Below are 55,595 nucleotides of genomic sequence, written 5' to 3'. Positions count from 1 at the left end.
CTCGGTCCGCTGCAGGATCTCGACGAGGTCGCCTACCTGCGATTCGCCTCGGTCTACAAGCAGTTCACCTCGGCAGCCGACTTCGAAACCGAGATCATCGCGCTCCGCGAGCGTCACGCGAAAGCCTGACAGGCATTCCTACCGCTTGGCCCGCTGCGCGAGCGCGGCCGCCACAGCCTTGTCGATCCGCTCCGGGGACACCGGGCGAGCGGTTCCCAGTGACTGGGCGAAGAGCCCCACCCGGTACTCGGCGAGCAACCACCGCAGTTCCCTCGCAGCCCTGGCGCCGCCCGGACGCTTGCGCAAAGTCGCCGTGGCCTCGGCGACCGTGGCCTCGGACCTCGCCAGTGTGGCGGTGAGATCCCGGTACCGGGCCGGCGCCTTCTCCGCCATGTCGAGCCGGAGGTCCACGGCCCGGACGTGCCGTTCGAGCTGCGGGAGCAGCTCCGCGGGATGGCGGGCCAGGAAACCCTTGCCCAGCAGGAAGTCCAGGGCGGGGGCGACGTCCGCCGCGACCTGCTGTTCTGCTTGTTGGAGACGGGCGTAGACCGACTGAGCGGCCACCAGGGCGGGCAGAGCGGCGGAGATCGCTGACGCCACGGCTCCCGGCACCTCGGCCCCGGCGGCCGCGCGCAGTGCCGTGAAGTCCGCGACGGTCAGGACCGGGACGCCTTTGCGGCGCGCGATGATGCGCCCGCAGGCGGCCAGCGACGCGTCGGAGACCAGGCCCTCTGCTCCGCCGTGCGGGTACTGGGTGAGCGCGAGTCGTTGCGTCACCGGTCGGCCACGGATGATCGACGCCGAGGAGACCAGGCCGCCGGAGACCATGGTGAGGACCGCGGCCGCCTGGGTGGCCCGTCGTTCCTCCTCGGTGGCGCAGGCGATGCGGTGGATTCCGTCCGGCCGGACCCGTAGGGCCGGGTAGACTGTCACCTCGACCCCGTCGATCCTGCCGGTGATCGAGGGCAGGAGATCCCCGATCGTGTCCGCGGTCCACTCGCGGTGCGGCCCGTCATCGGGAACCAGGCGGGCGTTGAGGGTGTCGCGGACCCGGTCCACCAGCCGGGTACGCAGGGCGGCCAGGTCGGTTCCCGACGCCACGACCTGCTCGCCGTCGACGACCTCGAACCGCATCCGCAGGTGGTCGGGGAGCAACTCGGGGCGGAAGTCCCGGGCGTCGACGGTCGTGCCGGTCCGCGCGGAGAGCGCAGCGGCCAGCGCAACCGGGAGAGGCGCGGACCGCGGGGTGAGATCCCCCGAGAGCAGAGTGGCGAACTCAGCCGGCGGTGAGCAGAGTCGGCGCAGGTACTTGGGCAGGGTCCGGAGCATCTCGGTGTAGAGGTTCTCGCGGAGCCCCGGGACCAGCCACTCGAAACCGGCCGTGGTGACAGAGGAGAGCTGGGGGAGCGGGATCCGGACGGTGATCCCGTCGGCGTCGACCCCGGGATCGAAGGCGTACCGGAGCTCGAAGCTGCGCTCACCCTGTCGCCAGAACGGCGGGAAGTCGGTGGCCGACGGTGCGGTGTCAGAGGTGCGGATCTCTTCCGGTTTCAGGCGCAGCAGTTCCGGCCGGGTGTGCCCCTCCTTCTTCCACCACGAGTCGAGGTGGCGACCCGAGGTGAGCTCGGCGGGGAGCCGGTCGAGGTAGAAGGCGACCAGGGCCTCGTCGTCGATCACCAGGTCGCGGCGCCTGCTCCGGGTCTCCAGCTCCCGCGCCTGCTCCACGGCCACGGCGTTCTCCACGATCACCGGGATGCGGGTACTCCAGCGTCCCTCGACGATCCCGTGCCGGACCAGCAGCTCGCGCGCGAGTGGCGCGTCGATCCGGGAGAGCAGGATGCGGCGGGACTCGACCACGGTCAACCCGAGGAGCATGACCTTCTCGTAGGCCATCGCGGCGCCCTGCGCGTCGGACCAGTGCGGCTCGGAGTACTGACTGCGCACCAGGTGGTCCCCGAGCTGCTCGATCCAGCCCGGGTCGATGCGCGCCACGTCCCGCGCCCACAGCCTGGAGGTCTCGACGAGCTCGGAGGCCATGACCCAGCGCGGGGGCTTGCGGGCGAGGTCCGAGCCGGGGAAGACCTGGAAGCGGATGCCGCGGGTGCCGCGGAACTCGCGGGTCTCCTCGTCTTTCATCCCGACGTTGGTGAGCAGGCCGGACAGGATGGCCTTGTGGAGGTCGTCCTCGGCGGCGTGGCCGGACGGTGGATGCCAGCCCCGCTCGCGGCACATGCTGGTCAGCTGGGCGGTGAGGTCCTGCCACTCGCGGATGCGCAGCCAGTGCAGGTATTCGGCCTTGCACATCTTGCGGAAGGCGCTGCCGGAGAGTTCGCGCCGCTGTTCGGTGAGATAGCGCCACAGGTTGAGGTAGCCCAGGAAGTCCGACGACTTGTCGGCGTAGCGGCGGTGGAACTGATCGGCCTTGTCGCGTTCCTCGGCCGGCCGCTCGCGGACGTCCTGCACGGTCAGGGCCGCCACCACCACCAGGACGTCCCCCAGCGACCCGTTGCGGTGGCCCTCCACCACCATGCGGGCCAACCGTGGATCGAGCGGCAGCGCCGCCATGTCGCGGCCCACCTTGGTCAGGTGCGGGCGCTCGTCGTCGTCGATCCTCAGTGCACCGAGCTCGGTGAGCAACGTCATGCCGTCGCGGATCGCCTTGTGGTCTGGTGGTTCGACGAACGGGAAGTCGTCCACGGCGCCCAGGTCGAGATCGGCCATGGACAGGATGACCGACGCCAGGTTGGTGCGCAGGATCTCCGGGTCGGTGAACTCGGGTCGGGAGTCGAAGTCCTCCTCCGAGTACAGGCGGATGCAGATGCCGTCGGCCACGCGGCCGCAACGCCCGGCGCGCTGGGCGGCGGAGGCCTGCGAGACGGGTTCGATGGGCAGGCGTTGGACCTTGGTGCGGGTGGAGTAACGGGAGATCCGGGCGAGGCCGGTGTCCACGACGTAGCGGATGCCCGGGACCGTCACCGAGGTCTCGGCGATGTTGGTCGACAGGACCACGCGTCGGGTGGAGTGCTGACGGAACGCCTTCTGCTGTTCGGCGGCGGTGAGTCGGGCGTAGAGCGGGAAGATCTCAGTGCTCTTGAACCTGCGGCCCCGCAGCACCTCCTCGGCGTCCCGGATCTCGCGCTCTCCGGAGAGGAACACCAGGACGTCCCCGTCCTGCTCCGCCAGGAGTTCGGCGACCGCATCGGCGAGTCCGTCGAGGGGGTCCAGGTCGATGGTCCGATCACCCTGCTCGACCTGTAGCGGTCGGTACCGGACCTCCACCGGGTAGGTGCGCCCGGAGACCTCGATGACGGGGGCGGGCCGCCCGCCGGCGTCCGCGAAGTGACGGGCGAACCGGTCGGGGTCGATGGTGGCCGAGGTGATGATGAGTTTGAGGTCCGGCCGCCGGGGCAGGATCTGACGCAGGTAACCCAGCAGGAAATCGATGTTGAGGCTGCGTTCGTGGGCCTCGTCGATGATGATCGTGTCGTAGGCGTGCAGCAGGCGGTCGCGGCGGATCTCGGCGAGCAGGATGCCGTCGGTCATCAACTTGACCGCGGTGTCGGCGCTGGTGCGGTCGTCGAAGCGGACGGCGGAGCCCACCAACCGGCCGGTCTCCACCCCGAGCTCCTCGGCGATGCGCTCGGCCACGGACCGGGCGGCCAGGCGGCGGGGCTGGGTGTGGCCGATCATCCCGCGGACGCCGCGCCCGAGTTCGAGGCAGATCTTGGGGATCTGGGTGGTCTTACCCGACCCGGTCTCGCCGGCGATCACCACGACCTGGTTGTCGCGGATCGCCGCCGCGATCTCGTCCTTCCGGGCGCTGACGGGAAGCTGTTCGGGGTACCGGGGCGTGGGGACGGACGCCGCGCGCCGGTGCAGACGCTCGGCGGCGGCGTCGACACGCTGCCCCAGGTCCTCCAGTTGGTCGGCGCGGGCCTTACGGATTCTGGACCGGAGCCGGTGGGCGTCGAGGTTGCCGACGTCGTCGAGCCGGACGAGGAGCTCGTGCCGGGCCCGGCGGAGTTCCGGGGCGGGCGCGGGGGAGGAAGACATGGTGCCCGCCAGGGTATCGGCAGTCGTGGCGGACGGAAGACCGCGGTCTCAGTCGGTGCCACTCTCCCGGCGGGATTGGATGCGGGCGTAGCGCTCGTGCAGTCGCTCCCGGATCTCGTCGGGCTCATACTCCTGACGCCGACGTTCTGTTCGGGCGGCGAGGATGCCGGTGGCGGCCACGCCGACCAGTCCGGCCGCGCCGACCACCTTGAGCCACTGCCGTCCACGGGGTGCCATGGCGCAAGGTTAGGTCCGGACGGGCGCGACTGCTGGCAGGATCGCGGTATGCGCGTCGACACCGTCCCCCTTGCCGCCGCCACCGATCGCACGCGGACCGGGGACCTGTGTGGTTGTTCCGCGGGCGCACCCCGGCGGACCGGCTCATCCAGACCCTCACCAACGCCCCCGTGAACCACGTGGGGGTCGCCATGCGTAGGTTGTAACGTACTTCCCATGACGACCTCACCGCCCGCCCCGCCCGCCGGGATCTACTGCCGAATCAGCGACGACAAGGCAGGGGAGGGGCTGGGGGTCCAGCGGCAGGAGGCCGACTGTCGAGACCTCGCCGCGCGCCACGGGTACCAGGTCGCCAAGGTGTACGTCGACGACTCGATCTCGGCCTACAGCGGCAAGCACCGCCCCGCGTACAGGGCCATGCTCGACGACCTCGCCGCCGGTCGACTCGCGGTGGTCATCGCCTGGCACCCCGACCGGCTCCACCGCTCACCGCTGGAGCTCGAGGAGTACATCGCCCTCGTCGAGAGGACCGGGACCCGCACCGAGACCGTCAACGCCGGGACCGTCGACCTGTCCAACTCCACGGGTCGGGCGGTGGCCCGCACGATCGGCGCATGGGCGCGGCAGGAGTCCGAGCACAAGGCCGAGCGCGTTCAACGTGCCCGTGAACAAGCGGCGCTCGCCGGGAAGTACACCGGTGGTCCCCGCCGCTACGGCTACACCGCCGACGGGCTGGAGGTGGTCCCCGCCGAGGCCGAGGTGATCCGCGAGGCCACCGAGAAGGTCATCGGCGGCGTGACCTTGCGGGCGGTGGTCTCCGACCTCAACCGTCGCGGTGTGCCCACTCGCGGCGGCAAGGTGGGCGGGTGGCGCTCCCAGACTTTGCGGTCGCTGGTGATGCGTGCCCGCAACGCGGGGCTGTCCGTCCATCGCGGCGAAGTGGTGGGGCCGGGACAGTGGCCCGCCATCGTCAGCGAGGACCAGTGGCGCGCCGTGGTGGCGATCCTGTCCGACCCCGACCGCCGGACCTCACCCGCCGGCCGCGACGTTCGGTGGCTCGGATCGGGCCTGTACACCTGCGAGGTGTGCGGCGGGTCGAACATGCGGGTGGTTGGCGGCGGCAAGGGCCCCGCGGCGTACCGGTGCCTCAACCGTGCGCCCACCGACACCGCCAAGCACGTCAGCCGCAACGCGGTGCTTGTCGACCAGTTGGTCGAGGCCGTTATCGTCGCGCGGTTGGCCGATCCGGCTGTGCTGCGCGGCCTCACCACACCCACCGACGTGCCGGACGCCGAGGCGCTGGTGCGTGAGCGGGACGCGCTGCGGGTTCGGCTGGACGACCTGGCGGCGGCGTTTGCCGATGGGGAGATCACCCGCGCCCAGCTCGCGGCCGGTACCGAGCGGATGCGCGGCCGGGTCGAGCAAATCACCGCCCGCCTGACCGCCGCCTCGAGCGCACCCGCCGCGTCCGTCCTCGAGGGTGCCCGCGGTGAGGACGAGATCCGCGCACGGTGGGCACGGCTCGACCTCGGCACCCGGCGGGCGATCCTGTCCTCACTGGTGACGGTGGTCATCCTGCCCGTCAAGAAGGGCCGCGCGCCGGACGGCACGTACTTCGACCCCCGCGCGATCCGCTTCGACTGGAAGGGCGGTGCCTGACGTGGCTACCCCTGTTCTCAGGCTGCGCTGTGAGTGCGCCGACCGCCCCGACGGGCGACACCTCGCCGACCTCGTCGCCCCGCCCGGCTGGAACCGGTGGCCGTACTTCACCGGCCGTCTGGTGACCAAGCCCGCATGTGCCGAGCACCGCCTACTAGTCGCCCCGCGCGACGGGTCCATGCGCCGCGTGGACGGCCCCGAGTGGGTCGAGGTGGACGGCACACCGGACGACGGCGAACTCATGCCGCCCTACGTGGACCTGTACGAGCTCCGGTGCAAGTGCGGCCGTCATCACCAGGTGTCGGGCTCGTGGATCCGCACGCGGTTCTACGCCGCCATCGCCGCGGGTCTGCCCAAAGATCCGGTAGTTACACCCTTGCCATAACCGAACGCACCCCGTAGTGTTTGTGGTGAACATAGTGAGCGAAGGCGACGACGCTTCCCGGGGACCCTGCACCGGCATAATCAGGGATTCTGTCAGGCCGCGCCCTCACCGGGGCTGTGGCCCGGAGTCCTCATGCCCAGCAACAGGCCGAAGGCATCGCCTGCCACCCTGTCCCTCGCCGGCCGTCGCGCCGCTGCGGTTCGACACCACCCTGATCGCGTCGACGAGATCGACCGCGACCTCGCCGCGTCCCAGCTGGCCGACTACGCCCGCCACGTCGCCGAGACCGCGCCCCCGCTCGCCGACGAGCAGGTCGACCGGATCGTCGCACTCCTGCGCGGGGGTGCCTCGCGGTGAGCCACAACGGAAACGCCGTCGGGGCGGGCACCCCGACGGCGTCGAACGTCTCTCGCAGACTGCAGCCCACAGTACCCCCCGCCGCCACCGTGGACCAGGGTCCACGTGATCTGTCCCTCACCAGCTCGACCCTGCACGCGGACACCGATGAGGCGACTGTCCTCGTCGGTCGCGCCTACACGGTGGAGCAGCTCGACCAGATCGCGGAGCACACCGGGTGCTTGGTGTTGTCCACCGCCGCGACGGCAGAGCAGATCGCGGCCGGTGCGGTGCCCGACCTCGGGACCACCCTGGCCGACTACGACCTCAACGTGGTCCTGGCGGGCGAGTTCCACCAGGCCGAGACGGTTGTCGACCGCATCACAGCCGAGGTCGCCGACGTAACCGGGCGACCGGGGCCGGAGATCCGCGGGGACGTCCAGGTGACCCGGATCCACCCCGGTGTCGACGTCCACGCTCGGCTGGCCATGGGCGGGGCCGTGCTGGACACCAACGGGCAGCACGTACTCGGCCCTGAGCGGTCCACCAGCTCGACACCCTCGACGCCCGGTGACCACCGCAGCCACCGCGAGCGTGCGTTCGCCGAAGCCAAGGCCGAGAAGGTCGCCGACCTCCGCGTGCGCCGCGCATCCCGGGAGCACCCGCCTGTGCGACACCCCCCTCTGGTCGAGGACCTTCTCGACCGCTACACCGGCGGCTATGTTGCCGGTCTGCCGGGACACGGCAAGACCTACGTCGATGTGGCCTTGATGTGCGCGGTGGCCACGGGTACCCCTTTCGCCGGTCGCGACACCTACCAGGGCGTCGTTGTGTTCCTGGCGGGTGAGGGTGAGCAGGTCACCTTGGACCGGGTCCGGGCATGGGAGCTCGCCAACCTCGGCGAGGGGGAGCGCATCCCGTTCAGTCAGCTCATGGTGCTCCCGGGTGCCGAGGATCTACGTGACCCCAGTTCCGTCGCGGCCCGCGCAATGATCGAGGTCATCGCCGAGGTCGAACCGGTGTTGGTGATCTTCGACACGTTGAACCGATACACCGCTGGCGCGGATGAGAACGCCGCGTCTGACATGAGCGCCTTCGTCAAGGTCGCCGACGAGATCAGGCGCGGACCGTCCCGGCCGCACGTGAGCATCACCCACCACACCTCCAAAGCCGGTGCGGATCTACGTGGATCGTCCGTCCTGCGCGGTGCGGCCGATGTGATCCTGATGTGCCGCAAGGTATCGGACGGGTACGAGGTCTGGACCGACAAGCAGCGCGGGAGTGGGGAGGGGCCTGTCGGCAAGTTCACCCTGGAGCCGGTCGAGTGGACCGAGGTCGTCGACGGCGAGACCCGCACGGTGTCCTCGGCTCGGGTGGTCTGGGATGCGTTCGGCCCCGGTGCGGTGGGCACGAGTCCTCGGGAGATCGTCGACAAGGTGCTGACCGGGTACACCGGCCTCGACGAGTCCGGTCTCGACCCGGCCCGCCAGATGTACGTGGTCATCCGCGTGATCGCGGGCGAGGACGGCATGACCCCGGGCGAGGCACGGAAGTACTTCCGCCAGCTCAAGAACATGTACAACTCCGACGCCGAGGCCGCTACCGCGCTCAAGGATGCAACCCCGGCACTCGACCGGGCCCGCGACGAGAAGGGGCAGGCGACCCGCCGCTGGGAGGCCGACCCCGACCACCCGTGGGCCAAGGACAAGGTCATCACCGCTGCGGTGAACAAGCTCGCCCACTACCTCCAGACCACCACCGACGACGCCGCCGGAGGTGCCTCGTGAGGGGGTCCAAAACATGTCACAGACCTATGTCACAAAAGGCGTTTCGAGACAGTGTCACGAGACATGTCACGGCCAATGTCACGGGGCCCCTCCGCTCAGCGTGTATGTGCGCTGGTGGGACGTGGTTTCCGCAGCCCTCCGAGACTGTCACGGGACATGTCACGAGACATGTCACTGGCCCCCTTGTGACAGGGGGGTGGGGGGCACGTAGTGCCCCACCCTGTCTCAGGCCGTCACGGGAGAGAAGTAAACCGACCCTCTACCTCCCGGCAGAGCGGACCTCCAACGGCTGCGAGATAGACCCCCTGCGACGGCAGCGGGACCCACCACCGGCCGCGGATGCCTCGACCCCCCCACCATCCTCAGGACGGAGACCAGCACGATGAACGACTCGCAGTACCGACTCAACAACGCACTCAGCCGGATAGCCGGGTACGAGATCCCCGGCGCGTGCCCCGACTGCACCGCCACTCAGACGGTGGCCGACCTCGGCGGCGGCGTGTACGGGATCGAGATCGCCCACGACGACAGCTGTCCGGCGTTCCAGGCGAGGGGCGGCGGTGGTGACCAGTGAGCCCGGTCCGCGACGACCGCGTACCTGCGGAGAAGTGGCCCACCAGGTTCCGCCCGCCGAGCAAGGCGGGTCGTGCGAGCACGGCTGGGGACCACCTCCCACGACCGCCCGAGTGGACCTCCCAGGCCGCGTGCGCCGGGCGGGCACCGCTGCACGACTGCCAGTTCGCCGACGAGCCCACCGCGGCGTGGCGGGCCCGCTACCGGGAGGCCCGGGCGGTGTGCCGCGGGTGTCCCGTGACGCGGCAGTGCGCCGAGTTCGCCGAGGAGCACAAGCTTCTCGGCATCTGGGGCGGGCGGGTCCGCGGCGCTGGCCGCGGTGCCATCGAGGCCGATTACCCGGATCACCACATCACCAGCCATCCATATCTGATCGATCACCCCGAGAGCGAGATCAACGCATGAACCCCTACCGCCCCCACCCCCGAGCCCGGCAGGCCGTCCGCGAGGCGTTGAGCCACTACAGACACGGCTTGACCTCGACCGAGCTGCGCCGCCGGTGCGGTCGACTCGTCCACGCCATCGACGAGGACGGCACCAACCGGACCGAGGAGCTCGCCGTCGTCCTCGAATACTTGCTCGACGAGCAGCTTGTCGAACAGCGCGTGATCGGCCGGACCGTGAGGTTCGTCGACGCCGTCACCTACCCCGACACCACCACCGGAAGCGAGACCCCCGCATGACCGAGAACACCAACCCCAGCCCGAACGACGTCCTGCTGACCGCCGACGCTGCGGTCGACGCCGCCGCCCTGCTCGGCGCGGTCCACGCCGCCGACTACGCCCGGGCCGACGACCTGCTCCGCGCCGCCGAGAATCCGGTGGCGGTGTGCCGCACGTTGGCGCTGTGGGCACTGGCCGGGGTGTCCGGTGCCTGCGGCCGGGATCCCGAGATGATGACCGGCTACATCGAGGCCATGGTCGAGGACGCGATCGGCAGGCGGGACGCCGCCCACGCCGCCGTGCTGGCCGAGTACGGCACCGACGACGAGGGAGGGGACGGCGCATGACCGTTGACCCCACGCCGCCGTTCACCGAGGCCGAGATCCCCGTCGTGGACCCGGGCAGCCTGCCCGCGTTCTACCCGCTCGACGACCCCCGCGGATGGATCACCCCACGGGAACCCCTGCCGGGTGACCTCGACCGGGCCGAGCAGGAGACCGAGGTGGACGACGTGACCGAGCGGCGCACCGTCCGCACCGCCACGCCCGTGGAGATCGCGTTACTACGGGCCCGGTTCGGGTTCAGCGCCATCGAGACGCCGCCCGGCCTGCTCACCGTGGTGAGCCGCCGCCCCGGCATCCGGTGCCGACGGTGGCCGACCCTGCCCGTGGACGAGACCGGTGCACCTGCACCGGCACCGACCCCGCCCCCACCGACCCCGGCACCCGAGCCGGACCCCGTCGAGCCCGAGCCGACGGACCCCGAGACCGACACCGACCCCAACGAAGGGAACTAGCACCATGTTCGTCACAGCACGCAAGCGCCACATGCTGGCCGCACTCCGATTCATCGAGGGCACCGACGCCACCGGCGGCGGCACCCCGCCCGGCGACAACGGCACCCCGCCCGCCGGGGACAACAACGGCACGGGTGGCGGCGACAACGGCGACCGGGGATCGGGCGACGCCGCCGACCCAGACGACGCCGACAAGGGCGACCGGCAGACCCGCCGGGACGAGACCACCCGAGCCCGACTCAAGGAGGCCGAGGCGGCACGCGACGGCCTCGCCGCCAAGGTGGAGGCCTACCAACGCCGCGAGGTCGAGCGGATCGCGGGCGGGGTGCTCGCCCAGGCCGCGGACCTGTTCGAGGTCGGTGGGCACGAGCTCGCCGCGTTCCTCGATCCCGAGACCGGCGAGGTGGACGAGGGGGCCGTCGCGGCTGCGCTGGACATCCTCGCCACCACCCGGCCGGGCTTGCTCCAGGGCGCACGCCCGCCGGCCCGCGGGAGTCATCCTGATTGGGGTCATTCCAGGGCCGGTGTCAGCGGCATCGGCGGCGAGGGGCCGTCCTGGCGTGATGCCCTCGTGCGAACCGAGGGGTCCGGCAGGCGGTAGACGAACCGTCACTGTGACGATGTAACCTGAGAGGCGACACCCAACCAGCGGGATGCGGGAGGGTGTCGCCTTTCATCGTCGGCGGGATGCCGACACCAGCCCACGGCCGCGGGATGCGCCGGGCTCAACCCCCGTACACACCCACGCCCAGGAGGCGCATCATGGCCGATAAGGTCTCGTACAAGGCAATCCTCACCCCCGACGAGGTTTACGAGCTGGTGATCAAGCCGCTCGAAAAGATCGCCATCGCCGCGCAGGCCGCGAAGGTCGATCACATCACCGCTGGCCGTCTGAGGTTCCCGATCATCACCAGCGATCCGTCGGCCGCGTGGGTTCCCGAGGGCGGCAAGATCCCGGTGTCCGACGGTGCCGCCGCTGAGGTCGTCGCCGACCCGGCCAAGCTCGCCGTTCTGACCAACATCTCGAATGAACTTCGTGATGACTCCAGCCCGGCCGCGACGGATGCGATCGGCAACTCGCTGCTGCGCGACGCCGCCAAGAAGTTGGATCAGGCGTGGCTGAGCGCCCCCGTGATCAATGGCCCCCAGACCACCCTGGCCAACGTCACCGGGGTCAACGTCATCCCGGTGACGGGATCGCTCACCTCGCTGGACCCGTTCGTCGATGCCGCCTCGGCCATCGAGGATGCGGGCGTCGTGACCGACTGGGTGATGAACAAGGCCGACCGCAACAAGCTAGCCAAGATCCGCAAGAGCACCGGCTCGAACGAGGGTCTGCTCGCCGCCGACGTGACCCAGGGTGCCCGGTACGTCGTCGAGGGCGGCAGGGTCCACGTCAGCCCCTACTGCCCCGAGGGCACGGTGTACGGTCTCGACGCCTCCCAGTCACACACGGTGATCAGGCGAGATGCCAGCGTCGAGTCCAGCGATCAGTGGCTGTGGGACACCGACCAGACCTCGCTGCGCATGATCATGCGGGCGGCGTTCGCGTTCCCCAACCCCGCGGCCATCAGCAAGATCACGGTGGCGGCGTGACCACCACAGCCAAGGCCGACACTGCCGACATCACCATCGGCCAGCACGCGGACACCCTCATCATGGACGGGCGCACCATCGCGCCGGGGACCATCCTGGCCGCGCTCCCCACCAAGACCGCCGAGATGCTGGAGCGCCTCGGTCACGGCGTCGTCTATCGAGGCTGATCCAAGCCCCCGGCCGTGCACCTCGCGCGGTATGCTGGCCGGGACAACTGCGGCGGGAGGCATCCCGACCGTGGGGCGGGGAACCTTCCCCCGCCACACCATCGCCCCCTGTCTCCTCGTGAGGCCGGGGGCGGTGCTGTATCTCCACCACCTCGACCACCACATCGCACCGCTGAGGTCCACGGCACGCCTGCCCCACCCTCGGACCCACGGCACGGCTGCGAGGGCGGGAGCATGGAGCCTGGCCGGTGCCCCGACCCCCTGGGGCGGGAGGTCCTCCCCCGGGGGCCGCTGTACACCGCATCGCTCTGCCCACTTCTCCAGCTCCCGAGCAGCGGGAACCCCCGGGGGTATGCTGAAACCATCCCTGAGGAGGCACTATGGCCCGCAAGATGACCGCCGGTGACAAGCTGGTGAAGCACTGGCACGACGAGCTCGCCAAGGTGGCCACGCGCATGGGCGCCACCGTGGAGTTCGATGGCTACGAGATCGACATCCTGGAGAGGATGCGGGGGGCCGAGGACCGCAAGTCCACCCTGCTGGCCCTGCTCGATGACCCCGAGTGCTCCACCAGTCAGGCGCTCAAGATCAGCAGCGAGGTCAGGCAGTTGGACATGAACATCGTCAGGCTCGGCCGGGAGATCGTCGTCGACCCCGAGGCCGGACGCCGGACCAGTGGGCACGCGAAGTTGGCCGGAGCGACCGGGTGGACCGACTCCCGCCGGGCACGACTGGCCGACAAGAACCGCCGCGTGGGCGGGGGTGCGTGATGGCGACCGTCACCTCACGCGGCGGGCATTCCAGCACCGACCCGAGCACCTGGCCGCTGTGGGTCTGCTGGAGGGGACCACGGCCGGCCGACCCTCGCCTGACAAGCATCGGCGAGGAGGACGAGGGGTCCGACACCGCGGGGCACTACCGCCACCGCGACCGTGTACGGCAGTGGATGCAGGAGAACCTGCCCACCCGTCCCCGACCGGGCACTTCACACCAGGAGTGGGAACGCCGGACCGGCGTCGGCTTCTGGACCCGTGAGGCAGCGGAGATGCGACCGGACGACTACCCGTTCGACGACTGAGTTTCGCCGGTTCCTGCCCGCTGCGGTGGGGCGGGTGGTCACCGCCGCCACCCACCGACATCGGGCCGGGTAGGTCCGCTCAGCCCGGGATCTTCATCGCAGCCGGGTATGTCGACGCAGCCAATGATCTTCAACATGATCTTCGAAGTTCAAGGTGTCGGCCGGGGTTCCCCTTCCCCGCCTTATAGGCGGGGGGAACCAGGGAAACCACCCCAGGCGGGGGACGAGGAACCAAGAAGGAACCGCAGAGGAACCACAGGTCAGAGGCTGGAACCGCAGAGGAACCGGGGGAACCGGTCCCCCCAAATGGAGCCGGAACCGGTAAAGAACCACCCAGCTCTCCGGCTGAGCGATCGACACCCCGGCCGGCTGTGCGGTGGACCGATCCAGAGCAGGGGGTGGGTGTCCCTCGAAGGTGCCGTCGTGAACCGGATCCTCCCCGTTTCAGAGTTAGTCTAGGTGCGTCATAACCGACTTGTTGCGGTGGCGGTGGTGCTCGATGACCTGCCGCCGCTGATCTGGCACGCCGAGATGGGTCGGGCGCTGCCGGATGTGTGGACGGGTCGCCGGCAGCGTGGTGTGCAGCTCCACGACCTGGAGGCGGCGGTCCGGCAGTGGACCGGGCCGTACGGGCAGCAGGCGTGGTTCCGTCAGCTCACCCCGGAGGTCGGGCCAGCGCAGGAGGACGCGTTGTTGGAGACGATCGCCCGGCTGAACGGGGTGTCCTTCCCGTCGGCGGGGCGTCTCACAGCGCGGTGGGCCAGGGGACGATGGGCTTCGCGGGGGCGGAGTGCGGCACGGGGTGGGGGGCCGAGCCGCTCGGCCGACCGTGACGCCGGTGCGGGGCACGCGCCGGGCCGTGACGACGACGAGACCTCCGCGCGCCGGGGCCTCGGTCTCCCGCGGCGCCGACGGGCGGATGACAGCCCGGCGCTGCGCATGGAGGCGGCCTACTGCGCGGAGGTGGTGGGGATGACGCTCGAGGCGATGGGCGTGCTGCCCGCGGTGGGTGACGCGAGCTGGTACGACCCGGGCCGGTTCTGGAGCGGTGACGACCTGCCCCTGGCGCCGGGGTGGGACTACGGCCGCGAGATAGCGGTCACCGTTCCCGGGGTCCCTGTCGACGCACGCTCCGCCCGCCGGCCCTGAAGGTCGCTCACCCGCCCTTGACGGCGTCGCTCAGGCCGGCCTCCGCGTCCTCGGGGGCCACCACCAGGAGTTCGTCGCCCGGTTCAAAGGGCACGTCCGGCTCGGGCACGATCACCCGACCGCCCCTGAGGATCGCCACCAGGGCGGCGTCGCGGGGGAGGCGGACCCGTGAGACGGCCCGGCCGGCCAGCGGGGTCTGGTCCGGGAGCGTCACGCTCACCAGGTTGGCACCGCCGCGACGCAACGTCATCAGCCGGACGACGTCTCCGACGGTGACCGCCTCCTCGACCACCGAGACGATCAACCGGGGGGTGGAGACGGCCACGTCGACGCCCCAGCGCTCGTCGAAGAGCCACTCGTTGCGGGGGTCGTTGACCCGGGCGACCACGCGCGCGACGGCGAACTCGGTCTTGGCCAACAGACTCACGACCAGGTTCACCTTGTCGTCGCCGGTGGCCGCGACCACCACATCGGCGCGCTCCACACAGAGCTGCTCCAGGAAACTCAGTTCGCAGGCGTCCCCGACCCGCTGGTCGGCGCCGTGGACCTCGTCGCGGGTGAACACCGTGGCGCGTTTGTCGATGAGCGTGACGTGGTGGTTGTTGGCCAGGAGTTCCCGGGCGATGGACCGTCCCACGACGCCCGCCCCGGCGACCACCACCCGCATCGTCGCGGTGGCGACCGGCCGGGCCGGGGCGCTGTGCAGCAACCCGGAGCCGTCGGCATAGTCGGGCACGGAACTGCCGGGCACGGAACTGCCGGGAACTGAACTGCCGGGAACCGAACCGCGGGGTTCGGAGCCTCGGGGGTCAGGCCCGTCGGGTGCGTGCGGATCAGTCATCGGCCGGACCTCGTTCCAGGGTGTCGTCGAGTCCCTCGACGGCCCCGGCGGGGACGGCGAGGTGGAGCAGGTCCTCGGCCTGGACGAGTGTGCGCGCGTCGGGGACCCGGCACTCGCCGAAGCGGGTTATCGCGGCGACCCGGCCCCCGGCGACGGCGGCGAGGTCGTCGACGGCCGTCCCGACCCACACCGCGGGCGCGACGAGGGCGACCAGAGCCACCTCACCGGACTTGTCCCGCCAGACCACCGGGCTCGAGCCCTCCGTGATGTAACGGACCAGGTGGCCGGTGGCCCAGGGCACCGTGGCGACGGTCGGGATCCCCAACCGCTCGTAGACGGCGGCGCGCCCGGCGTCGTAGATCCGGGCGATCACCCGCTCGACACCAAAGGTCTCGCGGGCCACCCGCGCGGCGATGATGTTGGAGTTGTCGCCGGAGGACACCGCGGCGAACGCGTCCGCCCCGTCCAGCCCGGCGGCCTCGAGCACCGCACGGTCGAAACCGAGCCCGGTCACCGTGCGGCCGCCGAAGTCCTCGGGCAGCCGGGTGAACGCCGACGATTCCCGGTCGATCACCACCACGTCGTGACCGTCCACGTCGAGTTCGGTCGCGAGCGCGGCCCCGACCCGCCCACAGCCCATGATGACGACCCTCATCGCGAGTCCAACTCCTCACGGCCCGCGACACGCGGACTCGTCGGATCACGCTACTCCCGTCGCGGTCGCGGTTCCCGGGGCGCGCGGGGTCTAACGTTGTGTCGGTGTCCAGCATCTCCAGAGTCTCCGTGGGAGCCAAGCGTCTGCTGTTGGGACGTCCCTTCCGCAGCGACACCATCGGCGACACCCACCTGCGCAAACGAATCGCCCTGCCGGTGTTCGCCTCCGACGCCCTGTCCTCGGTGGCCTACGCCCCGGAGGAGATCTTCCTGGTGCTGTCGATGGCGGGGCTCGCCGCGCTCTCGTTCTCCCCCTGGGTGGGGCTCGCGGTCGCGGTCGTCATGATCGTCGTCATCGCCAGCTACCGGCAGAACGTCCACGCCTACCCGTCGGGCGGTGGCGACTACGAGGTCGCGACCGTCAACCTCGGCCCCAACGCGGGGCTCGCGGTGGGCGCGGCGCTGCTCATCGACTACGTCCTGACGGTGGCGGTCTCGATCTCGGCGGCCGCGGCCAACATCGGCTCGGCGATCCCGTTCGTCAACACCCACAAGGTGCTGTTCGCGGTCATCGCGATCGTCCTCGTCACCGCCGTCAACCTGCGCGGGGTCCGGGAATCCGGGGTGGCTTTCGCGATCCCCGTCTACGCCTTCATGGCCTCGATGGTGGTCCTCATCGTGTGGGGGTTGTTCCAGGTCAACATCCTGGGCCGGGACCTGCAGGCTGAATCGGCCGACTTCGACCTCGTCTCCTCGCACGGCGGAACGGTCACCGGGCTCGCGCTCGCGTTCGTCGTGGCCAAGGCGTTCGCCTCCGGTTCGGCAGCACTCACCGGGGTCGAGGCGATCCACAACGGGGTGCCGGCCTTCCGCAAGCCCAGGTCGCGCAACGCGGCCACGACGCTGCTCATGCTCGGCGTGCTCTCCGTGTCCTTCCTGCTCGGTCTCATCGCACTGGCCGTGCAGCTGGGCGTCCGCATCGCCGAGAACCCGGCCAGCCAGCTCGTGGGTGCGCCCGAGGACTATCACCAGAAGACGTTGATCGCCCAGCTGGCCGAGCCGGTGTTCGCCGGACTCCCCGTGGCCTTCTACGTCGTCATGACGGTCACCGCCGTGATCCTCGTACTCGCGGCCAACACGGCCTTCAACGGGTTCCCCATACTCGGCTCCGTCCTGGCCCGCGACAACTATCTGCCGCGCCAGCTCGCCACCCGCGGGGATCGCCTGGCCTACTCCAACGGGATCGTCCTGCTCGCCGTCGCCGCGATCTTCCTCGTGGTGATCTTCGAGGCCAGGGTCACCGTGCTCATCCAGCTCTACATCGTCGGCGTGTTCGTGGCCTTCACCCTGAGCCAGCTCGGGATGATCCGGCACTGGACCAGGCACCTCGCCGACGAGCAGATCCCGGCCGTCCGCAAACGGATGCAGCGCTCCCGCGTCATCAACGTCGTCGGATTCGTCCTCACCGGATCCGTGCTGGTGATCGTCATCGTCACCAAGTTCTTCGCGGGCGCGTACATAGCGGTGCTCGCGATGGCGGGGGTGTTCGTGGTGATGAAGCTGATCCACCGGCACTACGCCACCGTCGCCCGCGAACTCGACGACTCCTCGTGGGAGGTCGTCCTACCGAGCCGGACCCACTGCGTGGTGCTGGTGTCCAAGCTGCACCTCCCCACGCTCCGCGCCCTCGCCTACGCACGCGCCACGAGGCCGGACACGATCGAGGCGCTGACCGTGAGCATCGACACCGCGGAGACCCGCGCGCTGGTCCGCGAATGGCAGAGCCGACGGATCTCGGTGCCGCTGAAGGTGGTCGAGTCCCCGTACCGGGAGATCAACCGACCGGTGATCGACTACGTCAAGCGACTCCGGGAGAGATCCCCGAGGGACATCGTGATCGTCTACATCCCGGAGTACGTCGTGGGCCGCTGGTGGGAGCAGCTACTCCACAACCAGAGCGCGCTCCGCCTCAAGTCCCGCCTACTCTACGAACGGGGAGTCATGGTCACCAGTGTTCCCTGGCAACTGTCGTCATCTGACGGCCGAGCAGAAAAAGCGGGCGGAGAGCCGATCGTCGGCCGCTGGGGAGGACCGGAGACATGATGACGAAGAACGAGAAGATCGACTGGACCGGACGGGTGCTGCGGCTCCGTGTGGAGGGACCCGCGCAGGGTGGCGAGTTCGTCGCCCGACACGAGGGACGAGTGCTGTTCTGCCGGGGCGGGATCACCGGGGAACTGGTCGACGTGCTGGTCGACGACGACCCGGGCAAGGGCTTCTGCCGCGGCACCGTGAGGAAGGTCATCGAGGCGTCCCCGGACCGGATCGCCCCCTACTGCCCGGCCGCGGCAGCCGGCGCCGGATGCTGCGACTGGAGCCACATCAGGCCGGAGTCCGCCAGGGAGTTCTCGGGCCGGATCCTGGCCGAGCAGGCCCGTCGCATCGGGCGGATCGAACTGCCCGGTGAGACCGTCCCGGTCGAGGTCCCCGCGGGCGACGACGCGACCACCCGGTGGCGGACCGTCGCGCGGTGGGTCACCGGCCCCGACGGTGTTCCCGGCGTCCGCCGGGCCCGGTCCCACGAGCTGGTGACCGAGGCCTGCGTGCAGTCCGATCAGCGGATCCTCGAGGCGGTGCTGGCCGCGCGGGTCGGGCCGGGCCGGGAGGTGCTCGGGGTGCTGGGGGACGACGGCGAGGTTCACGTGGCGCACCGCGCGTCAGTGGACCAGGCGCCCAGGAACCGTCAACGACGCTCGCGTCAGGCCGCCGCCACCAGGGGCCGGGCCCGGCACGCGCGGGCCGGGGCGTGGGAGCTCGTCGCCGGGCGGACCACCGTCGTCCGGCACGTGCGGGACCACACCTGGCAGCTGCCGATCGACGCGTTCTGGCAGGCACACCGGTCGGCCGCCGGACACTATGCAGACCTCGTCGCCACAGCGGTGGCCGGGACTCCCGGCCTGGGCGACGAGCCGGTGGTGTGGGACCTCTACGGCGGCGCGGGGTTGTTCTCGGCCGCCGTTCTGGACGCGGCGCCGGGTGCGCGCGTGACCATCGTCGAGTCCTCGACGACCTCGCTGGGCGCTGTCGGGAGCGCGCTGGGGGAGGCTGCAGGCGTGAACCCGGTGCGCGCACGGGTCGAGGACTTCCTCGGGGGACCGGGCGACAGCGGCGACCTGCCGGGGGATCCTGATGTCGTGATCCTGGACCCGCCGCGCGGGGGCGCGGGCATCGACGTGATGGAGCGGCTCGCGGGCAGGACCGCGTCGCGGATCGTCCACGTCGGGTGCGATCCCGCGAGCCTGGCGCGGGACGTGGGGGTGCTCGTGGCCGCCGGGTGGACCGTGGCGGACCTGCACGGGGTGGCGGCGTTCCCCGCCACCCACCACGTGGAGGGGTTCGCGGTTCTCGACTCGCCCCGCAGGACCTGACCCCCGCGACCTGATCCGGGGCGCGCGGCACGGGGGCCGGGCAGGGTGCGACCCGCGCCCACGGGCGGGGTCGTCCGGCAACTCCCCGTAGACTGAACTCTCGGCCCAGTGGGGCGCCGGTCAGGGAAGGGGCAGTCGACAGCAATGAGCGTGCTCGATGAAGTGAACGGCCCCGCCGACCTCCGTGGCATGGATTCCGACCAGCTGCGACACCTCTGCGGCGAGATCCGCGAGTTCCTCATCCGGAAGGTCTCGGCGACCGGCGGACACCTCGGCCCCAACCTGGGCGTGGTCGAGTTGACGGTGGCGCTGCACCGGGTGTTCGACTCCCCGCGGGACCCCATCGTCTTCGACACCGGCCACCAGAGCTACGTCCACAAGATCCTCACCGGCCGCAAGGACCAGTTCGACGGACTCCGCACCCGCGGCGGGCTGTCCGGCTACCCGTGCCGCGCCGAGAGCGAGCACGACATCATCGAGTCCTCGCACGCCACCGCGTCCCTCTCCTATGCCGACGGACTGGCCAAGGCGTTCGCGCTCCGCGGCGAGACCGACCGGACCGTGGTGACCGTGATCGGCGACGGCGCGATGACCGGCGGCATGAGCTGGGAAGCCCTCAACAACATCGCGGCGGGCCGGGACCGGCCCATGGTGATCGTCGTCAACGACAACGGCCGCTCGTATTCACCGACCATCGGCGGGCTGGCGGACCGACTCGGCGTGCTGCGGTTGCAGCCGGCCTACGAGAAGGCGATGGATCGCACCAAGCGGACCCTCGGGGCCCGCAAGGACGTCGTCGGCAAGGCTGTCTACGCGCTGCTGCACGGGATCAAAGCCGGCGTGAAAGACGTGATGGCCCCGCAGGCACTGTTCGCCGACCTCGGACTCAAGTACATGGGGCCTGTCGACGGGCACAACCTCGCGGCCACCGAGGCGGCGCTGAAGTTGGCCAAGGACTTCGGCGGACCCGTGGTGGTCCACGTGGTCACCCGCAAGGGCATGGGTTACGTACACGCGGAGAACAACGTCGCCGATCTGATGCACGCCACCGGCGTGATCGACCCCGCCACCGGCAAGCCGCTGTCGGCCTCCTCGGCGGTCGACTGGACCTCGGTGTTCTCCGAGGAACTGTGTGAGATCGGCGCCGAACGCAGCGACGTCGTGGCGATCACCGCAGCCATGGCCGGGCCCACCGGCCTCACCGCGTTCGGCGACCGGTTCCCGGACCGCATGTTCGACGTCGGCATCGCCGAGCAGCACGCGGTCGCCTCGGCCGCGGGGCTCGCGCTCGGGGGCATGCACCCGGTGGTGGCGGTGTACTCGACGTTCCTCAACCGCGCGTTCGACCAGTTGCTCATGGACGTGGCCCTGCTCAGGCAGCCCGTCACCCTGGTGCTGGACCGCTCCGGGGTCACCGGCCCGGACGGGGCAAGCCACAACGGCATGTGGGACCTGTCGCTCACCGGGATCGTCCCCGGCGTCCGGGTGGCCGCACCGCGGGACGCGGACACCCTGCGCAGCGAGCTGCGGGAGGCCGTGTCGGTGACCGACGGACCGACCGTCGTCCGTTTCCCCAAGGGACCGGTCGGCGACCCGATCCCGGCGCTCGACACCACTAGCGACGGTGTCGACCGCGTGCACGGCCCCGGCGACGCCGACGTCCTGGTGGTGGCGGTGGGCTCCATGGTCGTCCCGGCGGTGGCCGCGGCGCGCGCCCTCGAGGCCGAGGGGGTGTCCGTCGACGTCGTCGACCCCCGGTGGGTCTACCCGGTTCCGGAGTCGATCGTCTCCGCCGCCCGTGGGCGGTCGCTCGTGGTGACGGTGGAGGACAACGGACTGCACGGCGGTGTCGGTTCTGCGGTCTCGGCTCGTCTCGATCTCGCCGGGGTCCGGGGAGACCGCATCGCTCTCGGCATCCCCCAGCAGTTCCTGGATCATGCGTCGCGCGGGGAGATCCTGGCGGACATGGGCCTGACACCCGACGGGATCGCCGACAGCGTCCGCCGGCGCCTGGGCCGCTAGCCTTCCCGGCCGACCCGTCCGTTCAGGGCTCGGACCGGAATGCGTGCACGGTGTCCAGCAGGGGTGCCGTGGTCAGGTCGATCTGCCACTGACGGGCGCCCTCATCCCGCAGGACGCGCTGCAGGAGAGCCTCGTCGTCCTCCGGTGCGGACGTGGGCTTCGCGGTGGCCGCGCGCCACACCCACAGGCGTAGGGTCGACGGCCTGAGCAGCAGGCTCTGCTCGAGGCCCAGTTCCTCGGCCACAGCGCCGATCGATCCGCGGGCGAGGTCGAGGAGCGCGGCCGCCTCCGGCTCGTTCCGCTTCCACGACGCGTGCGGGGGGTGCGCACCGGGCGGGCCCTGGCGGGGCGGTAGATCTGCCCGGCCGAGTTCGGCCGCCCACTCGAGCGCTGCCAGCCACTCGTCCGCCAGACGCCGACGGTGGGGGCCGTCGAAACCCTCGATAGCGAGCAGTTCGGTCCGGGTGGTGGGAGCGCTGCGCGCGGCCTCGATGATCGCGGCGTCGGTGAGCAGGCGCTTGGGCGCGATGTCGCGTTCCGCCGCCACCCTGTCCCGCGCCATCCAGAGCTCGCGGGCGCGGGCGAGCTGCCGGGCGTCACGCAGGGAGGACAACCGGGACAGACGGCGCCAGGGATCGGCCGCCGGGACGGGCGTATCGGACTCGACCAGGTGGCGGCACTCGGCCTCGAACCATTCCCGGCGGCCGAGATCGTCCAGGCGGGGCAGGACCGCGTCGGCGAGCTCGTGGAGGAACAGCACGTCGTACGCGGCGTAGTCGAGCCACGCGGCGGGCAACGGGCGCCTGGACCAGTCGGCGGCCGAATGGGCCTTGGCCAGAGCGATCCCCAGGTGCTCGGAGATCATGGCGCCGAGGTTGACCCGCTCGATGCCCAGGAACCGCCCCGCGAGCTCGGTGTCGATTATCGACGACGGCCGGATCCCGAGCTCGCGGAGCGAGGGCAGGTCCTGGCTCGCGGCGTGGAGCAGCAGCGGACGAGCGGACAGGATCCCGGCCAGCGGACCGATCGTCTGCCCCGGGGTCTCCGGGTCCACCAGCAGCGCGGGCCCGGAGTCGGGCCGCAACTGGAGCAGGAAGGCGCGCTCGGAGTAGCGGATGCCGGAGGCGCGTTCGACGTCCACGGCCACCGGCCCGGCGGAGGACTCGAGGGCGGACGCGACGGACCCGATTCCGGAGGCGTCGTCGACGAACTCGTATCGGGCCGGCGGAGGCGGTGCCCCGTCAGGCGTCTCTCCCCGGCGGTGGCCGGTCACGCCCGGGGATGGAGGGAGGTCACGCCGACGGGGGGCAGCCCGGCGGCCAGCGCGAGGGTCGAGCAGAACGCGGCGGCATGTCCCGTCAGGTCGGACTCGAGCGCGGTCCAGGAGGCACGCAGTTCGAGCTGATGGGCCTGGGGCGGACCGGAGATGTCGCCGTAACGCACCGACGCGGTGCTGGTCACGGTCCCGCCGAGGGCGGTGTAGGGGCCGGCGTCCCGATCGAGCGCCTCGGTGAGCCAACTCCACGCCACCTGCGGCAGCAGCGGGTCGCCCGCGAGGGAGGCCTCCATGTCGGCCTGGATGTAGGCGACCAGGCGCAGGGTGCCGTTCCACGCGTCGTCGCCGGACGGGTCGTACAGGAGGATCAGACGGCCGAACGCGTCACCGTCGGAGAACTCCGGGACGTCGTCACCCGACCGTGGCAGGATCTCCACCCCGAGCGCATGGCTGTACGGAGCCAGCCGCTGCGGGGGGCGGATCGGGCCGACGGAGATCTCGGGGCGGACCTCGAGTCGGGACAGCGACTCGACCGCCTCGCGGAAGACCTCTGGCTCGCCGTCATTGACCGATGTGCTCACGGGTCATGACGCTAGCGATCACCCGCCGGTGGTCGGAGGAGGCGCGCCGTCACCTTCCCGGGTGGGCTGACCGGCCCCTCCCGCCGGTTCATGGGACTATGAAGGGCGTGTTGAACTCTGATGCGTCCTCGACCTCCCGTTCCGCCGACCCCGCCGAGACGGCCGCCCCCACCGGGCGCCGCGCGGGGACCGGCCCGTACCTCGACGAAGTGACCGGCGTCGGCGGCGCCCACACCCCGGTGTGGTTCATGCGCCAGGCCGGTCGTTCGCTGCCCGAGTACCGGGAACAGCGGGCCGGGACCACGATGCTCGAGGCCTGCTTCGACCCCGAGATGGTCTGCGAGGTCACCCTCCAGCCGGTCCGCCGCCACGGCGTGGACGCCGCGATCCTCTTCTCCGACATCGTCATCCCACTCGCGGCCGCCGGCGTGGACATCGACATCGTCCCCGGGGTCGGCCCGGTGGTGGCCGAGCCGATCCGCGACGCGGCCGCCGTGGCGGCGCTGCCCGAGCTCACCCCGGACCGGGTCGAGAAGATCGCGGAGGCCGTCCGCCTCCTGGTGACCGAGCTCGACCCGCAGACCGCGCTCATCGGCTTCGCTGGCGCCCCCTTCACCATGGCCTCCTATCTCATCGAGGGCGGGCCGAGTCGCAATCACGAGCACACCAAGTCGCTCATGTACTCGCGGCCCGACGTCTGGAACGCGTTGATGGTCAAGCTCGCGGATCTGACCACGGTGTTCCTGCGGGCCCAGATCGACGCCGGTGTGGATGCGATCCAGCTGTTCGACTCCTGGGCCGGCGCGTTGAGTCTGCGCGACTACCGCTCGATGGTGCTCCCGCACTCCACCGGCATCTTCGCCGATGAGGTGATCTCCACCGTCCCCCGCACCCACTTCGGCGTGGGCACCGGTGAGCTGCTCGGCGCGATGGGGGAGGCCGGGCCCGAGGTGGTCGGCGTGGACTGGCGCCTCCCGCTCGACGAAGCCGCCACGCGCGTGCCGGGCAAGGTCCTCCAGGGCAACCTCGACCCGGCCATGCTCTTCGCCGACAGGTCCGCGCTCGACGGCGAGGTCCGCCGGATCCTCGACGAGGGGGCACGCGCGCGTGACCTGGGCGCCCGCGGCCACGTGTTCAACCTCGGGCACGGTGTCCTGCCCACCACCGACCCGGGCGCCGTGACCCACGTCGTGGAGCTGGTCCACGAGCTGACCGGGAAGTAGGCATGGCCCCCCGCGTCGTGGTGGTCGGGGGCGGTCTCAGCGGACTGACCGCCGCCTATCAGCTCTCCCGCGACCTGCCGGGAGCACGGATCACCGTCCTGGAGGCGTCGGAGCGGGTCGGCGGGGCGCTCCACACCGTCGACTTCCCCTCCGGCCCCATGGAACTGGGCGCCGAGGCCTTCATCGGGCGCCGCCCCGAGGCCACCTCGCTCGTCGCGGAGCTGGGCCTGACCGAGAGCCTGCGCCATCCGGGGCCGCTCGGCCCGGCGATCCTCACCGGCGGGCGGCTGGTGCCCATGCCCGCACGCACCATGATGGGCCTGCCCTCCGACGTGACGACCCTGTCCGGTGTCCTGACCGCGGCGGAGTCGGCCGTGGCCGCCCGGGAGCCGGAACTGCCGCTGGACTGGGAGCCCGGCGGGGACGTCTCCCTGGGCCGACTGGTGGGCGAACGGTTCGGCGGCGCCGTGGTGGCCCGGCTCGTCGATCCCATGCTCGGCGGGGTGTACGCCGCCCCCAGCACCGGGCTCGGCCTCCGTCAGGTCGTGCCGGGACTCGCCGAGGCGTTGGACCGGGGGGCGCCCTCGCTCACGGCCGCGGCGCGCGAACTGGTGGCGAACCGGGTGCCGGGCCCGGTGTTCGCCTCGATCGAGGGCGGGTACCGACGCCTGGTGGACGCGCTGGTGGACGCGTTGGAGAACTCCTCCGGCGCGGTGATCCGCACGCGCAGCCTCTGCACGGCGATCCACCGGGACGACACCGGGTACGCGGTGACGGTGTCCGGCGACGGCGGGTCGGGGACCTGGGAGGCCGACCTCGTCGTCGTCGCCGTGCCCGTTCCCCACGCCATCCCGCTCCTCACGGCGACCGGGGCCACCGACGGCGCTGCGCGCGGCCTGTCCGGGATCCGCACTGCCTCCTCGGCCCTGGTGGCGTTGGAGGTGGACCGGTCCCTGGACCTGCCGGAGCTGTCCGGGGTGTTGGTGGCCACCGACGAGCCGGTGCCGTTCAAGGCGATGACCTTCACCAGCCGCAAGTGGCCCCACCTCGACACCCGTCCGGGACACCTGGTGCGGGTGTCGTTCGGGCGGCTCGACGACGACGAGGTGCTCGCCGCCGACGACATCGCGCTGGCCCGGATGGCCGAATCCGCCCTGGCCGGGGTATGCGGATCCGCCCCGACGATCCTGCATTCCCGCGTCCGTCGCTGGGACGACGCGCTCGCGGAGATCGGCCCCGACCACGCCGCCCGCGTCGCGGCCGTGCGGGCCGAACTCGCCGACCGGCTGCCCGGACTGGAGTTGGTCGGCGGCGCGACCGAGGGCGTCGGGGTCCCGGCCTGCATCGGCTCGGCACGGGCCGCGGCCCGGCGGCTGGCCGCCAAGTGGCAGGATCGGGCCCATGGCACGCATTGACTACAAGAAACTCAACTCAACCCTGAGGTACCTCATGTTCTCGGTCTTCACCGTGAAGCCGGGAGAGCTGGGGGAGGACCGGGCCGAGGTGACCGCGGACCTCGAGCAGTTCCTCGCCCGGTTCGACGGCACCGATGTGGTGGTCCGCGGACTGTACGACGTCTCGGGGCTGCGCGCCGAGGCCGACTTCATGATCTGGACCCACGCCGAGCACATCGAGGACCTGCAGAAGTTCTACAACGAGTTCCGGCGCACGACCATCCTGGGCCGGGCCAGCACCGCGTACTGGTCCAACACGGCGCTGCACCGCCCCGCGGAGTTCAACAAGAGCCACATCCCGGCGTTCCTCGCCGAGGAGGAGCCGGGCGCGTACGTCTCCGTCTACCCGTTCGTGCGCTCCTACGAGTGGTACCTGCTGCCCGACGAGGAGCGGCGTCAGATCCTGGCCGAGCACGGGCGCGCGGCGCGCGAGTACCCGGATGTCCGGGCCAACACCGTGCCGTCGTTCACGCTGGGCGACTACGAGTGGATCCTTGCCTTCGAGGCCCCGCAGCTCGACCGGATCGTGGACCTGATGCGGATCATGCGCAGCACCGAGGCCCGCCGGCACGTCCGCGAGGAGGTCCCGTTCTTCACCGGGCCGCGCGTCACCGCCGAGCAGTTGGCCACCACGCTGCCCTGAGCCTGACTTGGGCCTGACCCGCGCCTGACCTGGGCCCCAGGCCGGGGCTGGAACGGAGAGAGGGCCGACCGGACGCTGTCCGGTCGGCCCTCTCTCTGGCTTGGTGCGTTCGCTCCTGTGCGGGCTCGTCCCGCGGGCTCAGTCCTGCTTGGGCTCGAGCGTCAGGCTCAGGGAGTTTATGCAGTAGCGCAGGTCGGTCGGGTTGGGGTAGCCCTCGCCGGAGAAGAGGTGGCCCAGGTGACCGTGGCAGTTGGCGCAGATCACCTCGGTGCGGGTCATCCCGAGGGAGGTGTCGGTGCGCTCGATGATGGCGTCACCCGCCAGCGGGGTGAAGAAGGAGGGCCAGCCGCAGTCGGACTCGAACTTGCCGTCGCTGCGGAACAGCTCCGCACCACACCCGCGGCAGCGGTAGACGCCCTCGGTGGTGGTGAGGTTGTACTCGCCGGTGTGCGGCCGCTCGGTACCGGCCCGGCGCAGGACCTGGTACTCCTCGGGGGTCAGCTTGCGCCGCCACTCGGCGTCGTCCAGGTTGAACTGCGGTTGCGGTGTGCTGGTGGGGGATTCGGTGCTCTTGCTCATGCCCGCAGGCTACGCCGCGGCGGCGGCCGGTGCGATCCGCTCGTTGCGCCGGGGGTCGGTGCGCCGCCACAGCAGGACCGCGAGCACGGTGGACAGTAGGAGCAGCCAGCCGAGGGTCGGGTGGGCGAACTCGAGCAGCCGCCCGTAGTACGGCCAGCGGGCTGACTCCCAGAAGTCCAGGGTGAAGAAGGCGTAGGCGGCGAGCCAGGCCGGCCAGTTGCGGACCAGCGATCTGTCCAGCACCACCGTCAGCATGATCGGGATCAGCATCATCGAGTAGTACATCTGCCCGAGGGTGGAGACCAGGAAGACGCCGGTGAGGACGACCCCCGAGGTGGTCGCCAGCCAGAGGGCCTCGTGGTTGTGCCGGTAGTCCATCAGCAGCCACACCGCGACGAGCGTGGCCACGACCACCAGGATCCGCGCGACCAGGACGAGCGGCTCGGGCACGCCGTAGTAGAGGCCGAGGCCGGCGATGGAACTGTTGTAGTAGTCCCGGACCTCGCTCATGTAGGGCAGCGTGGTGTGGAGGTACTCACCGGCGTCCACGGTGAGCGCCCAGCCGGCCGCCATCGCCGCGGCGGGGATCGCGGCCGTGGCCACGAAGGGCTGCCACTGCCTGCGGATCAGGGGGAGGATCAGCAGCGGCGCCAGCATCGGCTTGATGGCCAGGGAGAGCCCCATGGCCACGCCCGCCCACCAGAGTTGCCGGCGGTGCAGCAGGTACAGGAACGCCGCCTGGCACAGGAAGATCACGCCGTTGACGTTGGTGAAGACCAGGGTGTTGGTGACGGCCTCGGTACAGAAGGCCGCCAGGAGGATCGCCGGGGCCGCAAAAGAGCGGACGTCCAGGTCGAACAACCTCATGAGCAGCCACAACGCGCCGATGATCGCGGCCGTGTTGAGGATGATGAAAAGCCACCGCGCCGCGGTGTAGTGGTCGATCATCCCGAACGGGGCCAGGAGGAAGGTGCCGCTGGGGGCGTAGAGGTAGTGCGGCTGCACGGTCAGCAGGTTCTCGCTGTACACGGGCTCGCCGGCGAGGAAATGCCTGGTCGCCGTGTACACGGTGCCGAAGTCGTTGGTGATGGACCCGTTGACGGCCTTGATGAGGACGCGGTGGATCACGGTCATGATCGCCAGCGGCCACAGGACGTGGGCGAGCAGGCGGGGCACGGAGCTCGTGCTTCGGGAGGGCAGCGGCACGCATCGCAGGGTACCGCCCGCGGTGTGGTCGCCGACGGAGGCTCTCCGGCCCGTTCCGCCGGCTGCGCCCTCGTACCCGCGCTACCTCCCGCCCTTCTGCCCGGTCAGGAGGGGCAGGCGCCGGACCGCTCGGCGGCGGCGGGGTCGTCGAGGAAGGACGCGAGGGCGGTGCGGGCGCAGTCGGAGTGCAGGACGACGCGGGATCCCGGGGCGCCCCAGGTCACGGTCCGGACGTCCCCGGCCCCGGCGGCGGTGAGCATCCCGGCGATCGGTTCCATCGCGGCGGCGCCGGCAACCGGGTCGGCGATCCCGCCCAGGACCAGGACGGGGGCGGGCCCGGGGAGTTCGACGGGGGACGGGCCGGGGACGGGCCAGGTAGAACACGCCGACAGCTGCGCGGCCAGGATCTCCCCGAAGGGCTGGTCGTCCGACCACTCCTCCATCAGCTCGGGTACGCGGTTCACCGGCACCCGCCGGGACAGGTCGCTGCATCCCGCCACGTACGGCAACGACGAGCTGAGGAGCTCCTCGGCGCGGGTGCGGACCGAGGGCGGGACCTCGTCGGCGCCTGCGGCCACCAGGTCGCCGAGGATCACGTCCCCTCGTGACGCCGCTGTGGCCGACGCGCCGGACAGGTCCGCGAGGGCGGACCGGATGACATCGGAGAGCAGCGCGGCCGGTACCGGGGATCCGGGTTCCCGGGCCCCGGAGAGGGCCCGCGTGACGGCGCGGACCTTCTCCTCGGCGTCCCCCGGCCCGCATTCGGTGCGGGTGCACGACGCCGCCCACATGCGGAGCGCGGCATCCGAGCCGTCGAGCGCGGTTCTGGTCGCGGCCTCCTGATCGCCACCCGCGGGGGCGGGGGAGTCCAGGACCAGGAGCGATACCCGGCCCGGATGCGTGCCCGCGAAGCGTAGGGCCGTGCGGGCGCCCTCGCCGATCCCCAGCACCGCGAGCCCGGGCACGTCCCACGTCTGCCGTAGCTCCTCGAGGTCCTCCGCGGCGCCGGGAGCGCCGAAGTCGAGCTCCCGGCCGGAGAGCTGGTCCGTGCAGGACTGGGCGGTGTCGGCCAGGTCGCCCCGGAGTTCCGGGGAGCCGGGGTCCGCGCCGCGGTCGGCGAGCCCGTCGAGGGTCCGACGCGCCGCGAAGGTCAGGCACGAGCCGGCCGGTCCGGTCTGCCCGCGGTGGTCCACGATCACGACGGGACGGGCACCGGTGATCTCCGTTCCGGCCTGGGCGAGTCGGACCGCGAGGTCGTCGGGGGCGGTGTCAGGACCGGCGACGACGACGAGGGGAGCGGCATCGTCCGGGGTACCGGACACGGTGAGCCGGAGTACCGGGGTCTCGCTGAGCAGCGAACACTCGACGAGCGCGCCCTCCGGCAGCCCGCGGGTGCGACCGTCCGCGCAGCGCTCCCAGTCGAGCTCGGCCTGCGGCGCGACCCATTCGGGCGCGTCGACGAGCTCGCTCCCCGTCCCCGATCCGGAGGAGCGACCGGGTCCGTCCCCGGTTGCGAGCCGGGGTCCCGTCGCGGGAAGCGGCGCACACCCGGCGGCCGCCACGCCCACGACCGACAGGACCGCGCCGACAGCCCGCGTGACGCGTCGCCGGTTCACCTCTCACCGCCGCCGCCGACGACCCAGCGCGTGTACAGGCCGCCCCGGGGACAGGTGAACGCCGCGGCGACCCGCATCGGAACGCGGGCGGCGCGGCCGGAGGCGAGCGGCGAGTCGTCGCCCCCGATGATGACCTCGGGGGCCAGCGTCAGGACCAGCTCGTCGACCGCGCCGCCGGCGAGCAGGGTCCCGAGCAGCTGTGGGCCGCCCTCGAAGTCCACCTCGTCGGCGCCGAGGTGGACCGCCAGGCAGCGGATCGAGGCACCGAGCGGACCCGGCTGGAGCACGTGCACGGTGACCCCACGCGCCCGCGCGGCGGCGAGACGATCGGCGCCCACGTCGGGCGCTGCCGCGATCCGGACGCGGTCCCCGGTGCCGGCGCAGAGTTGGATCAGCCGGTCGGGCAGCGACCGGGTGAGCACGACGACCACAGGGGCCGGCCCGGAGCGCCTGTCCGCCCAGACCGGGCTCACCCCGGCCGGGCCGTAGCCCTCGGCCAGCGCGGTCCCGGAGCCCACCAGTACGAGGTCCGCCCGGGCCCGCATCGCGTCGTAGACCAGGCGGTCGGTCGGGGTCCCCAGGCCCCCGCTGCGGCCGTCGACGGTGGTGGTCCCGTCGATCGAGGAGATCATGACGGCCCGTATCCGGGGCGGCGCGAGCCCGGGATCCGGCTCGAGCGCCGCCCAGATCGACTCGAGAGCCGCCGGGTCGTCGCCGAGCTCGGGGGGTCGGGTCGAACGCACCTGGGACTCCTTCCGTTCTGACGGCTGTCGCCCCACGATAGGCTGAGGTCATGGTCTCTCGCCTCGTTGACGTCACCCCGGTGGTCCCCGCCGATCAACTCGTGGCACAGATGGTGCCTCCGTCGATGTTCGACGACGTGAGCTTCGACTCCTATATACCGGACTCATCACAGCCCTCGCAGGCCGCCGCGGTCACGGCGTGCCGCGCGTTCGCGGAGGACGTGGTGGCCCAGCGTGCCCCCAAGAAGGGACTGTTCGGCCGCCGGTCCAAGGCCGTCCACGGGACGGGGATCTATCTCGACGGCGGGTTCGGTGTGGGGAAGACGCACCTGTTGACCTCGATCTATCACCGGTGTCCTGAGCCCAAGGCCTTCGGCACGTTCGTGGAGTTGACGCACGTGGTGGGCGCCCTCGGCTTCAACCGCGCGGTGGAGGAACTGTCCGGACACTCGGTGCTGTGCATCGACGAGTTCGAGCTCGACGACCCGGGGGACACGATGCTCGTCTCCCGGCTGCTCGCCGAGCTCACCACCGCGGGGGTCAGCGTGGCCGCCACCTCCAACACCCTTCCCGAGCAGCTGGGCGAGGGCCGCTTCGCCGCCAAGGACTTCATGCGGGAGATCCGGAAGATGTCGGGGATCTTCGAGTCGATCCGGGTGGACGGTCCCGACTACCGGCACCGCAACCTGCCGCCGGCGCCGGACCCCATGTCGGACGCGGATCTGGAGGCGGAGGCCGCGACCGAGCCCGGAGCCACCCTCGACGACTTCGAAGCGCTGTGCGAGCACCTGTCCACCCTGCACCCGTCCAAGTACAACCGGCTGGTCGACGGTGTGACCCGGGTATGCCTGCGGGATGTGCAACCCCTGCCCGACCAGTCCATCGCGCTGCGCGTCGTGGTGCTGGCGGACCGCCTCTACGACGCGGGGATCCCCGTGCGCAATTCCGGGGCGAAGCTCGACGCCATCTTCACCGAGGAGATGATCTCCGGCGGCTACCGCAAGAAATACCTGCGGGCGACCTCCCGTCTCCTCGCGTTGTCGCGCTTCGAGACGGTGGGCGGCGGGGACTAGGAGCCTAGGAGACTAGGGTTCCGCCCCAGCACCTCGCACCGGGCGGGTGGTCCCGGGCGTTCAGGTGTGCAGGTGCAGGCTCTCGCCGCTGCGGACGCCGGTGATGACGATTCGTTCTGAGTCGTCACCTCCGCCGAGTACGAGGGTGATCTCGAACGTGTCGGTGCCGGTGCGGCGGAGATCCGCCAGGACCCCTGTGTTGTGCCGGAAGTCCACGACCCGGCCGCGCACATCGTCGAGCCGGGCGTGGTCGACCGTGGTGGAATGCGGGAGCTGATGGATGGTGGACATACCTGCAATGATGGGCGTCCCAGGTCTCGCCAGGGGTACGGAGCGGTACCGAACCGGGATCACCTCGTGGTGACGGGGAGTTCGTAGACCACGTCGACGTTGTCGAACCCGCCCACCTCGAAGATCCGGTTGCCTCTGGGCAGGAATCCGTTCTTGAGATAGAAGGTCCGGGCGCGGCCATTCGCCACGTTCGTGGCGAGCCACAGGCTCTCAACGCCTCGTGTCCGTGCTGTCGACATCACCGCGTCGAGGAGTTGGGCTGCGCCGCCGCCCCCGTGGTGAGCCGGATCCAGATAGAACTTGCTGATCCCCATCGTGGGGCGGCTGGTGATCAGTTCAGCGCAGGAGTCGTCCATCGCCGTGCCGTCGACGAGGAGCGCGTACGCGCAGGTCCGGCCGTCGGATTCGCACCCGACGAGGACGGTGTGCGTCCTGTCGCCGAGGTACCGGCGGAAGGCGACCTCGTCCAGGTGTCGACGCACGAACTCCTCGACAGCGGACCGGCTCAGCTCGGGTGGACACGCCAGCGGGAAGGTCCGGGCCGCGAGGTCCACGAGAGCGGGTACGTCTGTCGGCAGCGCTTCACGGATGCGGAGGGTCACCGCGGCCAGGATAGTCGGCCCGTGTAGCGGACGGCCGTGTGCCGTTTCAGTCCGTGGCGCGTCCCTCGGTGTCGAATTCATCACGGAGTGTCGGGTGAGCCCCTCGGGGCCCGGGCGACCGCTGTGCGACTCAGCCGACTCCGTCCGGGTGATTCACACTGCGAGATTCGCTGTTCCCCGCACCGGCGTCCGACAACCACTGAACTGGACGTCCTTTCAGATGCGGGTCTGGGCGCTTTGATCTGCGAATTGCACGATCCTGGCGGTGCCAAATCGCCATTTGATGAGGGATACTTCTCACAGATTCGGGGGGGCGACCGCCAGCGGCGGCTGCAGAGCTCTAGGGGAACCTGTGCAGGAGATCGAGAAACGAGTTCGAGATACCGTGTCGGCGATCCTCGGGGGGACTGTGGACGTCGACGCGATGAAGCCGACCGACGATTTGTTCGGTGCGGGGATGACATCCCACCAGACCGTGCAGGTCATGCTGGGTATCGAGTACGAATTCGATATCGAGTTCACCGACGGGGATCTGATCGAGTCGACGTTCGCCACCATCGCGTCGATGGTCCGTGCTGTGAGTGCCCGGACGTGAGGTCGGGGGTCAGCGGGACGTCGGCTCGGCGGTCGGAGACGGGAGACCGCTTCACCCTCGGGCCGATCCACGCGATCCGCTGTCCAGGGGCTGAGGGCGACAGTCGATGACGGACACGAGTTCCGGCAGCGTGGTCTGGGGCGCTCTCGCCCTGAGGCCGGGTGGTGCCGGGGTGCAGACCTATCAGCGCGAGCTCATCCGGGCCGCTGTCGGCGCCGGGTCGGGTCGCACCTTCGCCGCCGTGGTCCAGCATGACGTCGTCGACGAGCTCCCTCCGGCGGTCGCACCACTGGGCCGTCCCGTGACGACAGGTGCCCGCCGAGCAGTCTCGGGTTTGCGGCCCGTCCGCCTGGACGGGGTCTTCCACTCCCTCGACGTCGACCTCCCGGTGGGTCAACGGGGCCCCTGCGTGAGCACCGTCCACGACATGTCGGCATTCGACACCCCGTGGGCGTTCGGAGCGGTACGGGCGCGGGCCGGGCGTGCGCTCCTGCGCCGATCGATGAGACGGGCTGATGCAGTGATCGCGGTGTCTGCGTTCACCGCTGATCGCATCCGGGAGCTCACCGGTAGGACCGCGACCGTGACTCCGCTCGCGCCCGCCGGCTGGACGCGGGTACCCGGTCACGATGAGGTCGAGGCCGTTCGCCGGAAATATGACCTTCCCGACCGCTTCGTGCTCCAGTTGGGAACCCTGGAACCAGGCAAGAACCCGCACGTCGTGGCGGAGTCGGCCCGTGACCTCGGGGTGCCGATGGTGCTGGGCGGGGCGGGGACCGACGGCCCGAACCGCCCTCCTGGGAGCCTGGGACTGGGGTTCGTCGACCAGTCCGACGTCCCGGCGCTGTATCGCGCGGCGGATGTCGTGACGTACGCCTCCAGGTATGAGGGGTTCGGACTGCCTCCGGTCGAGGCGATGGCGTGCGGCGGAGTGGTTGCCGCAAGCGGGGTGGGGGGAATTCCCGAATCAGTCGGCGACGGTGCCGTGGTCGTCGGGGGCTACACCGTGGGGTCATGGACGCCGGTCCTCCGGGAGCTCCTGGAGGACCGGGGCCGCAGGGCTGAATTGCGCGCCGAGGCCGCCCGCGTCGTCCGGGCCCGGACCTGGGACGCGGTCGCAGCCGAGACCCTCACGGTCTACGACTCGGTGGGTTGACGAGGTCAGGCGCCCCATCATGCGCGGCGACCTGCGCACTGTCGGCCAGCGCCGGCCCGCTCGTCCCGGGGACGCCGGCCACCCGACGTGAACGACAGATGGAACTCGAGGGAGTGCCGGGAAATGACGAACGCCCCGGCCATTGGCCGGGGCGTCATCTGGTGCGCGATACTGGGATCGAACCAGTGACCTCTTCCGTGTCAGGGAAGCGCTCTCCCGCTGAGCTAATCGCGCGGGTTTCTCCGGCCGGATCGCTCCGGCGTGGAGGTGGAGACGGGAATCGAACCCGTGTTGACGGCTTTGCAGGCCGCTGCCTCACCACTCGGCCACTCCACCGAAAAGGTATCGAGCCTGGTGAGGACGTCCTGGCTCCTCGATTCCTCCGAGCGGATGACGGGATTCGAACCCGCGACCCTCACCTTGGCAAGGTGATGCGCTACCACTGCGCCACATCCGCATCGCTCCCCGGCTCGCTTCTCCGCTCACCGCGTTGCGAGAATGAACATTAGCCGAACCCGAACTCCGAACACAAATCCGGGGTCGGAAACAGCGGTTCACCTGCCCGGACAATGCAGATTGACGGTAGCGGGGAGGGTCGAATTGGGGACCGGGGACGACCTTGATACAGTGTTCCGGTGCCCGGGGCTCGGTCCCCGAAAGCGCGAGGTCCTATAGCTCAGCGGAAGAGCGCTCCGTTCACACCGGAGAGGTCACTGGTTCGAACCCAGTTAGGACCACAACAAGAAGCGATCCCCTCCCGGAGACCCGGGAGGGGATCGTCGTATCCGTGGCCGGCGGGTGGGCTGTCAGCCCTGCCGGTCAGCCCTGCGTGGCGCCGTGGGCCTGCGCGAGCGCCTGGTCGAAGACCTCCACGGGCTGCGCCCCGCTCACGGCGAATCTGCCGTCGAAGACGAAGAACGGCACGCCCTTCACCCCGATCCCGCGCGCGGTCTCGACGTCCACGCGGACGCGGTCGGTGAATTCGTCCCCGGCCAGGACCCGGTCCACGTCCTCGGCGGGGATCCCGGCTCCGACACCGATCCGCCGGAGCACCGCCGGGTCGGAGATCTCCAGGCCGTCCGTGAAGTGGGCCCTGCGCACCGCCTCGTCCACCTCGTCGGACTTCCCGTGGTCGGCGGCCAGGGCCGCCAGTCGGTGCGCGTCGAAGGTCGAGCAGACCTTGGCCGAACGCCAGTCGAACTCCAAACCGAGCTCGCTGAACCGCGCGGCCATCTGCTCCTGACCGGCCTCCGCCTCCGCCAGCGGCATGCCGTACTTGCGCGACAGCATCTGGGCGCTGGACTCGGCGGGGGAGTCGTCGTGGTGGCGCGGCGCGGCGGGATCGAGCTCGTAGGCCCGCCAGACCACGTCCACCTCCGTGTCGGGGTGCTCGGCGCGGAATGACCCCAGGGCGTCCTCGAGGTGGCGTTTGCCGATCCAACAGAACGGGCAGATGACGTCGGACCAGATATCTATGCGCATAGTGGGGACAACGCCCCGCGGTGGACCGGGATTCCATGGGTCGCCGGGTAGCATGAACCGGCCCAGGTCCGTCACCGGACCTCAGAGCGTCATCGCGGGTGACCCGAGGTCACCTGTCGTCAACAGCCGAGGAGATCTCCCCCCGTGTCCGAGAACCGCATGCCGGAAGCCGAAGTCGACGCGACGGGTGCGGGCACCGTGACCACCACGATCCCGGCCGGGGAGCCGGCGGGCAAGATCCTCGCCGAGCGGGAGCTGCAGTCGAAGAGCGGCCCGGAGACCATCGTCGTGGTCCGCGATCCCGAGGGCGGCCTGCGCGACCTGTCGTGGGCTCCGGAGGCCGACACCGAGGTCGAGCTGGTCCGCGCCGACTCCGAGGACGGGCGCTCCGTCATCCGCCACTCCTGCGCCCACGTGCTGGCGCAGGCCGTCCAGGACAAGTTCCCGGAGGCCAAGCTGGGGATCGGTCCGCCGATCACCAACGGCTTCTACTATGACTTCGACGTGACCGAGCCGTTCACGCCCGAGGACCTCAAGGACCTCGAGAAGCGGATGAAGAAGATCATCAAGGCAGGCCAGCGCTTCGCCCGCCGCGAATACGCCTCCCTGGACGAGGCGCGCGCCGAGCTGGCGGGGGAGCCCTACAAGCTCGAGCTGGTCGAGGACAAGGGCCGCGCGGACGCCGGCGATGCCGACGGCGCCGAGGCACTCGAGGACGCCGAGATCATGGAGGTGGGCGCCGGTGCGCTGACCGCCTACGACAACCTCAACCCGCGCACGGGCGAGGTCATCTGGTCGGACCTGTGTCGCGGCCCGCACACGGCCACCACCAAGTTCATCCCTGCGTTCACCCTCACCCGCTCGTCCGCGGCCTACTGGCGCGGCGACCAGAAGAACGCCGGGCTGCAGCGCATCTACGGCACCGCCTGGGAGAGCACCGAGGCGATGGACGCCCACCTCGACCGACTGGCCGAGGCGGAGAAGCGGGACCACCGACGGCTGGGCACGGAGCTGGACCTGTTCAGCTTCCCCGACGAGATCGGCTCCGGTTTCCCGGTGTTCCACCCGCGCGGCGGGATCATCCGCAACGAGATGGAGCAGCACTCCCTCAAGCGCCACCTGTCGGCCGGGTACTCCCTGGTCAACACCCCGCACGTGACCAAGGGCGACCTGTTCCGCAAGTCCCAGCACCTCAGCTGGTACTCGGAGGGGATGTTCCCTCCGATGATCCTCGACGCCGAGTACGACGCGGACGGCAACGAGACCAAGCCCGGGCAGGACTACTACGTCAAGCCCATGAACTGCCCGATGCACAACCTCGTCTTTGACTCCCGCGGACGCTCCTACCGCGAGCTCCCGCTGCGGATGTTCGAGTTCGGCACCGTGTACCGGTACGAGAAGTCCGGCGTGATCCACGGGCTCACCCGCGCCCGCGGCTTCACCCAGGACGACGCCCACATCTACTGCACCGAGGATCAGATGGAGGGCGAGATCGCCTCCGTCCTGTCCTTCATCATCTCGCTGCTGCGCGACTACGGCCTGGACGACTTCTACCTCGAGCTGTCCACCAAGGACCCCCAGAAGTACGTGGGCGACGACGACATGTGGGAACGGGCGACCGAGGTCCTGCGGCGGGTGGCCACCAACTCGGGTCTGGACCTGGTGCCGGACCCGGGCGGGGCGGCGTTCTACGGCCCCAAGGTCTCCGTCCAGGCGCGGGACGCGATCGGCCGCACCTGGCAGATGTCCACGGTGCAGCTCGACTTCAACCTGCCCGAGCTGTTCGACCTCACCTACAACGCCGCGGACGGGACCAAGAAGCGGCCGGTGATGATCCACCGCGCACTCTTCGGCTCCATCGAGCGGTTCTTCGCGGTCCTTCTCGAGCACTACGCGGGACTGTTCCCGGCGTGGCTCGCGCCCGTCCAGGTGGTGGGCATCCCGGTGGCCGAGGCGCACGAGAGGCACCTCGAGGACGTGATCGACGAGCTCCGCGGCCGGGGGATCCGCGCTGAACTCGACGTCTCGGACGAGCGGATGCAGAAAAAGATCCGCAATCACACGACCGGCAAGGTCCCGTTCATGCTGCTGGCCGGCGACCGCGACGTCGAGGCGGGCGCGGTGAGCTTCCGGTTCCCCGACGGCACCCAGCTCAACGGGGTGTCCCGGAACGCGGCGATGGACAAGATCGGCCACTGGATCAACTCGAGGCGCAACGACGTACCGACCGCGGAGCGGGTGTGACGCCCGGCGAGTCCACCCCGACGGAGGAGTACCGCCAGTACGGGGTGGGGGAGGACGGCCTGCAGCTGTTGTGGGCGCCCTACCGCATGTCCTACATCGCCGAGACCCGTCCCGAGCCGGCCGAGGGGATGACCGGGGAGCCCTTCCTCGACATCCCCCGGATGAGCGACGAGGACGGCCTGATGGTGGCCCGGGGCGAGCACGTCTACGTGGTGCTCAACCTGTTCCCGTACAACCCGGGACACTCCATGGTGGTGCCGTACCGCAAGGTGGCGGCCCTGGAGGATCTTGACGACGACGAGTCCCGCGAACTCATGTCCTACACGCAGCACCTGATCCGCGTCGTCAAGGCGGTCTCCCGACCGGACTCGTTCAACGTGGGGCTCAACCTGGGTCCCGCGGCGGGCGGATCGTTGTCCGATCATCTGCACCAGCACGTCGTGCCGCGCTGGATCGGGGACGCCAACTTCATCACCGTGACCAGCGGGACCAAGGTGCTGCCGCAGCTGCTCCGTCAGACACGGCAGCTGCTCGCCGACGCGTGGCCCACCGTGGAGAGCGTGTCCACGCGGGCCACGGAGAACTCGGCGTCCACAAATTCCACGGTGTCCACCACATCCACGGTGCCCACGGCGCCCGGGCCCGACCACACCTGACAAGCGGGGGAACCAATGCTCAGCGAGTTCGGAAGGTCGGGGGTCACCAAGGTGGCACACCCCATCGCTACTCTTCTGGTCCGGTTGGGGGTCACGGCCAACGGGATCACCCTCACCGGACTCGTGCTGACCTGCTCGGCGGCGGTCGCGCTCTTCGGCAACGGTCTCCTGGTGGCCGGCGCGATCGTGATCGCGGCGTGCACACTGCTCGACCTGCTCGACGGCGCGGTCGCCCGCGCGGGTGACGGCGGGTCGCCGTACGGGGCGCTCGTGGACGCCGTGTCCGACCGGGTCGCCGACGGCGTGATCCTCGCCTCCCTGATCTGGTGGCTGGTCGCGGCCGAACCCGACAACAGGTTCGCGCTGGGGCTGTTGCTGGCGTGCCTCGTCCTGTCCCAGGTGGTCTCCTACTCCAAGGCCCGCGCGGACGCCGGTGGGCTCCGCACGCCGGGCGGACTCATGGAGCGGGCCGACCGGCTGGTCCTGATCCTCCTCGGCACCGGACTGGAGGGACTCGGGGTCCCGTGGGCTCTCGAGGTGGCGCTGACCGTCGTGGCGGTGGGCAGCGGGATCACGGTCCTGCAGCGGGTGTGGGGCGGCCGCGCCGACTACCTCGCCGGACTCGCGCGGGTCGACGCCCCGTCGGAGGGGCAGCGATGACCGGGATGGGTGAGCGGGTCTCCGAGCTCGGCTACGCCGCCGGGTGGGCCGTGGTCCGCGCGCTCCCGGAGCCGTTGGCACGCGCGGTCTTCCGCACCGGCGCCGACGTCGCGGCCCGCCGACAGGGCCCGGACTCCCAGCTGCGCAAGAACCTCTCCCGCGTCCTCGGGGTCCCACCCGCCGAGGTCCCCGACGAGCTGATCCGCGATTCCTTCCGGTCCTACGCCCGCTACTGGCGGGAGGCGTTCCGCCTGCCCTCGATGGACCGTGAGGCCGTCGCCCGGGAGATGGACCGGACCATCGAGGGTGTCGAGCACCTCGACGCAGCCCTGGCGCAGGGGCGCGGAGTGGTGGTGGCGCTCCCGCACTCGGCCAACTGGGACCTGGGCGGCACGTGGCTGGCGCGGCGCTACGGCGGGTTCGCCACCGTGGCCGAGCGGCTCCAGCCGGAGTCGCTCTACCAGCGGTTCCTGGACTTCCGGGAAGGGCTGGGCTTCACCATCTATCCGCACAGCGGCGGGCCCACCCCGCCGCTCGAGGCGCTCAGGGGGTTCCTGGCCGGGGGCGGGATCGTCTGCCTGCCGGGGGAGCGGGACCTGCGGCGCACCGGGGTGCCGGTGACCTTCTTCGGCGAGACCACCCGCATGCCCGCCGGGGCGGCCAGGCTCGCGGTGGAGACGGGGGCGCCGTTCCTGGTCGCGCAGTTCTGGTACTCCGATGAGGAGACGATGCGGGTGCGGATCACCCCGCCCATCGACGTCTCCGGCGGGGTCGAGTCGGCGGTGCAGGCCATGGCCGACCTCTTCGCCGAGGGGATCGCCCGCCACCCCGCGGACTGGCACATGCTCCAGCCCCTGTGGCTCGACGACCTCTCCGCCGACCGTCGCGCGCGGATCGAGGGCTGATCGGATCGTGCGCATCGGCATGGTCTGCCCGTACTCCTTCGACGCGCCGGGCGGCGTCCAGGCCCACGTGGTGGACCTGACGCAGGAGCTGCGTCGGCGAGGCCACAGCGTCCGGATCCTGGCCCCCGGCCGGCCCGGGAACGCGCCGATCCCCGGGATGACGTTGACCGGCCCGGGCGTGCCGATCGCCTACAACGGTTCCGTGGCCCGGCTGAGCTTCGGGCCCGCGTCCTGGCGGGCCACCCGGCAGTGGCTGCGGGAGGAGCCGCTGGACGTCCTGCACATCCACGAGCCCAACGCGCCCGGGGTCGGGATGTTCGCGCTGGCCATGTCCTCCGGGCCCATCACCGCCACCTTCCACACGTCCACCACCGGCTCGCTGATCCTCGGTGCGGCGGACGGCGTCCTGGCGCCGCTGCTGGAGAAGATCCGGGGGCGCATCGCGGTGTCGACCCTGGCCCGGCGCTGGCAGATCGAAGCGCTCGGGTCCGACGCCGTGGAGATCCCCAACGGGGTGGACGTGACCGCGTTCAGTGAGGTCGATTCCTCGGCGGAGCTGTCGGACTCGCCCACGATCACCTTCCTGGGCCGCTACGACGAGGCGCGCAAGGGCATGGACGTGCTCGTGGCGGCCCTGCCCGCCGTGCTCCGGGCAGTGCCCGACCTGCGGCTGCGGATCATGGGCGACGGCGACGAGGGCGCGCTGAGGGCCCGGTTGCCCGCGGGGTTGGACGTGGAGTTCCTGGGCCGCGTCAGCAACACCCGTAAGGCGGCGGTCCTGGCCGGATCGGACGTCTATTGCGCCCCCAACACCGGCGGGGAGAGCTTCGGCATCGTGCTGGTGGAGGCGATGGCGGCCGGGACCGCGGTGGTGGCCTCCGACCTCGACGCCTTCCGGCGGGTGCTGCGCGACGGCGAGTGCGGCGAACTCGCCGCGGTGGGGGACCCCGCGGCCCTGGCCTCCGCCCTCATCCGTGTCCTCGGCGACGAGGAGCACCGGGCGGGGCTGTGCACCCGCGCGGCCGAGGCGGTCCGCGACTACGACTGGCCCGTCGTGGCCGATCGGGTGATCCGTGTGTACGAGACGATCCGCGGACCGGGGGAGACGCTCAGTGTCCGGTGAAGTGGTCCTCCTCGTCGTCGTCATCTCGCTCCTGGTCGCGGCGACCCTGCTCGCGGCCTACCTCACCGCGCTCCGCCTGGACCGGCTCCACATCCGCACCGACCTCGCCCGCGCGGCACTGGTCGGGGCCCTCGAACGGCGGCACACCGTGGCGGCGGCCGTGGTCCTGGACCTCGGCCGCCGCGACCCGGAGGCCGCGCAGCGCCTGTCCCGCGCCCTGGGAGCCGCCCGGGTCCACCCGCCCGACGCGGTGACGGGGGTCGACCCGGCGCCGGAACCGGACAGACGTAGTTGGCCGGCGGACGGCGGCACCGGACACACCGGGGCGCCGACCGCGGAGCTGGCGGAGAACACCCTGGGCATGTTGCTGTCGGGGCTGGACCGGGCCGCCCTGCCCGGCGACCTCGCCGCCGAGCTCGAGGACGCCTCCGACCGGGTGTCGATGGCGCGTCGCTTCTACAACGACGCCGTCCGCGACACCCGGAGTCTGCGGGAGCAGGCAGGCGTCAGGGCGCTGCGACTGGCCGGACGCGCCCCGATGCCGGACTACGTCGAACTCGTGGACTCCCCGCCGCCGGGAGGCTGACCCCACCCGGTCGGGCTGCGGTTGGGGAACGGGGGTCGGCGCGACCTACACTGGACCCCTACTCAGAGTCGTCAATGCCAGGAGAGGCCTACTTCGTGAGCGAGCCGCAGTCCACCGAGAACACCACCGGAACCGCCCGCGTCAAGCGGGGTATGGCCGAGATGCTCAAGGGTGGCGTCATCATGGACGTCGTCACCGCCGAGCAGGCCAAGATCGCCGAGGACGCCGGCGCCGTCGCGGTGATGGCCCTCGAGCGCGTCCCCGCCGACATCCGGGCCCAGGGCGGCGTCGCCCGCATGAGCGACCCCGATCTCATCGACGGGATCATCGAGGCCGTCTCCGTCCCCGTGATGGCCAAGGCCCGCATCGGACACTTCGTCGAAGCGCGGATCCTCCAGGCCCTGGGCGTGGACTACGTCGACGAGTCCGAGGTCCTGACCCCGGCCGACTACGCCAACCACATCGACAAGTTCGAGTTCACCGTCCCCTTCGTGTGTGGTGCCACCAACCTCGGCGAGGCCCTGCGCCGCATCACCGAGGGCGCGGCCATGATCCGGTCCAAGGGCGAGGCCGGCACCGGCGACGTCTCCAACGCCACCACCCACATGCGCCAGATCCGCCAGCAGATCCGCCGGCTGCAGAGCCTGCCCGAGGACGAGCTCTACGTGGCCGCCAAGGAGCTGCAGGCGCCGTACGACCTGGTCAAGGAGGTCGCACAGAAGGGCAAGCTCCCCGTGGTGCTCTTCACCGCCGGCGGTATCGCCACTCCGGCCGACGCCGCGATGATGATGCAGCTCGGCGCCGAGGGCGTGTTCGTGGGATCGGGCATCTTCAAGTCCGGCAACCCCTCCGAGCGGGCCAAGGCGATCGTCAAGGCCACCACCTTCCACGACGACCCGGAGATGCTCGCCAACATCTCCCGCGGTCTGGGCGAGGCCATGGTCGGCATCAACGTCGACGACATCCCCGAGCCGCACCGGCTCGCCGAGCGCGGCTGGTGACCGGCGGGTGGCCAAGATCGAGGACATCCTCGCGATCGAGCGGATCGACCGGGACCTCTATCGCGGTCACCCGATCGAGACCCACCTGCAACGCACCTTCGGCGGACAGGTGGCCGGCCAGAGCCTGACCGCCGCCGTGTCGACGGTGGACGACGACAAGAACGTGCACTCCCTCCACGGGTACTTCATCCGCCCGGGGATACCGTCGGCGCCCACCGTCTTCCAGGTCGACCGGCTCCGCGACGGTCGCAGCTTCGCCACCCGGCGGGTCACCGCGATCCAGGACGGCCAGCCCATCTTCTCGATGTCGGCCTCCTTCCACCAGCGCGACCAGGAGGGCATCGAGCACCAGGACCCCATGCCCGAGGTGATCGACGCCGAGGAGATCCCCTCACCGCGGTACGAGGACCTGGACGACGTCCACCGCGTCTTCGTGGACGAGTGGGCGCAGTGGGACATCCGGTTCGTCCCCCGGGACAAGCTCCGCGGATCCTCACAGATCACCTCCCAGCAACGGGTGTGGTTCCGGTGCGCGGACACGCTGCCCGACGACCCGAACTTCCACGTGTGCACCCTGGCATACATGTCCGACATGACCCTGCTGAGCTCGGCCAAGGTCGTCCACCCGGACGAGCCCACGCAGGACGCGTCCCTGGACCACGCCATGTGGTTCATGCGGCCGTTCCGTGCGGATGACTGGCTGCTGTACGACCAGACCTCGCCGTCGGCGTCCGGAGGCCGCGCGCTGACCCAGGGCCGGATCTTCGACCGCTCGGGGCGCCTCGTCGCCGCGGTCACGCAGGAGGGGCTGTCCCGCCGCCTGCGGGAGGGCGCGCAGTCCTTCCCGGTGGACACCCCGGACGACGGGGCGGCGGAGAACGGGGCAGCGAAGTGAGCGCGGGAGCCCCCACGATCGGAGTGCTCGCCCTGCAGGGTGACGTCGCCGAACACCTGCGGCACCTCGAGACCGTCGGGGCCCGGGCGGTTCCGGTGCGCCGGCGTTCCGAGCTCGACGCGGTTGACGGCCTGGTCCTGCCGGGCGGGGAGTCCACCGCCATGAGCAAGTTGCTCGGCGTGTACGACATGCACGAGCCGGTCGCCGAGCGGATCGAATCGGGGATGCCGGTCTACGGCTCCTGCGCGGGCATGATCCTGCTGGCCTCGACAGTCCTGGACACCCGGGCCGACGCCACCTGGTTCTCCGCGATCGATATGACGGTGCGTCGCAACGCGTTCGGACGGCAGGTCGACTCGTTCGAGGCCGACCTCGTCGTCGACGCCCTCGGACCCGAGCCGCTACGGACGGTCTTCATCCGGGCACCGTGGGTGGAGACCCTCGGGCCCGACGTCGACGTGCTGGCCAGTGTGCGCGCCTCCGACGGCGCCGACCACGTGGTGGCCGTGCGCCAGGACAACGCCCTGGCCACCTCGTTCCACCCCGAGGTCACCGACGATGTCCGCGTCCACCGGTACTTCCTGGACATGGTCCGGCAGTCGACCTCGTAGAGTGGGCTGTCAGCGACACCTGTAAGTCACCGCGAGGTCATCCAGGCCTCACCCAGACACCCCCGGAGGGCGGAACTCCCCATGTCAGGCCATTCCAAGTGGGCCACCACCAAGCACAAGAAGGCAGTTGTCGACGCCAAGCGCGGCAAGCTCTTCGCCAAGCTCGTCAAGAACATCGAGGTGGCGGCCCGTACGGGTGGAGGTGACCCCGACGGCAACCCGACGCTGTTCGAGGCCATCGCCAAGGCCAAGAAGAACTCGGTCCCGGGCGACAACGTCGAGCGGGCGCGCCGGCGCGGCGCGGGCGAGGAGGCGGGCGGCGCCGACTGGGAGACGATCATGTACGAGGGCTACGGCCCGAACGGCGTGGCGATGCTCATCGAGTGTCTGACGGACAACCGCAACCGTGCGGCCATGGAGGTCCGGACGTCCATGTCCCGCAACGGCGGCAACCTGGCCGACCCGGGGTCGGTCTCCTACCTCTTCGCCAGGAAGGGCGAGATCCTCCTGGACAAGGGCGAGCTGGAGGAGGACGACGTCCTCATGGCCGTGCTCGAAGCAGGGGCCGAGGAGGTCAACGACCTCGGTGAGCAGTTCGAGGTGATCTGCGAACCCACCGATCTCGACAAGGTCCGCACCGCGCTCCAGGAAGCCGGGATCGACTACGAGTCCGCGGAGTCGAGCTTCCGGGCCTCGGTGGAGGTCACGGTCGACGCCGAGGGGGCGGGCAAGGTGTTCAGGCTGGTCGACGCTCTCGAGGAGTCCGACGACGTCCAGAACGTCTACTCCAATGTGCACATCCCCGACGACGTGCTGGCCGCCCTGGACTCCTGACCCCGGAGCCACTGGTAGGGTCTCGAACGTAAGTTCTATCAGTGCTCGGCGGAGGTTGCGATGCGTGTCATGGGTGTGGACCCGGGTCTGACCAGGTGCGGTCTGGCGTTGATCGAGACCGCACCGGGTCGCTCCGTGACGGCCCTGGACGTGGACGTGGTCCGCACGACGGCGGACCAGCCTCTCGAGCGCCGGCTCCGCGCCGTGCACGAGGTGGCCGACGAGTGGATGGCCATCCACCGTCCGGACGTGGTGGCGATCGAACGGGTCTTCGCGCAGAACCAGGTCTCGACGGCGATGGGCACCGCTCAGGCCGCGGGAGTGATCGCCATGGCGGCGGCCTACCGCGACATCCCGGTGGCGTTCCACACCCCGTCGGAGGTCAAGGCGGCGATCACCGGTAGCGGGCGTGCGGACAAGAAGCAGATGACGTTGATGATCACGCGGATCCTCGGATTGCAGAAGCCGCCCAGCCCGGCGGATGCCGCCGATGCACTGGCGCTCGCGGTATGTCACAGCTGGCGGGCGCCCATGCAGGGGCGGATCGCCGGGCTCGACTCGCAGGTGTCACGGTCGCGAGCCGGGTTCGAGGCCAAGGTGGCCGCGGGGCGCGAGGCGGCCGCCGCGACCCACGCCAGAGGCCGGTCGTCGAGCGCTGATCAGGACCGCGCCCGGGCGGCTGCCCGGGACATGGCTCGGACGAAGGGAGTGCGCTGGTGATCGCCTCGATACGAGGGACGGTGGCCGAGATCGGGCTGGACCGGTGCGTGGTGGAGACGGGCGGCGTCGGCGTCCTGGTGCACGCCACGCCCGCGGCGCTGGCCGGGCTGCGCCGCGGGAGCGAGGGGATGCTGCACACCGAGCTGGTGGTCCGCGAGGACTCGCTCACGCTCTACGGCTTCGACTCGGTGGCGGCCAGGACCCTCTTCCTCACCGTCCAGACCGTGTCCGGGGTGGGCCCGCGGCTCGCGCTGGCGATCCTCGCCACGCTGGAACCGGACGAGCTCGTTCGCGCGCTGGGCACCGAGGACGTCAAGGCACTCACGAGGGTTCCCGGAGTGGGCAAGCGCACCGCCGAACGGATGGTGCTCGAACTTAAGGACAAGGTCGGTCAGGTGCCGGGGGCCGGCCCGGCAGACGGTTCCGCGGGAACGTCGGCGGTACCCGCGGCAGCAGAGGTGGCCGGGGCGCTCGAGGGGCTCGGCTTCTCGGCGGCGGAGGCCGAGAAGACCGCCACCGCGGTCCTCGCCGGCGACCCGACGCTCGGCCCGGCCGAGGCCCTCCGGTTGGCGCTGCGCTCTCTCGGGAAGCGCTGATGGCCGGGCCGTTCGACGCGGGCGAGCTCCACGCCCCGGACGGTGGCGAGGGGCCCGACGACGAGCTGACCGCGACACTGACCCCGTTCGATTCCGATGTCGAGGGAGCTCTCCGCCCACGGAACCTGAGCGAGTTCATCGGACAGGAGACGGTCCGGGAGCAACTCGACCTGGTGCTCACCGCGGCCACCCGCCGGGGCGTCGTCCCCGACCACCTGTTGTTCTCCGGACCGCCCGGACTCGGGAAGACCAGCCTGGCCATGATCGTGGCCGCCGAGCTCGGGGGTTCGCTGCGCATCACCTCCGGACCCGCCCTCGAGCGTCCCGGCGACCTCGCGGCGATGCTCTCCAACCTCGTCGAGGGCGACGTCCTGTTCATCGACGAGATCCACCGCATCGCGCGTCCGGCGGAGGAGATGCTGTACCTGGCGATGGAGGACTTCCGGATCGACATCATGGTGGGAAAGGGGCCGGGCGCCACCTCGATCCCGCTCGAGATCGCACCGTTCACGCTGGTAGGAGCCACCACCCGCTCGGGCGCACTGACCGGTCCGCTGCGCGACCGCTTCGGCTTCACCGCCCACATGGACTTCTACTCGGACGCCGACCTGGCGCGCATCGTCTCCCGGGCCTCCGAGATCCTGGCGATCCCGTTGGAACCGGACGCCGCCACCGAGATCGCAGGTCGGTCCCGCGGGACACCGCGGATCGCCAACCGGTTGCTGCGGCGCGTGCGTGACTACGCCGAGGTGCGGGCGGACGGCCGGATCACCGTGCCCGTGGCCCGCGCCGCGCTCCTGGTCTACGAGGTCGACGAGCTGGGTCTGGACCGGCTCGACCGCGCCGTGCTGCGCGCACTTCTCATCCAGCACGAGGGCGGGCCGGTGGGCCTGAGCACCCTGGCCGTGGCCGTGGGGGAGGAGTCGAGCACCCTCGAGGAGGTCTGCGAGCCGTTCCTCGTCCGCGCCGGCCTGCTCTCCCGGACTCCCCGCGGCCGGGTCGCCACCACCGCGGCGTGGGATCACCTCGGGCTTCGTCGCCCCGACAGGGCGCCGGGGCAGGCCGTGCTGCCGGTGGACATCGACCCGGGGCCCGGCCCGCGCGGCTGACCTCGGGGCTGGCATCCTCGAACGCGACCGGTCCGTAGGTGCGGACCAGACAACCGGGAGGAACCGCATGGGACTGGAACTCTTACTACCCCTGATGATCATCGCGCTCATCGCGCTCATGGTCCTGCAGAGCACCAAGCAGCGTAAGGCGCTCAAGGCACTGAAGGAGATGCAGGAGTCGCTGACCGCGGGCGACCACGTCCTGACCACCTCCGGCCTGCACGCCACGATCTCCTCCATCGGCGAGGAGACGGTGGTCCTGGAGATCGCCCCCGGCGTCCGGACCCAGTGGGACCGCCGCGTGATCCGGGAGAAGCTCGACACCAACTCCACCCCCGGAGACCCGTCCGGAACAGACGTCACGGGTTCTCTGTAGGCGCCTACCGGCGAGTAGTGTGATGGGGCCGACCAGCCGGAGGCCCTGACGAATACCGAGAGAGTCCACCTGTGTCATCAGTACGTTCTCGCGGCGTCGACGCCCGCCCCCGACCATGGGCGCTGCTGTCCGCCTTCCTCCTGGTCCTGTTCATCCTCTTCCTGGCGGCGTTCGCCGTCGCGGATCGAGGCCTGACACCCAAGCTCGGTATCGACCTACAGGGCGGCACCAGAGTGACGCTGATCCCCAAGGGTCAGCCCGGCGAGGCGGATCTGCGGCTGGCGCAGGACATCATCCGGGATCGCGTCGACGGCCTGGGCGTGGCCGGCACGAGCGTGGTGGTCGAGGGGAGCAACATCGTCCTGACGGTCCCCGGTGAGGACTCCAGCCAGGCCCGTGACCTCGGCACCACCTCGCAGCTCACCATCCGGCCGGTCCTGCAGGTGCAGCCCGTCGCCGAGGGTGATCTGGAGCCGGTCCCCGCGGACAAGGGTGACCGCGAGGCCGTGGCCCGGGAGGTCGAGGAGGCCCGCGAGGTCCGCCAGGGTGATCCCGCCGAGCTCACCGCGGCCCTCCCGACCTTCCGCTGCCCCGAACGCGACATCCTGGCCGGCTTCGACGACCAGTCCCGGGCGCTCATCGCCTGCGGTGACGGTGCCAAGTACGTCCTCGGCCCGGTCCCGCTGCTCAACGGGGAGCCCGAGGACGGCAAACGCCTGGACGGCCAGCAGATCGTCAAAGACTCCGTGAGTTCCGGCTTCAGCCAGCAGGCGGGGCAGAACGAGGTCTCGTTCCGCTTCACCGCCGGGCCCGGCGAGCAGGGGAGCGCCACCTGGTCGCGACTGACGCAGGAGAACCTCCAGAAACAGATCGCCATCCTCCTCGACGGATCGGTGATCAGCGCCCCGGTGGTCCAGGGTGTGACGCCGGTCGGTTCGGCGACGTCCATCACCGGCAGCTTCACCACCGACGAGGCGGCCTCACTGGCCGCCAACCTGCGCTACGGCGCCCTGCCCATCTCCTTCGAGGACCCGAACGTCGACAACGTCCCGGCCTCCCTCGGTCTCGCCTCCCTCGAGGCGGGCCTGCTCGCGGGAGCGATCGGCTTCCTGCTGGTCCTGGCCTACTCGGCCGTCTACTACCGACTCCTCGGGGTGCTGGCGTTCGTCTCGCTGGCCCTGTCCTTCCTCCTGACCTACGTGGTGTTGGTCTTCCTGGGTTACACCGTCGACTACAGCCTCGACCTGGCGGGCATCGCCGGACTGGTGATCGGCATCGGCATGACGGCCGACTCCTACGTCGTGTTCTTCGAGCGGATCAAGGACGAACTCAGGGACGGGCACAGATTCAGATCCGCCGTCCCGAGAGCCTGGAAGAGCGCCAGCCGCACCATCGTCACCGGCAACATGGTCAGCCTCATCGGCGCGGTCGTGCTCTACCTCCTGGCCAGCGGCGAGGTCCGCGGCTTCGCGTTCACGCTCGGCCTGACCACCGTCACGGACGTGTTCGTCGCCTTCACCGTCACCTGGCCCTTCGTGTACCTCGCCTCCACCAGGGCCAGGTTCGCCAGACCGTCGGCCAACGGCATGGGCCGGATGGAGACGCTGCAGGCGGCTGCCGCCGCACAACGTCGGCTGGACCAGCAGGCGGAGAAGGAGAGCGGGCCGGACCGTGATCGTGGGGTGACCGCCACCATCCGTGGTCCCGGCGGCGCCACCGCGACACTGCCCCGGTCCGATCGTCCCGCCACCGATGAGGAGGAGGGCCGATGAGCACTCCCACTGTCACCACCGCCGCCGAGGGCGGCACGCCGGCCGAAGCCAAGCCGGACAGCCTGTTCACCAGGCTCTACACCGGGACCGGCGCGTTCAGGATCGTGCCCAATCGTCGCAGGTTCTACGTGCTGACCACCGTGATCGTGGCCATCTGTCTGGCCAGCATCCTGTTCCGCGGATTCACCTTCGGGATCGACTTCACCGGCGGCACCAAGCTGACCATGCCGGCCGGGGACATCGACAAGGGCCGCGTGGCCACGGTGGTCGAGGAATCCGTCGGCGAGGAACCGCAGACGGTTCAGATCGTCGGCGCCGGGGCGGCCCGGATCGTCGAGGTCGAGACGCGCTTCCTCACCAGCGACGAGATCAGAGCCGCCAAGAACGCGCTCTTCGAGGAGTTCCAGCCCGTCACGGCGGGCGGGGAGACCTCCGTGGAGGCGATCGGCGACTCCGCGCGCAGCGAGAGCTGGGGTGGGCAGGTCACGGAGAAGGCCCTGATCGCACTCGCCGTGTTCCTGGTGGTGGTCTTCGGCTACATCGCGGTCCGTTTCGAGTGGCGGATGGCAGCGGCCGCCATCGCGGCGCTGGTGTTCGACGTGGTGACCACCGCCGGCGTCTACTCGATCCTCGGTTTCGAGGTCACCCCGGCCACCGTCATCGGTCTCCTCACGATCCTCGGGTTCTCGCTGTACGACACGGTGATCGTCTTTGACAAGGTCGAGGAGAACACCCGGGGGCTGAAACACACCGCCAGACGCACCTATGCCGAGGAAGCCAACCTGGGCGTCAACCAGACCCTCATGCGCTCCATGCACACCACGATCATCGGCATCCTGCCGCTCCTGGCGCTGGTCGTGATCGCGGTGTGGATCCTGGGGGTGGGGACGCTGCTGGACCTCGCGATCGTGCAGATGGTGGGCATCGTCACCGGAACGTTCTCCTCCATCTTCCTCGCCACACCCCTGCTGGTGTCCCTCAAGGAGCGCGACCCGGAAATCAAGCGCCAGACCGCCAAGGTCCTGGCCCGACGCGAGAAGGCCGAGGTCGCCTCATGACCGATTCAGTTGTCACCGGGGTATCACCGGCGATCTCCGCCGTGGTCGAGAGACTGATGCGGCGAGTCGAGGACTTCCCCTCCTCTGGGGTCCAGTTCTGCGACCTCACGCCGGTGTTGGCCGATACCGACGGGTTCGACGCCGTGGTCACCGGGCTCATCGCGGGCCACGAGATCGGCACCATCGACTTCGTCGCCGGGCTCGACGCCCGGGGCTTCCTGCTCGCCGGCGCCGTCGCCGTCCGCCTGCACACGGGAGTCCTGGCCGTCCGGAAGGGCGGCAAGCTCCCGCCACCGGTGCACTCGCGGTCCTACGAGCTCGAGTACGGGGCGGCGACCCTGGAACTCCCCGCGGACGGCCTCGACCTGCGCGGCAAGCGGGTCCTCGTCGTCGACGACGTGCTGGCCACAGGTGGCACCCTCGGTGCGGCCGTGGGGCTGCTGGGGGACTGCGGCGCTGTCGTCGCGGGCCTGTCCGTGGTTCTGGAGATACCCGGACTCGGGGGGCGCGATAGACTCGCCCACACACCGCTGACCTGCCTCACGGTCGCGTGACCCCCGGCCGTCGTTGACGGACCGTATCTGGAGGGAGGAGCCGTAATGACGCAACGGCAGGACCCCGCCGGGGACGCCGGGTCAGGCGCGCAGCCCGCATCGGACTCCCGGACCAAGCTCACCACCCAGCCCAACACCCAGCCGATACCCGTGATCCCGGGCACCCGACCGTCCGCCGGGAAGAGGGTGCGCGCCCGCTGGGCGCGGCGGCTGACCTCCGGACTGACGGTGACCTCCACCCCGGCCGTCCTCGAGCCGCTGGTGCGGGTGCACAAGATCCATCACCCCAAGGCCGACGTGGGTCTGCTGGCACGGGCGTACGCGCTCGCCGAGCGCCAGCACGACGGGGTGTTCCGGAAGTCCGGCGACCCGTACATCACCCACCCCCTCGCGGTGGCCACCATCTGCGCTGAGATGGGGATGGATACCACCACCCTCGTCGCGGCGCTCCTGCACGACACGGTGGAGGACACCGACTACTCGCTGGAGACCCTCGCCACGGACTTCGGGGGAGAGGTCGCCCACCTCGTGGGCGGGGTCACCAAGCTCGACAAGGTCGAGTTCGGGGAGGCCGCCGAGGCCGAGACCATCCGCAAGATGATCATCGCGATGGCGCACGATCCGCGCGTGCTGGTGATCAAGGTGGCCGACCGCCTGCACAACATGCGGACCATGCGGTTCCTCCCGCCGGAGAAGCAGGTCAAGAAAGCCCGCGAGACCCTCGAGGTGATCGCCCCGCTGGCCCACCGCCTCGGCATGGCCACGGTGAAGTGGGAACTCGAGGACCTGGCGTTCGCGATCCTGGAGCCGAAGAAATATCAGGAGATCGTGCGACTGGTCGCCGACCGTGCGCCCAGTCGGGACGTCTACCTCGGCACCGTGATCAACCGGGTCAAGACCGACCTGGAGAAGGCGCACATCCTCGCCCGGGTCGAGGGTCGGCCCAAGCACTACTGGTCGATCTATCAGAAGATGATCGTCCGCGGTCGCGAGTTCGACGAGATCCACGACCTGGTGGGCATCCGCATCCTGTGCGAGGACGTGCGGGACTGTTACGCGGCCATCGGCGTGGTCCACTCCACGTGGAAGCCGATGCCCGGACGGTTCAAGGACTACATCGCCCAGCCCCGGTTCGGTGTGTACCGCTCTCTGCACACCACGGTGATCGGCCCCGACGGCACGCCGCTCGAGATCCAGATCCGGACGCACGAGATGCACCGGAACGCCGAGTACGGCATCGCCGCGCACTGGCGGTACAAGGAGACGAGCGGCAAGCACCACGGTGACCCGGCCGAGGTCGACGAGATGGCGTGGATGCGCCAGCTGCTCAGTTGGCAGCGCGAGGCCGCGGACCCGGGCGAGTTCCTCGATTCGCTGCGCTTCGAGATGACGAGCAAGGAGATCTTCGTCTTCACCCCAAAGGGTGACGTGATCAACCTCCCCGTCGGCGCGACGCCCGTGGACTTCGCCTACGCCGTCCACACGGAAGTCGGTCACCGGTGCATCGGCGCCCGCGTGAACGGCAAGTTGGTCGCTCTGGAGAGGCCACTGGAGAACGGCGAGGTGGTGGAGGTCTTCACCTCCAAGGACCCCAACGCCGGGCCCAGCCTGGACTGGCAGAAGTTCGTCGTGTCCGGCAGGGCCAGGAGCTCGATCCGGCAGTGGTTTGCCAAGGAGCGTCGCGGGGAGGCGTTGGAGCGCGGCAAGGACCTCATCACGCGGGAGGTCCGGCGCGGAGGTGTCCCGGTCCACCGGGTGTTCTCCAACGAGTCGATCGCCGGCGTCGCGCGCGAGCTGGGCTACGGCGACGTCACCATGCTCTACACCGCGATCGGTGAGAACCACGTCTCGGCCAAGCAGATCGTGGCCCGTCTGGTCTCCGCCCACGGCGGCGTGGACGAGGTCACCGAGGAACTGGCGGACCGGTCCAGGGACAAGAACATCACCTCGCACCGCCCCGCGCCGTCGGGCGCCGGGGTATTGGTGGGCGGGGTGCAGGACGTCCACGCCAAGCTGGCCCGGTGCTGTACCCCGGTTCCGGGCGACGAGGTGTTGGGGTTCATCACCCGCGGCGGCACGGTCAGTGTTCACCGCACCGACTGCACCAATGCCTCGGATCTGCACCGGGAGCCGGAGCGGCTGGTCAAGGTCGAGTGGGCGCCCCAACCGGGTGCGATGTTCCTCGTGGCGATCCAGGTCGAGGCACTCGACCGACATCGGCTGCTGTCCGACGTCACCAAGGTCCTCGCGGACGAGAAGGTCAACATCCTGTCCGCTTCGGTCAAGACGGCCGGGGACGACAGGGTCGCGATCTCGCGGTTCACCTTCGAGATGGCGGACCCCAAACACCTCGGACACGTCCTGCAGACGGTCCGACGCGTCGAGGGGGTCTTTGACGTCAACCGGGTGACATCGAACTAGCGACACCGAACTGGCGACACCGAGCTAGCGACATCGAACCAGGCCGGCCGACCGGCTCCGCCGGGAGTTCACTCCTCGGGAAGCCCGTCGACCGGCCTGGCGGAGATCACTCCTCGGGCAGTCCGTCCTGACCTTCCAGAACGACTTTCTCGATGGTGATCGGCCGCTTGGGGACCTGGTTGTCCGAATTGCTCGGATCGTCACTCTTCACGCCGGTCTTGGCGATATCGTCGAGAACCTTGAGCCCGGGCTCGCCGATCGTGCCCATGACCGTGTACTCCGGCGGCAGTGTGGAGTCCTCGTACACCAGGAAGAACTGGCTGCCGGCGCTGTTCGGTGACTGCGACTTGGCCATGGCGACCGTGCCACGGGGGTAGATCGCCGACCCGGAGCCGTCCTCGGACACCGCCAGGTCGGTGGGCGGCTCGTCGACCACCGCGTACCCCGGCCCGGACAGTCCGGTCCCGGTGGGGTCCCCGCACTGCAGGACCGACAGGCCCGGGCCCTCCGCGGACACGGTCAGACGGTGGCACTCCGAATCGTCGAAGTACTGCTGCTCGGCCAGGTGGACGAAGCTCGCGACGTTGCAGGGGGCCCCGGAGCGGTCCAGGGTGATCGGGATCGCGCCCCGGTCCGTGGTGATGGTGAGGTCCGCCGTGCCCTTCCGGGCCTGGTCTCCCGCGGGGGGCTCGGCGTCCCGCTTGGTCTTCTCGACGGTCTCGATCTGCTTGTTGAACTTGCGCACCTCCGCGAGCATCTCGGCGCCCTGGTCCTCGAACTCGGCCGGGTCGAGCTTCTCCGGGGTCTCGCCGTCAGTCGAGTACTCACACGTCAGCCAGTTGCCCGCGTACTCCTCGGCGCGTTTCTCGTCAGCCTTCATCCAGACGACGACGCCCACGATGCCCACGAGCACCACCACGACGACGGACGCCGCCGCGATCCGCAGCTGTTTCTCGCGGCGGGCCTGCGCCTCCATCTGATCGCGGAGGCGCTGACGCGCTTCTGCTCGGCGTTCCTGATTGGTGGACACTGACCCTCCTGGGTACCTGGACTAGGCTGGAACAGTCGGCTGCAGCCGCGGTGGGGACTCACAGAGCAGACCACGGCGCTCCAGCCCAGGGGTCTTGTCTACCAGGTCGGGCTGTGACGGCTGAACACCACTCCGGTGTCCTGCCCAGTGGCCCGGCGGTTCGCGACCGACGTCGCGGACGATCGAGGAAGGGAGCACAGGACGTGCAGATCATCGGGTTCCCCGCGGGGATGTTCCAGACCAATTGCTACATCGTGTCCGACGACGCCGGGGACTGCGTGATCGTGGACCCCGGCCAGGACGCGGAGGAGCAGGTGCGGCGCCAGATCTCCGAGGGGGGCCTGAGGCCACGCGCGGTCCTGCTCACCCACGGACACCTCGACCACATCTGGAACGCCCGACAGGTCGCGGACCACTACGGCGTCCCGGCCTACATCCACCCGGACGACCGCGTGATGCTCTCCGATCCCGGCCAGGGGCTCTCGCTGGACCTGTCGGCCA

The 55,595-nt window shown here is 70.5% G+C and carries 58 protein-coding genes and 4 tRNA genes (2 of these 62 only partly in view); 45 read left to right on the top strand and 17 right to left on the bottom strand.

The features are described 5' to 3' along the window. Positions 1 to 129 carry the 3' portion of a transcriptional regulator NrdR gene (gene nrdR / locus R4P08_RS03910; RefSeq protein WP_317812449.1) on the top strand. The gene continues 327 nt to the left of window position 1, outside the view, so the window shows 129 of its 456 coding nt (coding positions 328-456); its start codon lies beyond the left edge, outside the window; the stop codon is at positions 127 to 129. 9 nt (positions 130 to 138) lie between these two features. On the opposite strand, the gene hrpA is transcribed toward nrdR, so the two are convergent. Together hrpA and R4P08_RS03900 are read right to left on the bottom strand one after the other, a co-directional pair. Next, positions 139 to 4,053, bottom strand: coding sequence for an ATP-dependent RNA helicase HrpA (gene hrpA / locus R4P08_RS03905; RefSeq protein ID WP_317812448.1), 3,915 nt, complete (start codon positions 4,051 to 4,053; stop codon positions 139 to 141). A 48-nt stretch (positions 4,054 to 4,101) separates the two neighbouring features. Next, positions 4,102 to 4,290 (bottom strand): hypothetical protein, encoded by a 189-nt coding sequence (locus R4P08_RS03900; RefSeq protein WP_317812447.1) that lies wholly within the window; start codon positions 4,288 to 4,290, stop codon positions 4,102 to 4,104. Positions 4,291 to 4,506: 216 nt separating this feature from the next. Between R4P08_RS03900 and R4P08_RS03895 the strand changes: the two genes are divergently transcribed. The 15 genes from R4P08_RS03895 (at position 4,507) to R4P08_RS03825 (ending at position 14,478) form a co-directional block, all read left to right on the top strand. Next, positions 4,507 to 5,949, top strand: coding sequence for a recombinase family protein (locus R4P08_RS03895; RefSeq protein WP_317812446.1), 1,443 nt, complete (start codon positions 4,507 to 4,509; stop codon positions 5,947 to 5,949). A gap of 1 nt (position 5,950) precedes the next feature. Then, complete coding sequence (locus R4P08_RS03890; RefSeq protein ID WP_317812445.1) at positions 5,951 to 6,334, top strand: hypothetical protein; 384 nt, start codon at positions 5,951 to 5,953, stop codon at positions 6,332 to 6,334. Positions 6,335 to 6,466: 132 nt separating this feature from the next. Next, on the top strand, positions 6,467 to 6,691 hold the full coding sequence (locus R4P08_RS03885) for a hypothetical protein (RefSeq protein ID WP_317812444.1): 225 nt from the start codon (positions 6,467 to 6,469) through the stop codon (positions 6,689 to 6,691). Beyond that, positions 6,688 to 8,457 (top strand): AAA family ATPase, encoded by a 1,770-nt coding sequence (locus R4P08_RS03880; RefSeq protein ID WP_317812443.1) that lies wholly within the window; start codon positions 6,688 to 6,690, stop codon positions 8,455 to 8,457. The genes R4P08_RS03885 and R4P08_RS03880 overlap by 4 nt, the downstream gene beginning before the upstream one ends. A gap of 382 nt (positions 8,458 to 8,839) precedes the next feature. Further along, entirely contained in the window at positions 8,840 to 9,031 is a 192-nt protein-coding gene (locus R4P08_RS03875; RefSeq protein ID WP_317812442.1) for a hypothetical protein, read from the top strand. After that, on the top strand, positions 9,028 to 9,435 hold the full coding sequence (locus tag R4P08_RS03870) for a WhiB family transcriptional regulator (protein ID WP_317812441.1): 408 nt from the start codon (positions 9,028 to 9,030) through the stop codon (positions 9,433 to 9,435). The genes R4P08_RS03875 and R4P08_RS03870 overlap by 4 nt, the downstream gene beginning before the upstream one ends. Positions 9,436 to 9,503: 68 nt before the next feature. Next, positions 9,504 to 9,713, top strand: a complete 210-nt coding sequence (locus R4P08_RS03865; protein ID WP_317812440.1) for a hypothetical protein — start codon at positions 9,504 to 9,506, stop codon at positions 9,711 to 9,713. Further along, positions 9,710 to 10,039: a hypothetical protein gene (locus R4P08_RS03860; RefSeq protein ID WP_317812439.1), complete on the top strand. Its 330-nt coding sequence runs from the start codon at positions 9,710 to 9,712 to the stop codon at positions 10,037 to 10,039. Before R4P08_RS03865 ends, R4P08_RS03860 begins: the two co-directional genes overlap by 4 nt. Beyond that, positions 10,036 to 10,488, top strand: a complete 453-nt coding sequence (locus tag R4P08_RS03855) for a hypothetical protein (RefSeq protein ID WP_317812438.1) — start codon at positions 10,036 to 10,038, stop codon at positions 10,486 to 10,488. The genes R4P08_RS03860 and R4P08_RS03855 overlap by 4 nt, the downstream gene beginning before the upstream one ends. A 4-nt stretch (positions 10,489 to 10,492) precedes the next feature. Continuing rightward, positions 10,493 to 11,089, top strand: coding sequence for a hypothetical protein (locus tag R4P08_RS03850; RefSeq protein WP_317812437.1), 597 nt, complete (start codon positions 10,493 to 10,495; stop codon positions 11,087 to 11,089). Positions 11,090 to 11,250: 161 nt separating this feature from the next. Further along, on the top strand, positions 11,251 to 12,084 hold the full coding sequence (locus R4P08_RS03845) for a phage major capsid protein (protein WP_317812436.1): 834 nt from the start codon (positions 11,251 to 11,253) through the stop codon (positions 12,082 to 12,084). After that, positions 12,081 to 12,251 carry a hypothetical protein gene (locus R4P08_RS03840; protein ID WP_317812435.1) on the top strand — a complete coding sequence of 57 codons (171 nt, stop codon included), beginning with the start codon at positions 12,081 to 12,083 and terminating at the stop codon, positions 12,249 to 12,251. The genes R4P08_RS03845 and R4P08_RS03840 overlap by 4 nt, the downstream gene beginning before the upstream one ends. Positions 12,252 to 12,631: 380 nt before the next feature. Then, positions 12,632 to 13,021 carry a hypothetical protein gene (locus R4P08_RS03835; protein WP_317812434.1) on the top strand — a complete coding sequence of 130 codons (390 nt, stop codon included), beginning with the start codon at positions 12,632 to 12,634 and terminating at the stop codon, positions 13,019 to 13,021. Beyond that, positions 13,021 to 13,329: a hypothetical protein gene (locus R4P08_RS03830; RefSeq protein WP_317812433.1), complete on the top strand. Its 309-nt coding sequence runs from the start codon at positions 13,021 to 13,023 to the stop codon at positions 13,327 to 13,329. Before R4P08_RS03835 ends, R4P08_RS03830 begins: the two co-directional genes overlap by 1 nt. A gap of 459 nt (positions 13,330 to 13,788) precedes the next feature. Further along, entirely contained in the window at positions 13,789 to 14,478 is a 690-nt protein-coding gene (locus R4P08_RS03825) for a hypothetical protein (RefSeq protein ID WP_411741152.1), read from the top strand. Between the two features lie 7 nt (positions 14,479 to 14,485). On the opposite strand, the gene R4P08_RS03820 is transcribed toward R4P08_RS03825, so the two are convergent. Next, the gene (locus tag R4P08_RS03820) at positions 14,486 to 15,145 is read right to left on the bottom strand and encodes a TrkA family potassium uptake protein (RefSeq protein WP_317812712.1); all 660 of its coding nucleotides are present in this window, start codon (positions 15,143 to 15,145) and stop codon (positions 14,486 to 14,488) included. A gap of 166 nt (positions 15,146 to 15,311) precedes the next feature. Further along, on the bottom strand, positions 15,312 to 15,974 hold the full coding sequence (locus tag R4P08_RS03815) for a TrkA family potassium uptake protein (RefSeq protein WP_317812432.1): 663 nt from the start codon (positions 15,972 to 15,974) through the stop codon (positions 15,312 to 15,314). A 113-nt stretch (positions 15,975 to 16,087) separates the two neighbouring features. Between R4P08_RS03815 and R4P08_RS03810 the strand changes: the two genes are divergently transcribed. The 3 genes from R4P08_RS03810 (at position 16,088) to dxs (ending at position 21,423) form a co-directional block, all read left to right on the top strand. Beyond that, positions 16,088 to 18,076: an APC family permease gene (locus R4P08_RS03810; RefSeq protein WP_317812711.1), complete on the top strand. Its 1,989-nt coding sequence runs from the start codon at positions 16,088 to 16,090 to the stop codon at positions 18,074 to 18,076. Further along, positions 18,073 to 19,401: a class I SAM-dependent RNA methyltransferase gene (locus R4P08_RS03805; RefSeq protein WP_317812431.1), complete on the top strand. Its 1,329-nt coding sequence runs from the start codon at positions 18,073 to 18,075 to the stop codon at positions 19,399 to 19,401. The genes R4P08_RS03810 and R4P08_RS03805 overlap by 4 nt, the downstream gene beginning before the upstream one ends. A 144-nt stretch (positions 19,402 to 19,545) precedes the next feature. Further along, positions 19,546 to 21,423, top strand: coding sequence for a 1-deoxy-D-xylulose-5-phosphate synthase (gene dxs, locus R4P08_RS03800; RefSeq protein WP_317812430.1), 1,878 nt, complete (start codon positions 19,546 to 19,548; stop codon positions 21,421 to 21,423). 22 nt (positions 21,424 to 21,445) lie between these two features. Here dxs and R4P08_RS03795 read toward each other — a convergent pair whose 3' ends face one another. Both R4P08_RS03795 and R4P08_RS03790 read right to left on the bottom strand, forming a co-directional pair. Further along, the gene (locus R4P08_RS03795; protein WP_317812429.1) at positions 21,446 to 22,696 is read right to left on the bottom strand and encodes an HRDC domain-containing protein; all 1,251 of its coding nucleotides are present in this window, start codon (positions 22,694 to 22,696) and stop codon (positions 21,446 to 21,448) included. Continuing rightward, positions 22,693 to 23,280, bottom strand: coding sequence for a DUF3000 domain-containing protein (locus tag R4P08_RS03790; protein ID WP_317812428.1), 588 nt, complete (start codon positions 23,278 to 23,280; stop codon positions 22,693 to 22,695). Before R4P08_RS03790 ends, R4P08_RS03795 begins: the two co-directional genes overlap by 4 nt. A gap of 98 nt (positions 23,281 to 23,378) precedes the next feature. On the opposite strand from R4P08_RS03790, the gene hemE reads away from it, so the two are divergent. The 3 genes from hemE to hemQ are packed head-to-tail and all read left to right on the top strand — an operon-like array spanning position 23,379 to position 26,600. Continuing rightward, on the top strand, positions 23,379 to 24,503 hold the full coding sequence (hemE, locus tag R4P08_RS03785; protein WP_411741151.1) for a uroporphyrinogen decarboxylase: 1,125 nt from the start codon (positions 23,379 to 23,381) through the stop codon (positions 24,501 to 24,503). A 2-nt stretch (positions 24,504 to 24,505) separates the two neighbouring features. Beyond that, the gene (gene hemG / locus R4P08_RS03780) at positions 24,506 to 25,918 is read left to right on the top strand and encodes a protoporphyrinogen oxidase (RefSeq protein ID WP_317812427.1); all 1,413 of its coding nucleotides are present in this window, start codon (positions 24,506 to 24,508) and stop codon (positions 25,916 to 25,918) included. Then, positions 25,905 to 26,600 (top strand): hydrogen peroxide-dependent heme synthase, encoded by a 696-nt coding sequence (gene hemQ / locus R4P08_RS03775; RefSeq protein WP_317812426.1) that lies wholly within the window; start codon positions 25,905 to 25,907, stop codon positions 26,598 to 26,600. The genes hemG and hemQ overlap by 14 nt, the downstream gene beginning before the upstream one ends. Positions 26,601 to 26,738: 138 nt before the next feature. On the opposite strand, the gene msrB is transcribed toward hemQ, so the two are convergent. The 4 genes from msrB to R4P08_RS03755 form a co-directional block, all read right to left on the bottom strand. Beyond that, entirely contained in the window at positions 26,739 to 27,179 is a 441-nt protein-coding gene (msrB, locus tag R4P08_RS03770; RefSeq protein ID WP_317812425.1) for a peptide-methionine (R)-S-oxide reductase MsrB, read from the bottom strand. Between the two features lie 9 nt (positions 27,180 to 27,188). Next, positions 27,189 to 28,385 (bottom strand): glycosyltransferase family 87 protein, encoded by a 1,197-nt coding sequence (locus tag R4P08_RS03765; protein WP_317812424.1) that lies wholly within the window; start codon positions 28,383 to 28,385, stop codon positions 27,189 to 27,191. A gap of 104 nt (positions 28,386 to 28,489) precedes the next feature. Further along, complete coding sequence (locus R4P08_RS03760; RefSeq protein WP_317812423.1) at positions 28,490 to 30,001, bottom strand: alpha/beta hydrolase; 1,512 nt, start codon at positions 29,999 to 30,001, stop codon at positions 28,490 to 28,492. Further along, entirely contained in the window at positions 29,998 to 30,744 is a 747-nt protein-coding gene (locus R4P08_RS03755) for a dihydrofolate reductase family protein (RefSeq protein ID WP_317812422.1), read from the bottom strand. Before R4P08_RS03755 ends, R4P08_RS03760 begins: the two co-directional genes overlap by 4 nt. Before the next feature lie 50 nt (positions 30,745 to 30,794). Between R4P08_RS03755 and zapE the strand changes: the two genes are divergently transcribed. Then, a complete protein-coding gene (gene zapE, locus R4P08_RS03750; RefSeq protein ID WP_317812421.1) occupies positions 30,795 to 31,817 on the top strand; it encodes a cell division protein ZapE in 1,023 nt (340 codons plus the stop codon). A 60-nt stretch (positions 31,818 to 31,877) separates the two neighbouring features. On the opposite strand, the gene R4P08_RS03745 is transcribed toward zapE, so the two are convergent. Both R4P08_RS03745 and R4P08_RS03740 read right to left on the bottom strand, forming a co-directional pair. Then, positions 31,878 to 32,108 (bottom strand): hypothetical protein, encoded by a 231-nt coding sequence (locus R4P08_RS03745; protein ID WP_317812420.1) that lies wholly within the window; start codon positions 32,106 to 32,108, stop codon positions 31,878 to 31,880. A gap of 59 nt (positions 32,109 to 32,167) precedes the next feature. Beyond that, positions 32,168 to 32,710: a GNAT family N-acetyltransferase gene (locus tag R4P08_RS03740; RefSeq protein WP_317812419.1), complete on the bottom strand. Its 543-nt coding sequence runs from the start codon at positions 32,708 to 32,710 to the stop codon at positions 32,168 to 32,170. Between the two features lie 352 nt (positions 32,711 to 33,062). Here R4P08_RS03740 and R4P08_RS03735 point away from each other — a divergent pair, with 352 nt between their 5' ends. After that, entirely contained in the window at positions 33,063 to 33,305 is a 243-nt protein-coding gene (locus tag R4P08_RS03735; RefSeq protein WP_317812418.1) for a phosphopantetheine-binding protein, read from the top strand. A gap of 106 nt (positions 33,306 to 33,411) precedes the next feature. After that, on the top strand, positions 33,412 to 34,461 hold the full coding sequence (locus tag R4P08_RS03730) for a glycosyltransferase family 1 protein (protein WP_317812417.1): 1,050 nt from the start codon (positions 33,412 to 33,414) through the stop codon (positions 34,459 to 34,461). A gap of 159 nt (positions 34,462 to 34,620) precedes the next feature. Here R4P08_RS03730 and R4P08_RS03725 read toward each other — a convergent pair. The 3 genes from R4P08_RS03725 to R4P08_RS03715 all read right to left on the bottom strand — a co-directional run bounded on the left by R4P08_RS03725 (position 34,621) and on the right by R4P08_RS03715 (position 34,918). Continuing rightward, positions 34,621 to 34,695: transfer RNA gene (locus tag R4P08_RS03725), tRNA-Val, on the bottom strand. A 28-nt stretch (positions 34,696 to 34,723) separates the two neighbouring features. Beyond that, a tRNA-Cys gene (locus R4P08_RS03720) sits at positions 34,724 to 34,797 on the bottom strand. A gap of 49 nt (positions 34,798 to 34,846) precedes the next feature. After that, positions 34,847 to 34,918: transfer RNA gene (locus tag R4P08_RS03715), tRNA-Gly, on the bottom strand. A 208-nt stretch (positions 34,919 to 35,126) separates the two neighbouring features. Between R4P08_RS03715 and R4P08_RS03710 the strand changes: the two genes are divergently transcribed. Next, a tRNA-Val gene (locus R4P08_RS03710) sits at positions 35,127 to 35,198 on the top strand. A gap of 82 nt (positions 35,199 to 35,280) precedes the next feature. Here the strand turns inward: R4P08_RS03710 and R4P08_RS03705 are convergent. Continuing rightward, a complete protein-coding gene (locus tag R4P08_RS03705) occupies positions 35,281 to 35,943 on the bottom strand; it encodes a DsbA family oxidoreductase (RefSeq protein ID WP_317812416.1) in 663 nt (220 codons plus the stop codon). Positions 35,944 to 36,102: 159 nt separating this feature from the next. Here R4P08_RS03705 and thrS point away from each other — a divergent pair, with 159 nt between their 5' ends. The 18 genes from thrS (at position 36,103) to R4P08_RS03615 (ending at position 54,064) form a co-directional block, all read left to right on the top strand. Next, positions 36,103 to 38,187: a threonine--tRNA ligase gene (gene thrS, locus R4P08_RS03700; RefSeq protein WP_317812709.1), complete on the top strand. Its 2,085-nt coding sequence runs from the start codon at positions 36,103 to 36,105 to the stop codon at positions 38,185 to 38,187. An 86-nt stretch (positions 38,188 to 38,273) separates the two neighbouring features. Then, positions 38,274 to 38,843: an HIT domain-containing protein gene (locus tag R4P08_RS03695; RefSeq protein WP_317812708.1), complete on the top strand. Its 570-nt coding sequence runs from the start codon at positions 38,274 to 38,276 to the stop codon at positions 38,841 to 38,843. Positions 38,844 to 38,858: 15 nt separating this feature from the next. After that, positions 38,859 to 39,503 carry a phosphatidylinositol phosphate synthase gene (gene pgsA, locus R4P08_RS03690; RefSeq protein ID WP_411741150.1) on the top strand — a complete coding sequence of 215 codons (645 nt, stop codon included), beginning with the start codon at positions 38,859 to 38,861 and terminating at the stop codon, positions 39,501 to 39,503. Next, positions 39,500 to 40,408, top strand: coding sequence for a phosphatidylinositol mannoside acyltransferase (locus R4P08_RS03685; RefSeq protein WP_317812414.1), 909 nt, complete (start codon positions 39,500 to 39,502; stop codon positions 40,406 to 40,408). Before pgsA ends, R4P08_RS03685 begins: the two co-directional genes overlap by 4 nt. A gap of 7 nt (positions 40,409 to 40,415) precedes the next feature. Continuing rightward, a complete protein-coding gene (locus R4P08_RS03680) occupies positions 40,416 to 41,531 on the top strand; it encodes a glycosyltransferase family 4 protein (RefSeq protein ID WP_317812413.1) in 1,116 nt (371 codons plus the stop codon). Next, positions 41,521 to 42,117, top strand: coding sequence for an NUDIX hydrolase (locus R4P08_RS03675; protein ID WP_317812412.1), 597 nt, complete (start codon positions 41,521 to 41,523; stop codon positions 42,115 to 42,117). The genes R4P08_RS03680 and R4P08_RS03675 overlap by 11 nt, the downstream gene beginning before the upstream one ends. Positions 42,118 to 42,191: 74 nt before the next feature. Further along, positions 42,192 to 43,118, top strand: a complete 927-nt coding sequence (pdxS, locus tag R4P08_RS03670; RefSeq protein ID WP_411741149.1) for a pyridoxal 5'-phosphate synthase lyase subunit PdxS — start codon at positions 42,192 to 42,194, stop codon at positions 43,116 to 43,118. Positions 43,119 to 43,125: 7 nt separating this feature from the next. Then, positions 43,126 to 44,013: an acyl-CoA thioesterase II gene (locus R4P08_RS03665; RefSeq protein WP_317812410.1), complete on the top strand. Its 888-nt coding sequence runs from the start codon at positions 43,126 to 43,128 to the stop codon at positions 44,011 to 44,013. Beyond that, positions 44,010 to 44,624: a pyridoxal 5'-phosphate synthase glutaminase subunit PdxT gene (gene pdxT, locus R4P08_RS03660; protein ID WP_317812409.1), complete on the top strand. Its 615-nt coding sequence runs from the start codon at positions 44,010 to 44,012 to the stop codon at positions 44,622 to 44,624. The genes R4P08_RS03665 and pdxT overlap by 4 nt, the downstream gene beginning before the upstream one ends. 81 nt (positions 44,625 to 44,705) lie before the next feature. Then, positions 44,706 to 45,458 (top strand): YebC/PmpR family DNA-binding transcriptional regulator, encoded by a 753-nt coding sequence (locus R4P08_RS03655; RefSeq protein ID WP_317812408.1) that lies wholly within the window; start codon positions 44,706 to 44,708, stop codon positions 45,456 to 45,458. Positions 45,459 to 45,518: 60 nt separating this feature from the next. After that, complete coding sequence (locus R4P08_RS03650; protein WP_317812407.1) at positions 45,519 to 46,178, top strand: crossover junction endodeoxyribonuclease RuvC; 660 nt, start codon at positions 45,519 to 45,521, stop codon at positions 46,176 to 46,178. After that, a complete protein-coding gene (gene ruvA / locus R4P08_RS03645; RefSeq protein WP_317812406.1) occupies positions 46,175 to 46,774 on the top strand; it encodes a Holliday junction branch migration protein RuvA in 600 nt (199 codons plus the stop codon). Before R4P08_RS03650 ends, ruvA begins: the two co-directional genes overlap by 4 nt. Further along, positions 46,774 to 47,883, top strand: a complete 1,110-nt coding sequence (ruvB, locus tag R4P08_RS03640) for a Holliday junction branch migration DNA helicase RuvB (RefSeq protein ID WP_317812405.1) — start codon at positions 46,774 to 46,776, stop codon at positions 47,881 to 47,883. Before ruvA ends, ruvB begins: the two co-directional genes overlap by 1 nt. Before the next feature lie 67 nt (positions 47,884 to 47,950). Next, entirely contained in the window at positions 47,951 to 48,259 is a 309-nt protein-coding gene (yajC, locus tag R4P08_RS03635; RefSeq protein ID WP_317812404.1) for a preprotein translocase subunit YajC, read from the top strand. Positions 48,260 to 48,330: 71 nt separating this feature from the next. Then, positions 48,331 to 50,031, top strand: coding sequence for a protein translocase subunit SecD (gene secD / locus R4P08_RS03630; RefSeq protein WP_317812403.1), 1,701 nt, complete (start codon positions 48,331 to 48,333; stop codon positions 50,029 to 50,031). Continuing rightward, a complete protein-coding gene (gene secF, locus R4P08_RS03625) occupies positions 50,028 to 51,089 on the top strand; it encodes a protein translocase subunit SecF (protein WP_317812402.1) in 1,062 nt (353 codons plus the stop codon). Before secD ends, secF begins: the two co-directional genes overlap by 4 nt. Then, the gene (locus tag R4P08_RS03620; RefSeq protein ID WP_317812401.1) at positions 51,086 to 51,643 is read left to right on the top strand and encodes an adenine phosphoribosyltransferase; all 558 of its coding nucleotides are present in this window, start codon (positions 51,086 to 51,088) and stop codon (positions 51,641 to 51,643) included. The genes secF and R4P08_RS03620 overlap by 4 nt, the downstream gene beginning before the upstream one ends. Positions 51,644 to 51,688: 45 nt before the next feature. Continuing rightward, a complete protein-coding gene (locus R4P08_RS03615) occupies positions 51,689 to 54,064 on the top strand; it encodes a bifunctional (p)ppGpp synthetase/guanosine-3',5'-bis(diphosphate) 3'-pyrophosphohydrolase (protein WP_317812400.1) in 2,376 nt (791 codons plus the stop codon). Between the two features lie 106 nt (positions 54,065 to 54,170). Here the strand turns inward: R4P08_RS03615 and R4P08_RS03610 are convergent, their stop codons facing one another. Then, positions 54,171 to 55,094, bottom strand: coding sequence for a peptidylprolyl isomerase (locus R4P08_RS03610; protein ID WP_317812399.1), 924 nt, complete (start codon positions 55,092 to 55,094; stop codon positions 54,171 to 54,173). A gap of 203 nt (positions 55,095 to 55,297) precedes the next feature. Between R4P08_RS03610 and R4P08_RS03605 the strand changes: the two genes are divergently transcribed. Then, a protein-coding gene (locus tag R4P08_RS03605; RefSeq protein ID WP_317812398.1) for an MBL fold metallo-hydrolase crosses the window boundary here: on the top strand, positions 55,298 to 55,595 show its 5' portion. Its footprint extends 368 nt past the window's final position; only the first 298 of its 666 coding nucleotides appear in the window; the start codon lies at positions 55,298 to 55,300; the stop codon falls past the right edge of the window.

Origin of the sequence: Rhodococcus sp. IEGM 1408, assembly GCF_033142235.1 — a bacterium.
Lineage (GTDB): Bacteria > Actinomycetota > Actinomycetes > Mycobacteriales > Mycobacteriaceae > Dietzia.
Note: the sequence above shows the minus strand (reverse complement) of the source record. Positions and strands in the feature narration are given on the sequence as shown.

Excerpts from the sequence above, each read along its gene's own strand:
- hrpA (WP_317812448.1), bottom strand. The coding sequence starts at position 4,053 with ATGTCTTCCTCCCCCGCGCCCGCCCCGGAACTCCGCCGGGCCCGGCAC.
- R4P08_RS03900 (WP_317812447.1), bottom strand. The coding sequence starts at position 4,290 with ATGGCACCCCGTGGACGGCAGTGGCTCAAGGTGGTCGGCGCGGCCGGA.
- R4P08_RS03895 (WP_317812446.1), top strand. The coding sequence starts at position 4,507 with ATGACGACCTCACCGCCCGCCCCGCCCGCCGGGATCTACTGCCGAATC.
- R4P08_RS03885 (WP_317812444.1), top strand. The coding sequence starts at position 6,467 with ATGCCCAGCAACAGGCCGAAGGCATCGCCTGCCACCCTGTCCCTCGCC.
- R4P08_RS03875 (WP_317812442.1), top strand. The coding sequence starts at position 8,840 with ATGAACGACTCGCAGTACCGACTCAACAACGCACTCAGCCGGATAGCC.
- R4P08_RS03860 (WP_317812439.1), top strand. The coding sequence starts at position 9,710 with ATGACCGAGAACACCAACCCCAGCCCGAACGACGTCCTGCTGACCGCC.
- R4P08_RS03855 (WP_317812438.1), top strand. The coding sequence starts at position 10,036 with ATGACCGTTGACCCCACGCCGCCGTTCACCGAGGCCGAGATCCCCGTC.
- R4P08_RS03850 (WP_317812437.1), top strand. The coding sequence starts at position 10,493 with ATGTTCGTCACAGCACGCAAGCGCCACATGCTGGCCGCACTCCGATTC.
- R4P08_RS03845 (WP_317812436.1), top strand. The coding sequence starts at position 11,251 with ATGGCCGATAAGGTCTCGTACAAGGCAATCCTCACCCCCGACGAGGTT.
- R4P08_RS03835 (WP_317812434.1), top strand. The coding sequence starts at position 12,632 with ATGGCCCGCAAGATGACCGCCGGTGACAAGCTGGTGAAGCACTGGCAC.
- R4P08_RS03830 (WP_317812433.1), top strand. The coding sequence starts at position 13,021 with ATGGCGACCGTCACCTCACGCGGCGGGCATTCCAGCACCGACCCGAGC.
- R4P08_RS03820 (WP_317812712.1), bottom strand. The coding sequence starts at position 15,145 with ATGCGGGTGGTGGTCGCCGGGGCGGGCGTCGTGGGACGGTCCATCGCC.
- R4P08_RS03815 (WP_317812432.1), bottom strand. The coding sequence starts at position 15,974 with ATGAGGGTCGTCATCATGGGCTGTGGGCGGGTCGGGGCCGCGCTCGCG.
- R4P08_RS03805 (WP_317812431.1), top strand. The coding sequence starts at position 18,073 with ATGATGACGAAGAACGAGAAGATCGACTGGACCGGACGGGTGCTGCGG.
- dxs (WP_317812430.1), top strand. The coding sequence starts at position 19,546 with ATGAGCGTGCTCGATGAAGTGAACGGCCCCGCCGACCTCCGTGGCATG.
- hemE (WP_411741151.1), top strand. The coding sequence starts at position 23,379 with ATGAAGGGCGTGTTGAACTCTGATGCGTCCTCGACCTCCCGTTCCGCC.
- hemG (WP_317812427.1), top strand. The coding sequence starts at position 24,506 with ATGGCCCCCCGCGTCGTGGTGGTCGGGGGCGGTCTCAGCGGACTGACC.
- hemQ (WP_317812426.1), top strand. The coding sequence starts at position 25,905 with ATGGCACGCATTGACTACAAGAAACTCAACTCAACCCTGAGGTACCTC.
- msrB (WP_317812425.1), bottom strand. The coding sequence starts at position 27,179 with ATGAGCAAGAGCACCGAATCCCCCACCAGCACACCGCAACCGCAGTTC.
- zapE (WP_317812421.1), top strand. The coding sequence starts at position 30,795 with ATGGTCTCTCGCCTCGTTGACGTCACCCCGGTGGTCCCCGCCGATCAA.
- R4P08_RS03745 (WP_317812420.1), bottom strand. The coding sequence starts at position 32,108 with ATGTCCACCATCCATCAGCTCCCGCATTCCACCACGGTCGACCACGCC.
- R4P08_RS03730 (WP_317812417.1), top strand. The coding sequence starts at position 33,412 with ATGACGGACACGAGTTCCGGCAGCGTGGTCTGGGGCGCTCTCGCCCTG.
- R4P08_RS03705 (WP_317812416.1), bottom strand. The coding sequence starts at position 35,943 with ATGCGCATAGATATCTGGTCCGACGTCATCTGCCCGTTCTGTTGGATC.
- thrS (WP_317812709.1), top strand. The coding sequence starts at position 36,103 with ATGCCGGAAGCCGAAGTCGACGCGACGGGTGCGGGCACCGTGACCACC.
- R4P08_RS03695 (WP_317812708.1), top strand. The coding sequence starts at position 38,274 with ATGTCCTACATCGCCGAGACCCGTCCCGAGCCGGCCGAGGGGATGACC.
- pgsA (WP_411741150.1), top strand. The coding sequence starts at position 38,859 with ATGCTCAGCGAGTTCGGAAGGTCGGGGGTCACCAAGGTGGCACACCCC.
- R4P08_RS03685 (WP_317812414.1), top strand. The coding sequence starts at position 39,500 with ATGACCGGGATGGGTGAGCGGGTCTCCGAGCTCGGCTACGCCGCCGGG.
- pdxS (WP_411741149.1), top strand. The coding sequence starts at position 42,192 with ATGCCAGGAGAGGCCTACTTCGTGAGCGAGCCGCAGTCCACCGAGAAC.
- R4P08_RS03655 (WP_317812408.1), top strand. The coding sequence starts at position 44,706 with ATGTCAGGCCATTCCAAGTGGGCCACCACCAAGCACAAGAAGGCAGTT.
- R4P08_RS03650 (WP_317812407.1), top strand. The coding sequence starts at position 45,519 with ATGCGTGTCATGGGTGTGGACCCGGGTCTGACCAGGTGCGGTCTGGCG.
- ruvB (WP_317812405.1), top strand. The coding sequence starts at position 46,774 with ATGGCCGGGCCGTTCGACGCGGGCGAGCTCCACGCCCCGGACGGTGGC.
- yajC (WP_317812404.1), top strand. The coding sequence starts at position 47,951 with ATGGGACTGGAACTCTTACTACCCCTGATGATCATCGCGCTCATCGCG.
- secF (WP_317812402.1), top strand. The coding sequence starts at position 50,028 with ATGAGCACTCCCACTGTCACCACCGCCGCCGAGGGCGGCACGCCGGCC.
- R4P08_RS03620 (WP_317812401.1), top strand. The coding sequence starts at position 51,086 with ATGACCGATTCAGTTGTCACCGGGGTATCACCGGCGATCTCCGCCGTG.
- R4P08_RS03615 (WP_317812400.1), top strand. The coding sequence starts at position 51,689 with ATGACGCAACGGCAGGACCCCGCCGGGGACGCCGGGTCAGGCGCGCAG.